This window comes from Mesorhizobium sp. WSM3866 (assembly GCF_002294795.1).
GTDB lineage: Bacteria > Pseudomonadota > Alphaproteobacteria > Rhizobiales > Rhizobiaceae > Mesorhizobium.
In genome coordinates, this window is record NZ_NSGC01000018.1 from 1 (window position 1) to 57,456 (window position 57,456).

Annotated in this window: 50 protein-coding genes and 10 pseudogenes (1 of these 60 only partly in view); 32 read left to right on the plus strand and 28 right to left on the minus strand. The window is 59.4% G+C overall.

What is annotated here, in order from left to right:
- The 6 genes and pseudogenes from CK222_RS27570 to CK222_RS27605 form a co-directional block, all read right to left on the minus strand.
- Positions 1-2,744 (minus strand): AMP-binding protein (locus CK222_RS27570; protein ID WP_176477756.1); only part of this gene is annotated, 2,744 nt, incomplete at its 3' end.
- A 797-nt stretch (positions 2,745-3,541) separates the two neighbouring features.
- Positions 3,542-4,189 (minus strand): 4'-phosphopantetheinyl transferase superfamily protein, encoded by a 648-nt coding sequence (locus CK222_RS27585; protein WP_095779850.1) that lies wholly within the window; start codon positions 4,187-4,189, stop codon positions 3,542-3,544.
- A 187-nt stretch (positions 4,190-4,376) separates the two neighbouring features.
- A pseudogene (locus tag CK222_RS27590) lies at positions 4,377-4,551 on the minus strand (aminocyclopropane-1-carboxylate deaminase/D-cysteine desulfhydrase family protein); the annotation flags it as partial.
- A gap of 143 nt (positions 4,552-4,694) precedes the next feature.
- Positions 4,695-5,234, minus strand: coding sequence for a nuclear transport factor 2 family protein (locus CK222_RS27595; protein WP_095779851.1), 540 nt, complete (start codon positions 5,232-5,234; stop codon positions 4,695-4,697).
- A 207-nt stretch (positions 5,235-5,441) separates the two neighbouring features.
- Positions 5,442-5,687 carry a ferredoxin gene (locus tag CK222_RS27600; protein ID WP_095779911.1) on the minus strand — a complete coding sequence of 82 codons (246 nt, stop codon included), beginning with the start codon at positions 5,685-5,687 and terminating at the stop codon, positions 5,442-5,444.
- A gap of 44 nt (positions 5,688-5,731) precedes the next feature.
- Entirely contained in the window at positions 5,732-6,949 is a 1,218-nt protein-coding gene (locus CK222_RS27605) for a cytochrome P450 (RefSeq protein WP_095802539.1), read from the minus strand.
- A gap of 866 nt (positions 6,950-7,815) precedes the next feature.
- Here CK222_RS27605 and CK222_RS27610 point away from each other — a divergent pair.
- The 3 genes and pseudogenes from CK222_RS27610 to rpoN form a co-directional block, all read left to right on the plus strand.
- Positions 7,816-8,038, plus strand: a pseudogene (locus CK222_RS27610) (transposase); the annotation flags it as partial.
- Between the two features lie 721 nt (positions 8,039-8,759).
- The gene (locus tag CK222_RS27615; protein WP_095779853.1) at positions 8,760-9,308 is read left to right on the plus strand and encodes a peroxiredoxin; all 549 of its coding nucleotides are present in this window, start codon (positions 8,760-8,762) and stop codon (positions 9,306-9,308) included.
- Positions 9,309-9,372: 64 nt separating this feature from the next.
- The gene (gene rpoN, locus CK222_RS27620) at positions 9,373-10,827 is read left to right on the plus strand and encodes an RNA polymerase factor sigma-54 (protein ID WP_095779854.1); all 1,455 of its coding nucleotides are present in this window, start codon (positions 9,373-9,375) and stop codon (positions 10,825-10,827) included.
- Here rpoN and CK222_RS27625 read toward each other — a convergent pair.
- From CK222_RS27625 to CK222_RS27640, 4 genes are all read right to left on the minus strand, one after another.
- Positions 10,824-11,477, minus strand: coding sequence for a nitrogen fixation protein NifQ (locus CK222_RS27625; protein WP_095779855.1), 654 nt, complete (start codon positions 11,475-11,477; stop codon positions 10,824-10,826). The two genes, rpoN and CK222_RS27625, sit on opposite strands and share 4 nt — an antisense overlap.
- Entirely contained in the window at positions 11,474-11,785 is a 312-nt protein-coding gene (gene fdxB, locus CK222_RS27630; RefSeq protein ID WP_095779856.1) for a ferredoxin III, nif-specific, read from the minus strand. Before fdxB ends, CK222_RS27625 begins: the two co-directional genes overlap by 4 nt.
- Positions 11,782-11,979, minus strand: coding sequence for a CCE_0567 family metalloprotein (locus tag CK222_RS27635; RefSeq protein ID WP_095779857.1), 198 nt, complete (start codon positions 11,977-11,979; stop codon positions 11,782-11,784). The genes fdxB and CK222_RS27635 overlap by 4 nt, the downstream gene beginning before the upstream one ends.
- A gap of 532 nt (positions 11,980-12,511) precedes the next feature.
- A complete protein-coding gene (locus CK222_RS27640) occupies positions 12,512-14,404 on the minus strand; it encodes an ABC transporter ATP-binding protein (protein ID WP_245322503.1) in 1,893 nt (630 codons plus the stop codon).
- Positions 14,405-15,098: 694 nt separating this feature from the next.
- On the opposite strand from CK222_RS27640, the pseudogene nifS reads away from it, so the two are divergent.
- The 12 genes and pseudogenes from nifS to CK222_RS27700 form a co-directional block, all read left to right on the plus strand.
- A pseudogene (nifS, locus tag CK222_RS27645) lies at positions 15,099-16,250 on the plus strand (cysteine desulfurase NifS); the annotation flags it as partial.
- A gap of 51 nt (positions 16,251-16,301) precedes the next feature.
- Positions 16,302-16,685, plus strand: coding sequence for a nitrogenase stabilizing/protective protein NifW (gene nifW / locus CK222_RS33160; protein WP_095779859.1), 384 nt, complete (start codon positions 16,302-16,304; stop codon positions 16,683-16,685).
- A 184-nt stretch (positions 16,686-16,869) separates the two neighbouring features.
- Positions 16,870-17,721 carry an electron transfer flavoprotein subunit beta/FixA family protein gene (locus CK222_RS27655; RefSeq protein ID WP_095779860.1) on the plus strand — a complete coding sequence of 284 codons (852 nt, stop codon included), beginning with the start codon at positions 16,870-16,872 and terminating at the stop codon, positions 17,719-17,721.
- A 19-nt stretch (positions 17,722-17,740) separates the two neighbouring features.
- The gene (locus CK222_RS27660; RefSeq protein WP_095779861.1) at positions 17,741-18,847 is read left to right on the plus strand and encodes an electron transfer flavoprotein subunit alpha/FixB family protein; all 1,107 of its coding nucleotides are present in this window, start codon (positions 17,741-17,743) and stop codon (positions 18,845-18,847) included.
- A gap of 11 nt (positions 18,848-18,858) precedes the next feature.
- Positions 18,859-20,166 carry an FAD-dependent oxidoreductase gene (locus CK222_RS27665; RefSeq protein ID WP_095779862.1) on the plus strand — a complete coding sequence of 436 codons (1,308 nt, stop codon included), beginning with the start codon at positions 18,859-18,861 and terminating at the stop codon, positions 20,164-20,166.
- 12 nt (positions 20,167-20,178) lie between these two features.
- Positions 20,179-20,478, plus strand: coding sequence for a ferredoxin family protein (locus CK222_RS27670; RefSeq protein WP_095779863.1), 300 nt, complete (start codon positions 20,179-20,181; stop codon positions 20,476-20,478).
- A 144-nt stretch (positions 20,479-20,622) separates the two neighbouring features.
- On the plus strand, positions 20,623-22,383 hold the full coding sequence (gene nifA / locus CK222_RS27675) for a nif-specific transcriptional activator NifA (RefSeq protein WP_095779864.1): 1,761 nt from the start codon (positions 20,623-20,625) through the stop codon (positions 22,381-22,383).
- A gap of 252 nt (positions 22,384-22,635) precedes the next feature.
- Positions 22,636-24,117, plus strand: coding sequence for a nitrogenase cofactor biosynthesis protein NifB (gene nifB, locus CK222_RS27680; protein WP_095779865.1), 1,482 nt, complete (start codon positions 22,636-22,638; stop codon positions 24,115-24,117).
- A gap of 31 nt (positions 24,118-24,148) precedes the next feature.
- Positions 24,149-24,343 (plus strand): 4Fe-4S binding protein, encoded by a 195-nt coding sequence (locus CK222_RS27685; RefSeq protein WP_095779866.1) that lies wholly within the window; start codon positions 24,149-24,151, stop codon positions 24,341-24,343.
- A gap of 88 nt (positions 24,344-24,431) precedes the next feature.
- Complete coding sequence (locus tag CK222_RS27690) at positions 24,432-24,758, plus strand: nitrogen fixation protein NifZ (protein ID WP_095779867.1); 327 nt, start codon at positions 24,432-24,434, stop codon at positions 24,756-24,758.
- Positions 24,755-24,967 (plus strand): putative nitrogen fixation protein NifT, encoded by a 213-nt coding sequence (nifT, locus tag CK222_RS27695; RefSeq protein WP_067318665.1) that lies wholly within the window; start codon positions 24,755-24,757, stop codon positions 24,965-24,967. Before CK222_RS27690 ends, nifT begins: the two co-directional genes overlap by 4 nt.
- A 40-nt stretch (positions 24,968-25,007) precedes the next feature.
- Positions 25,008-25,919: an SIR2 family protein gene (locus CK222_RS27700; protein WP_095779912.1), complete on the plus strand. Its 912-nt coding sequence runs from the start codon at positions 25,008-25,010 to the stop codon at positions 25,917-25,919.
- 462 nt (positions 25,920-26,381) lie between these two features.
- Here CK222_RS27700 and CK222_RS27705 read toward each other — a convergent pair whose 3' ends face one another.
- The 4 genes and pseudogenes from CK222_RS27705 to CK222_RS27720 form a co-directional block, all read right to left on the minus strand.
- Positions 26,382-27,350: a GDP-L-fucose synthase gene (locus CK222_RS27705; RefSeq protein ID WP_095779868.1), complete on the minus strand. Its 969-nt coding sequence runs from the start codon at positions 27,348-27,350 to the stop codon at positions 26,382-26,384.
- Positions 27,351-27,423: 73 nt separating this feature from the next.
- Positions 27,424-28,524, minus strand: coding sequence for a GDP-mannose 4,6-dehydratase (gmd, locus tag CK222_RS27710; RefSeq protein WP_095802540.1), 1,101 nt, complete (start codon positions 28,522-28,524; stop codon positions 27,424-27,426).
- Positions 28,525-28,649: 125 nt separating this feature from the next.
- Complete coding sequence (locus CK222_RS27715; protein WP_095802541.1) at positions 28,650-29,639, minus strand: nodulation protein NodZ; 990 nt, start codon at positions 29,637-29,639, stop codon at positions 28,650-28,652.
- A 599-nt stretch (positions 29,640-30,238) separates the two neighbouring features.
- A pseudogene (locus CK222_RS27720) lies at positions 30,239-30,685 on the minus strand (transposase); the annotation flags it as partial.
- A 62-nt stretch (positions 30,686-30,747) separates the two neighbouring features.
- On the opposite strand from CK222_RS27720, the gene CK222_RS27725 reads away from it, so the two are divergent.
- The 10 genes and pseudogenes from CK222_RS27725 to panD all read left to right on the plus strand — a co-directional run bounded on the left by CK222_RS27725 (position 30,748) and on the right by panD (position 42,055).
- The gene (locus tag CK222_RS27725; protein ID WP_067318669.1) at positions 30,748-31,092 is read left to right on the plus strand and encodes a hypothetical protein; all 345 of its coding nucleotides are present in this window, start codon (positions 30,748-30,750) and stop codon (positions 31,090-31,092) included.
- Position 31,093: 1 nt separating this feature from the next.
- On the plus strand, positions 31,094-31,660 hold the full coding sequence (locus tag CK222_RS27730) for a DNA-binding protein (RefSeq protein ID WP_067318671.1): 567 nt from the start codon (positions 31,094-31,096) through the stop codon (positions 31,658-31,660).
- A 557-nt stretch (positions 31,661-32,217) separates the two neighbouring features.
- Positions 32,218-33,651, plus strand: a complete 1,434-nt coding sequence (locus CK222_RS27735) for a dicarboxylate/amino acid:cation symporter (protein ID WP_095802542.1) — start codon at positions 32,218-32,220, stop codon at positions 33,649-33,651.
- Positions 33,652-34,076: 425 nt separating this feature from the next.
- Positions 34,077-35,108, plus strand: coding sequence for a LacI family DNA-binding transcriptional regulator (locus CK222_RS27745; protein ID WP_095802543.1), 1,032 nt, complete (start codon positions 34,077-34,079; stop codon positions 35,106-35,108).
- A 547-nt stretch (positions 35,109-35,655) separates the two neighbouring features.
- Entirely contained in the window at positions 35,656-37,398 is a 1,743-nt protein-coding gene (gene nifA / locus CK222_RS27750) for a nif-specific transcriptional activator NifA (protein WP_210201949.1), read from the plus strand.
- A 413-nt stretch (positions 37,399-37,811) separates the two neighbouring features.
- Positions 37,812-38,732, plus strand: coding sequence for a hypothetical protein (locus tag CK222_RS27755; protein WP_095832504.1), 921 nt, complete (start codon positions 37,812-37,814; stop codon positions 38,730-38,732).
- A gap of 62 nt (positions 38,733-38,794) precedes the next feature.
- A complete protein-coding gene (gene nadA / locus CK222_RS27760; protein WP_095779876.1) occupies positions 38,795-39,769 on the plus strand; it encodes a quinolinate synthase NadA in 975 nt (324 codons plus the stop codon).
- The gene (locus tag CK222_RS27765; RefSeq protein WP_095802544.1) at positions 39,766-41,307 is read left to right on the plus strand and encodes an L-aspartate oxidase; all 1,542 of its coding nucleotides are present in this window, start codon (positions 39,766-39,768) and stop codon (positions 41,305-41,307) included. The genes nadA and CK222_RS27765 overlap by 4 nt, the downstream gene beginning before the upstream one ends.
- Positions 41,308-41,390: 83 nt before the next feature.
- Positions 41,391-41,556 (plus strand): annotated as a pseudogene (locus CK222_RS33165) (3-oxoacyl-[acyl-carrier-protein] synthase III C-terminal domain-containing protein); the annotation flags it as partial.
- Between the two features lie 46 nt (positions 41,557-41,602).
- Positions 41,603-42,055, plus strand: a complete 453-nt coding sequence (panD, locus tag CK222_RS27775; protein WP_095796152.1) for an aspartate 1-decarboxylase — start codon at positions 41,603-41,605, stop codon at positions 42,053-42,055.
- Between the two features lie 360 nt (positions 42,056-42,415).
- Here the strand turns inward: panD and CK222_RS27780 are convergent, their stop codons facing one another.
- Positions 42,416-43,006 carry a NodA family N-acyltransferase gene (locus CK222_RS27780; RefSeq protein WP_095779879.1) on the minus strand — a complete coding sequence of 197 codons (591 nt, stop codon included), beginning with the start codon at positions 43,004-43,006 and terminating at the stop codon, positions 42,416-42,418.
- Positions 43,007-43,487: 481 nt separating this feature from the next.
- Positions 43,488-44,225, minus strand: a complete 738-nt coding sequence (fabG, locus tag CK222_RS27785; RefSeq protein ID WP_095802545.1) for a 3-oxoacyl-[acyl-carrier-protein] reductase — start codon at positions 44,223-44,225, stop codon at positions 43,488-43,490.
- Between the two features lie 168 nt (positions 44,226-44,393).
- Here fabG and CK222_RS33170 point away from each other — a divergent pair.
- Positions 44,394-44,548 (plus strand): annotated as a pseudogene (locus tag CK222_RS33170) (LysR family transcriptional regulator); the annotation flags it as partial.
- On the opposite strand, the gene CK222_RS27790 reads toward CK222_RS33170, so the two are convergent.
- Complete coding sequence (locus CK222_RS27790) at positions 44,535-45,743, minus strand: beta-ketoacyl-[acyl-carrier-protein] synthase family protein (protein WP_095779881.1); 1,209 nt, start codon at positions 45,741-45,743, stop codon at positions 44,535-44,537. The pseudogene CK222_RS33170 and the gene CK222_RS27790 overlap by 14 nt on opposite strands.
- On the minus strand, positions 45,744-46,022 hold the full coding sequence (locus tag CK222_RS27795) for an acyl carrier protein (RefSeq protein ID WP_067318693.1): 279 nt from the start codon (positions 46,020-46,022) through the stop codon (positions 45,744-45,746).
- A gap of 556 nt (positions 46,023-46,578) precedes the next feature.
- On the opposite strand from CK222_RS27795, the gene CK222_RS31975 reads away from it, so the two are divergent.
- Complete coding sequence (locus CK222_RS31975; RefSeq protein WP_141247141.1) at positions 46,579-46,785, plus strand: hypothetical protein; 207 nt, start codon at positions 46,579-46,581, stop codon at positions 46,783-46,785.
- 253 nt (positions 46,786-47,038) lie between these two features.
- Here CK222_RS31975 and queE read toward each other — a convergent pair whose 3' ends face one another.
- From queE to panB, 10 genes and pseudogenes are all read right to left on the minus strand, one after another.
- Positions 47,039-47,773 carry a 7-carboxy-7-deazaguanine synthase QueE gene (gene queE / locus CK222_RS27800; RefSeq protein WP_095779882.1) on the minus strand — a complete coding sequence of 245 codons (735 nt, stop codon included), beginning with the start codon at positions 47,771-47,773 and terminating at the stop codon, positions 47,039-47,041.
- Positions 47,770-48,126 carry a 6-carboxytetrahydropterin synthase QueD gene (gene queD, locus CK222_RS27805; RefSeq protein WP_095779883.1) on the minus strand — a complete coding sequence of 119 codons (357 nt, stop codon included), beginning with the start codon at positions 48,124-48,126 and terminating at the stop codon, positions 47,770-47,772. The genes queE and queD overlap by 4 nt, the downstream gene beginning before the upstream one ends.
- Positions 48,126-48,824, minus strand: coding sequence for a 7-cyano-7-deazaguanine synthase QueC (gene queC / locus CK222_RS27810; protein WP_095779884.1), 699 nt, complete (start codon positions 48,822-48,824; stop codon positions 48,126-48,128). Before queC ends, queD begins: the two co-directional genes overlap by 1 nt.
- A gap of 560 nt (positions 48,825-49,384) precedes the next feature.
- On the minus strand, positions 49,385-49,633 hold the full coding sequence (locus CK222_RS27815) for a helix-turn-helix transcriptional regulator (protein WP_095779885.1): 249 nt from the start codon (positions 49,631-49,633) through the stop codon (positions 49,385-49,387).
- A 455-nt stretch (positions 49,634-50,088) separates the two neighbouring features.
- Positions 50,089-50,718, minus strand: coding sequence for an acyl-homoserine-lactone synthase (locus tag CK222_RS27820; RefSeq protein WP_095779886.1), 630 nt, complete (start codon positions 50,716-50,718; stop codon positions 50,089-50,091).
- A 77-nt stretch (positions 50,719-50,795) separates the two neighbouring features.
- Positions 50,796-51,011: pseudogene (locus CK222_RS27825) on the minus strand (helix-turn-helix transcriptional regulator); the annotation flags it as partial.
- A gap of 640 nt (positions 51,012-51,651) precedes the next feature.
- Positions 51,652-51,867 carry a hypothetical protein gene (locus CK222_RS31980; RefSeq protein WP_141247142.1) on the minus strand — a complete coding sequence of 72 codons (216 nt, stop codon included), beginning with the start codon at positions 51,865-51,867 and terminating at the stop codon, positions 51,652-51,654.
- A gap of 79 nt (positions 51,868-51,946) precedes the next feature.
- Positions 51,947-52,576, minus strand: a pseudogene (locus CK222_RS33575) (pantoate--beta-alanine ligase).
- 5 nt (positions 52,577-52,581) lie between these two features.
- Positions 52,582-52,704 carry a pantoate--beta-alanine ligase gene (locus CK222_RS33175; protein ID WP_245433317.1) on the minus strand — a complete coding sequence of 41 codons (123 nt, stop codon included), beginning with the start codon at positions 52,702-52,704 and terminating at the stop codon, positions 52,582-52,584.
- Positions 52,705-52,732: 28 nt separating this feature from the next.
- A pseudogene (gene panB, locus CK222_RS27840) lies at positions 52,733-53,470 on the minus strand (3-methyl-2-oxobutanoate hydroxymethyltransferase).
- Between the two features lie 174 nt (positions 53,471-53,644).
- On the opposite strand from panB, the gene CK222_RS27845 reads away from it, so the two are divergent.
- The 5 genes and pseudogenes from CK222_RS27845 to CK222_RS27865 form a co-directional block, all read left to right on the plus strand.
- On the plus strand, positions 53,645-54,613 hold the full coding sequence (locus tag CK222_RS27845; RefSeq protein ID WP_095802546.1) for a hypothetical protein: 969 nt from the start codon (positions 53,645-53,647) through the stop codon (positions 54,611-54,613).
- Positions 54,614-54,695: 82 nt separating this feature from the next.
- A pseudogene (locus tag CK222_RS33180) lies at positions 54,696-54,845 on the plus strand (quinolinate synthase NadA); the annotation flags it as partial.
- Positions 54,846-54,997: 152 nt separating this feature from the next.
- Positions 54,998-55,876 (plus strand): carboxylating nicotinate-nucleotide diphosphorylase, encoded by an 879-nt coding sequence (gene nadC / locus CK222_RS27855; protein WP_095779889.1) that lies wholly within the window; start codon positions 54,998-55,000, stop codon positions 55,874-55,876.
- A 189-nt stretch (positions 55,877-56,065) separates the two neighbouring features.
- Positions 56,066-57,046, plus strand: a complete 981-nt coding sequence (gene bioB, locus CK222_RS27860; protein WP_095802547.1) for a biotin synthase BioB — start codon at positions 56,066-56,068, stop codon at positions 57,044-57,046.
- A protein-coding gene (locus CK222_RS27865) for an 8-amino-7-oxononanoate synthase (protein WP_095802548.1) crosses the window boundary here: on the plus strand, positions 57,043-57,456 show its 5' portion. It continues 726 nt past the right edge of the window; only the first 414 of its 1,140 coding nucleotides appear in the window; its start codon is at positions 57,043-57,045; its stop codon lies beyond the right edge, outside the window. The genes bioB and CK222_RS27865 overlap by 4 nt, the downstream gene beginning before the upstream one ends.

Sequence of the window (57,456 nt, forward strand, 5' to 3'; positions counted from 1 at the left end):
AGCTCGGGCCGGTTGAGATAGCCGCGCGCCACGCCCGCCCCGCCGATATAGAGCTCGCCCACCGCCCCGAACGGAACCGGCGTGCCATGAGCATCCAGCAGATAGACCCGCGTGTTCGCAATCGGGCGGCCGATCGGGACATTTAGGGCCTTCTCCTGCATTGGACCCACAGTATAGGTAGCCGCAAATGTCGTCGTCTCGGTCGGACCATAGCAGTGAATGAGACGTACAGGGCCTTCTTCTCTCAGCAACCTTAGGAAGGCGGAGGGGTCATTCCGCTCGCCTCCACAAAGGAGGTATTTAAGTTGTGATAACGTCGGGGCAATCGATGACGTATACTGGTTGAATAACGCTGTTGTCAGAAACAGAGATGTCACTTTCTGACGTTCGAGCGCCTTGGAAAAACTCGATGCATCTAAGACGGTGGTGGCATTCATTACAACCACGCAGCCCCCGTTAAGCAGCGGCGCCCACACTTCAAATGTGCTGGCGTCGAAGGCGGGATTGCCCGCCCAGGCTACACGGTCGCCGGCATCGATTGTCAAATATTCATTATTGATCGCGAGCCGGTTGACAGCACGGTGAGGAACAACAACTCCCTTAGGAAGGCCGGTCGAGCCGGAAGTGTACATCACGTAAGCGGCATCTTCGGGGCTCAATCTCAGCCCAGGATCGGTGCTCAGTTCTGGATCGGCCGCTAATGGCTCAATAGGCACAACAGGGATTGTCACCTCGGCGAGATCAACCCGCTTACTCTCGCTGAGAACCAGGCGTGCAGCACAATCAGCCATCAGCCATTCTTGTCGCGCGAGTGGAACAGCGCGATCGATCGGCACATAAACCGCGCCCGTTTTCAGAATGGCCAACTGCGCCACCACAAGCGTGACGGAGCGGTCCAGTAGTGTCGCAATGCGATCGGCAGGCTTCACCCCAAGCCCGATCAGATGATGCGCCAGCCGGTTGGCGCGAGCATTGAGCTCGCCATAGCTCAGCGCTTCGGCCTCATGCACCAGCGCCACCCTGTCGGGCCCCTGACGCACCTGCGCCTCGAACAGCTCGTGGATGCACTTGTGCGACGGATAGTCCGCTTCCGTCCGGTTCAGCTCCTCCAAAAGGTAAGTCCGCTCCTCGCGCGGCAGCAGCTCGATGCGGCCCACCGGCTGCGCGGCATCGGCAACCACATCAGCCAACAAGGTCTCCAAATGCCGGGTCATGCGATCGATCTGCTCCGGGGCCAATCGATTGGCATCGAAATGCCACCGAAAGCGCCTGTCGATGGCGCAAACCTCGAATGTCACCAGCTCGCCCGGCAGCGCTGCCTCGAATCTGCCGGTCGAAGCTGAGTTGGGACCGACAGAACTGTTTTGTCCCGCAATCGCCACACCAACCGGCCAGGGCCTTTGCGACCGCAGCGCCTCGATATAGCGCAATGGCGGAGACCGACCGACAAGATCGCGCGCAAAGCTGTCGTGCTTGCTGAGATCAGCGATCTCGGCCGCGACTGCCTTGCGTGTTTGCTTGAAGTCCCATGCGAGATCGAGGGTGACTTCCATTGGCACGGCGGAAGCGATAACTGCCCCCGCCGCCTTCACCCTGGCTCGCGCCGGTTTCGGCGCTGGCCTCCATCCCAGTTGAAGATCTATCTGGCCCGAAACGAGGGCCAGATAGATCAGCCATGCCGTAAGCAGGTATTCCACCCCATCGGCAGGGGGAAGCTCCGCCACGGCATTCGACACTTGCCAGGAACTCGACTGCCAGGCCGGCGGCGCATTTGCTGTGCCGGACGACAGGTAAGGCAGCTGCACAGTTTTGAACTGCTCAAGCCGTCGTCCCCAAAAAGCCTCCGAAGGCGCTATTTCTTCGTGGATGGCTGTCAGGCGTCGCGCCTGATCGTCGCTGAGGACAGGAAGGGCATCGCCTTCAGCCAGATCATTGCGGCTGGCGAGTGCTTGTGCCTCCAGCGGCTCACCGTCCAAACTGCCAAACCAGACCTCTACATCGTGCGTAGCCGTCGCCACACGCCAATGGCTCGGATGGATTTCAAGCAGGCGACCTGCCTCAAAGCCCGAGCGGCGAGGCAGCACGTCCAAGCGCCTGACGGCGACAACCTCTTCCGCTACCAGGGCCTTGCACAAACACAATGGATTGGAATGATGCGGCCCAAAATCCAAGGCCCGCGCCATCGCCGACAGATCTTGCGCGGATCGATCCCAGCGCAGAATACCCGCCGCATCTGGCCGCTGGCGCCTGGGAAAATAGCTTCTGTATTCCCGCGCCTGTGGACGGGTAGTGAGCTTGCCCCCCGCCAAGCCACCCAGCAGCTCGCGGAAGCCCTCGACGGCGGCTTCATGACATTTGAGGTTCAGGGTCAGCGCCGTTTCGCTAGGCGCAACCAGCACTTTGCGCTGAACCGCTATATCACCTGGATTAAGCCCATCATTGATGCAATGCCAGGTGATGGCATGCTCGCTCTCTTGGGCCAGCAGCGCCCAAGACGTCGCGTGAGTTCCGGCGTAGAGCGGCAAGGGACCATCATGATAGTTGAAAGCACCTTGACTGATCCGTCCCAACACATCGGCCGGCAAGATGAACGGATTGGCAACGGAAAAGAGCCACTTCACCGGCTCGGTTTTGAGGAAGCTCGACAGCTCTTCCACGCTTGACAGGCATGGGAGATTGGCGCGATCCGTCCAGTTGGCGAATGTCGCATCGGCACATAGCACCGCGCGAATATCGTGGCCCATCTCCATAGCCAGCTGCGCACAGCTGATCGCCAGCGTGCCGCCGCCGACAATAACGCTAGAACAAATTGGCCGCGTTGTAGCTTGCAGTCTACCATACCCGCTTGGCTCGCCAGCATCTGTGCGCATCGGAGGAGGTCGACGTACCATTTTCATCCCTCCGCCAATCCATCGAAGCGCATGAACTGCTTCCATCGAAGGCGCCCCGTCCGGCCTACCCCACCGGTCAGAAGCTGCTCGAAAGTTCCGTGCTGAATGCGGATTGAGTTGAGCTGGTAGCCTTGCGCGACGAACGACAGCGGCGTCTCGATGGACGCGAAGTGTTTTGGCGGAACCGCACCAAGGAGTGCAGTATCTATGGCAGTGAATGGCATAAGTTGAACAAGCTTTGTGTGTCTGTGTTGGGCGGCGCGGCCGAGGACCGCCATAGTCCTGCGGATGCTGGTGTCTCGTAGCAATCAGCGTGCCACAAACGGTGCAAAGCTTGGTTGAAAGAGCGGAAGAACGAAAGCGCTCACCCGTGTGCGGGGAGTTGTTGACGGCTTGGATAAGACCGCCGGCCGCCGATGCCCGTGATGGGAGACACGCCTAAAACGTTACTGTGGAATGGGGTTTGGTGCTTTCGGGAGGACGCCTTCGATTCGACGGAAACCGGACGTCGGTTTTTGTGGCGCACGTCTGTGGTATCGCCCGATCGGGTGGTTCGAGGCTCACAGGTGAGGCTCTTGAGAGAGCAGACTGGCCATCGAAGGGCTTCATTCCCGCAGGTCCCGCCGGGGAGACCGGTAGTCTCGCGAACTTTACACAAAATCGCTTGAACGGAGGCCACTTTCAGACGACGCACGAGCGCTCAGATAGGCCAAACCCAGGACATTCCTTGATGGAACGAGTTTAACTGAGAAGGAACAATTTGCCTTGGGAACGGCACCTGATCCGGCGCCAATGTCGATTTCAACGTCTTGAAATTCGAGTATTTCATTGTGCGTTGGGCAATACGCTTTGTAAACCGCCTCCTTAAGGACGAAAAGGTCCCGCCGCCGAAGCAGGCGCAGGCCGTACATGCTTCGCTCTTTGGGCGTTGCGATCAAATCGATCAGACCGTCCGGAAGAGGCTCATTTGGTTCAATATCGATACCGAGTGCAGCAATATGTTTCCTGTCTGCGACGGCGGCGGCGGCCACCGTGTCGTGATGGGCTAAAGATCCAATCACGCCATCTGGCCAGATCGGAACACCAAGCCGGGTCTTCAGGATGGGCTTTGGCGAAAACCCCAGTTCGCCAAGCAGCGTTCGAGCGATGATCCTGGCGGAACCACTTCGGCGACGGACCTTCGCAACAGCTCCCCCCAGGGCAGCAATTTCGGAAGGGAACAAGGCATCCTCATCGGCCGGTTGTATCCTACGAAGGCCGATGAGGATCTCCTGTTGAGCAAACGTAATGGTCTCCATTCACTTTGACTCTTTGGCTCCTTAGCTACAATCCAGTCGATTGTCTGACGGGGCAGGCGCCGGCCGCTCCGAAGGCTAGCCCCATGCATCAAATCTTATCCTCGAGCAATTCGCGCCCGGCCTGAGCAGGCTCGATTCAATGGATTGCGGCCACCTGTTGCTTGAGGGCCTGAAGCCATTCATGACGGTATTCGAGCTTGCGGAGTTCGTTTCCGCCGAACGTCAGACCGGAGTTGCAGTCCTCGCGTTTGGCATAGATCTCCACGTTACGGCCCAGATGCTTAGCCCAGCCGGTCGAGCTTCTCGATGGGTGTGGGTCCAAAGGTGAGCGGGTAACGCTCGAATTTTTCCAAACTAGCCACGCAAAACTCGTTCCATACGCTGCTTGGATTGGTGGCCGCGCTCTCCGACCACCTGATAGACGACTGGGTTCCGGGACCGCTCCCGCGATGCGTTTCTCCAGTTGGGAGCCTTGGAAAGCATTGTGGTGACATGCATTGCATTTTCATTTTGATGACAAGCTACGGCGCTTCCTGAGCGCGTAAACCGGATCATTGGGATGGGCTGTTCCGATCGGTTGCCGCAAGCCGAACCGTTCTGCTTCGGGGACCGCTGCTGGGGTCTGCTCTTCGACCCAATCGTAAACCACGGTCCGTTCGGCAATGCGCCAAACCCCTTCCCTCTTCTGAAACAGATCGCAGTAACGGCCGCAGAGCAGTACCTGGCGTACTTCTCCGTCGTTATCTGGTCCGCGTTGCAGCGCGGTGAAATAGCTTTCGACCACGGCCTCCGCCGGATCGATGAATTCGATCAATACGTTCGTGATCTGGTGGATTAAGCGCGGTCCAGTCTTGAAGACATCAACTGCAAACTCAATGAAGCCCCCGGCTGGGCCACAATAGGCGCCGTGACTGTCATGCGCATCGGGCCAATACGCACTGCGCAGCGCAGCCGCATCCGCGCGGTCCATGCCGCGGCAGTACCGATAAAGGCAGTCGCGGATCGCCTCGCGGTCGTGCAGTCGGGTGATTTTTGCCTGGTCCATCGCTCTGTCGCAAATTCTGAGATTGGGAGGGGCGTTTGTGTCTCTAGGGGCCGTGCAAGGACGATCCGATCGGCAATTGAAGAGCCAGAAAGGAGGCAACTTCATGTGTCGCGCGTGTCATGGAGGTCTGACGCCGGAGAGAATGTAGGCAGGGAAGCGGCCGGACGCCTTGCTGGAGGGTGTGAGGCCACGTCTCGTCGATTCCACCTAAGCTTCGCCAGCTTTTGGTTGAATGGTGCCCGGATCGAACCGCGCGGCGGTTGTGCGGTCGAGTTCTAGCGCACGTTCGGGGCAGGATCGCACGGCGCGTGACGCGAGCAGTTCGTCCCCTTGCGCCACATTGATATCGCCAGGCAGGACGTATCCCTCATCATCAAGCGTGAAAATGCTTGGCGCTTGCGCCGAGCATCGCGCGTGACCCTGGCATTTGGCATTGTGGACGATAATGCGCATAGCGCTGACCTCCATTGTCTTGCCATGGCTCGGGACGGCCATGGTCATGACCAGTCCAGGATCAGATTTTCGATTCCGAACACATGGCCGCCACAGGTGATGGGCGCTGTACCTTCCTTGATCCGGAAGGTCGGAAGGCGCGCCAGCCACTCCTCCAGGCCAATGACAATCTCGCGCCGGGCAAGATGTGAGCCAAGGCAACGGTGGGGACCATAGCCAAAGGCGGCGTGGCGGTTGTGCTCTCGCGCCAGATCGACCGTGTTGGGGGATTCAAATTCTTCCGGATCGCGATTTGCAATCATCGTGGCGCAGGAAACGTAGTCCCCCTTTCGGATCGGCGCGCCTTCGAAGTCGACATCTTTCGTAGCCACGCGGATCAACTGAATGGGCGGATAGGCCCGCAGCAATTCTTCGGTTGCGAGCAGGATGCGATCTGGTTCGCTGCGCAGCAGTTCCTGATCCTTGAGGTTGCGCGCTAGATAAGCCAGGTCAAAGCCTATAGCTGCTGCCACGGTGTCAAGTCCCGCGACGAAGACAAGCACGCCGATGCCACGGATTTCCTCCTCGGTTAGCCGGCGGCCCTCGACCCGTGCGTGCACGATGAATGTCATGAGATCGTCGGCCGGATCCTTGCGGCGATTGGTTGCAAGTTCATCGATGAAGGCCACAATCTTGCGGGCAGCCACAGGTCGTTCCACTTCGTCGCCGTGGAGCAGATCTTTCGCCCAGCCGACAAATGTATCCAGTCCCTGATCCGGCAACCCCAGAAAGCGGAGGAAGATGCCGACAGTGAACGGAAAGGCAAAATCCTTCATAACGTCGCAGCTGGTGCCTGATGCGGTGATCCCGTCGATCAGGGCGCTCGCTAGCTCACGGACAGCAGGTTCCAGTGCCGTCACACGCTTGGGCGAAAGCAGCGGACTAAGTAGCGAGCGAAAGACGCCATGGGCCGGTGGATCGAGCTCAAGCGGGATCGTCGGCCAGGTTTCGCCCAGTATGGAGGAGAAGATGCTGCGATGGCTGGAGAAGGTATCAGCGTCCTGGAGCACCTTACGCTGGTCTGCGGCGCGGGTGATGACCCAGGTACCCCGGCCATCTTGCGTGTTGTAGGGGGAATAGAAGATCGGAGGCCCGTGATGTGCGCAAGCGACCGCTGCGTGTGGATCCCCGTTGGGCGTTGGTGGCATGCCTGGCGACGTGAACAGGCTGAAGTCCCTCACCATTTCGGGCGGGACATGATCTGGAACCGGGTTGATCGCCATTGGATTTCTCCTGCCGTCTAATCCCTAACTAAGGCCGCGCGGCATGGCATCTTGGCCATCCGGCTAGCTTGCAACCCTCTTGGCCAGACCGCTGCCTGCCCCGCCAAAGAGCGACGAGCAATTAGTCGGAGACGCGGCATTTTCCAGCTTCGACCGGCGAGCCGGAAATAAGCTCTTCTCCACAACGGATTCAGGCCAGTCATCTCTTCAGGATGTCCGTAGCACGGCACGCGAGAGGCGGTGCCCGTCGACATCACTTTCCTCGATTTCCACGAGCGCACGCCATGAGGGCGTGAGCAAACATGCGGGTCGAATCTCATCTCCTCTTCGATCGATGGCCGTTGGCGTTGCCAGGCGAATTGCGGGTGTCCACGCCAGTCACGCCGGTCGGGCTTTCACAGGCAGTGCCTTGGAGCCGCTCGACGCGGACCCGACATGTTGTGTTCCTTGGCTGCATTGATCGCGATGTCACCCACAACATGAACGCTACGCGGTAGCTGCCGCCGTCTCACGAGAGAGCTTCAAAAGTCGTGCCAGCGGCGCGGAAAGAGCCCTGCAGGAGATTTCTACATATCCTTCAAGGCTTGAACGAATGCGCAGCCGCAAGCTTGGCGGAGCACAGCCGTGTCGCGGACATGACAAAGCCGACAGCAAAGTCGCGGCAGATTCAAAATGCTCCGCGAGTGCACGGCGGTTTCCCGTCACCTCGGGACCGTGCCCGCATCACGCGGGCGCCGTTCAGGAAGATGCACATGGCACCTTGCCAATGGACGTGTTGGGTTTTTTGTAATCATTGTCAATTTCGAAGCTTTGTGGAGAGCGGGGCGTGTCCCATCAGGTGGTGTAGCTCGGCGGTTATGAAGCCGCACTCGACGCATCCGTTCGAGCGTCTCAACGGCGAGATCAAGCGGCGCACCGAGGTCGTCGGAATCTTCCCAAATGACGATGCGATCAGCGCGCCTCGTCGGCGCAATCCTGCTCGAACAGAACGATGAATGGGCAGTGCAGCGGGCCAGATATATGACCCTGGAAACGATCAGCCAGATGAGCGATGATCCCCTGATCAGCCTGCCAGCCGTGGCGCGCTGACCAGCCCGGCCCTTGCCGGGAGAGCACGGCGACCAATGCCGCCAGCCACACCACCCGCGGGACACGATCGGAGAGCGTCGACAGGGCGAAACGCGTAAGCCCCGTCAGCCGTCTCAAACCTGAGAACGAAGGCCACAGGGACCCTCGTCGGGTTAACCCCGATCGACTCCTGTGATCAGCCCCAGATTTCTCCGGTTCTAATTTGAGCCACCTGTTCTCCGCGCCGAGGCCCCCCTGTCCGACTTCCGACATTTTTGTCCAGCTACGGACAAAAAAGGTTTGAGGCTTGAGCGTATAAAGGGGCTGCGCTCTAGCCAGAGCTCACGATCAGGTGATCGTGGGGGCATTCGGTCCTGGCGAAGGTACGGTCCTGGCCGCTCAAGGCAAAGAGTGTCGCTGCAAAAACCAGTGTGACCCCGGCCTTAAAATCGAATGGCATGGCGCTTGCGTCTTACTCGGCAGAACCCATCACAAGGTGGCCAGGAGTAAGACCATTGCTGACATCGCGACACCCCGTACAAGAGCGTAGTGAAACCGTTCTCGTTGCCGCCGCAAATAGAGACCTCGTTTTCTTCAGCCGCCCGTGCTCGCGAGCGGTTTTGCCACGGCTGATCCAAGGCCGACACTCAAACGCGCGGCGCTCGGCCGAATTGCCGGCCGAGACCGATGCAGTTTCAAGCGAAAAAGCAGCGCCTCAATTTTTACTCCAGGAGCAACATTGATGACCGTCAAAAAAAAGGTTCCTTTCGTCACCTTTCTAACGCGTGTTCGCGATGTTTCAGTCCAAGGGCCAAATCCATACCGTTGGGAAGAAAAGACATCCGACGACTACTTTGTCGGCAAGCGCGTCATACTGTTCTCGCTGCCAGGCGCCTTCACCCCGACCTGCTCGACCTACCAGCTGCCCAACTTCGAAGAGCTCTATGACGAATTTGAGAAGCTGGGAATTGAAGCGATCTACTGCGTCTCCGTCAACGATGCCTTCGTCATGAATGCGTGGGGGAAGGCCTTGGGGCTGCAGAAGGTCGAGCTCCTTCCGGACGGCTCAGGCGAGTTCACGCGCAAGATGGGCATGCTGGTCGCCAAGGATAATCTCGGCTTCGGTATGCGCTCCTGGCGCTACGCCGCTCTGATCAACAATGGCTTGGTGGAGCGGTGGTTCGAGGAGGAAGGTTTTTCTGACAACTGCGAGACCGACCCCTATTGCGTCTCCTCCCCCCAGAACATTCTTGAAACGCTGAAAGCCGCCAAAGCCGAGACGGCTGCATGACCTACGTCTCGAAAATCCCATTGCACAAGGCCAAGGGTCGCTCGGTAGGAGTTTCACGCTAACCATGCAGTCCTCAGCAAGCCTGCTTCAGCGTCAGAAGCAATCGTTGGTTTTGACGCCGCAAATGATGGAGTCCATTCGCCTGTTGCAACTGGCGCATCCCGAACTGCATCAGTTCGTCGATCAGGAAATCGAGAAGAACCCCTTTCTGGAACGGGCATCAGACCAGGCGCCGAAGGACATTCCTTCGATTTCGGCCGGAACCCCGCACATCGGGCCAACGATGGGCGGAGTATCGGATCGGGCCTCGCAGTGGAAATCAATCCGCGGCAAAAACAATGTCGCACCCGGGGGAAACAATGCTCTCGAAAACTACTGCGCCTCCACCGAAACACTGCACGACCATGTCGCTCGTCAGATCGCTCTCAGCGCATTTGCGCCGCTGGAGCGGCGAATAGCTGGCGAGCTTGCCGGTCATCTGGAAGACACCGGATACATTCAGGTGAACCTTTCGGAACTGGCCAGCAGCCTGAATGTCCGGGAGGCTGACGTGGAACGGGTTCTCGGAACTTTGCAGCAGTTCGATCCACCGGGGATTTTTGCGCGAACTCTCAGCGAATGCCTTGAGATACAATTGCGGCAGCTAGACAGGTTCGACCCGGCGATGGCAGCGCTGGTCGCCAATCTTGAAGCGCTAGCGCGACGCGATTTTCAAACATTGAAGCGCCACTGTGGTGTTGATGAAGACGACCTTCTCGACATGTTGCACGAAATCCGCGCGCTCGATCCCAAGCCTGGAAACCGATTCCAATCCGGGGGGCCTGAATCGATCATAGCAGACGTCTTGGTCCTGCCCTCGCCCGGAGGTGGGTGGCAAATCGAACTCAATCCAGACACGCTGCCCAGGCTGCTGATGAACCAGAACTATTTTGCCGAAGTCTCCCGCCTTAGCGCCCAAAATTCCAAAGACCAGTCATTTCTCAACGAATGCCTCCAAAAAGCGAACTGGCTAATCCGCAGCCTTGATCAGCGCGCCAAGACGATCCTCAAGGTAACGGCTGAAATCATCCGCCAGCAGGACGCCTTTTTTGAACATGGGGTCGCCCACCTGCGGCCTCTCAATCTCAAGACTGTCGCGGATGCGATCAACGTGCACCAATCGACGGTAAGCCGGGTGACGTCCAACAAGTACATGCTGACCCCGCGCGGCGTGTTCGAACTGAAGTATTTTTTCACCGTCGCGATCGGCTCCTGCGAAAGCGGCGACGCGTACTCCGCCGAAGCTGTCCGCCATCAAATCAAGACGATGGTTGCCGCGGAATCGTCCGACGAAGTGCTTTCTGACGACGACATCGCCACCCGGCTCAAGGACACCGGGATCGACATTGCTCGCCGCACCGTTGCGAAATATCGTGAGGCGCTGAACATCCCATCCTCCGCGCGACGTCGCCGGGAGAAGCGCGTGCAGCTTCGATGCCAATCAAGCCCAGGCGGAGGCGGCGACGAAGGCGGCTCTTAATCCAAAGCGAACCCGTTCTTGATCCGTGCCAAGTGGCTTTCGCCTTCCTCCGGGCCAAAACAGCTTTCGAAATCGCGGCATTCCTGACAACTGGGCGCGGTGCATAGCGAAAAGCCTTCTGCCTCGCATAGCTTACGATAGAAATATTTCTTCCATTTCATATTTTCGGTGTTCCCGGCCGCCAGCGCCGGGAAATGCCTGGCGATCAAGCGGCTGAGTTCGGCCCGATTGAAAAGGCCAAGGTCCTGCCACAGATGGTCATTGCGCAAACTACGCCTGGCGATGATCTTGGCGAAGAGGGTGCTCGCCGGATCGCCCGGCCTGGCATGCCCAATGAGCAGGCCGCGCAGAAGCTCTTCCTCCACATCCGGCTCAGGATCGGCCAGCTTTTCCAGCGCCAAGGCGTTGACGGGCACAGTCGGGAAATAGCGTGTCATGACATCTCGCAGGTCGGCACGCGAAAGGCCGGTTGCTTCGGTCGCGGTCGCCTTGCCTGCCTCGACCTCCTCGAACGCGAGGTAGGCAACACAGGCAAGCGCATGCCGGTCGAACGCCGCCCCCAAGCCTGTCGGCGGCCATTGGCTGGTGCTGAAACAACCACGGTGATCGGCGACTGTGGCGCCGTTCTCCTGGTCGTGTCCCCAGCTCATGCAGCAAGCTTGTCAGCCGTAAGGTGGGTCTGGCAGTTCTTCGGGCAGACGCGGCCGCAGGCGCCGCAGCCAATGCAGCGGCCGGCTTGGTCGACAACCATGACCATGCGGTTGAGCTCGCCGTCGAAGTCGTCATCCTCGCCCGCGCAGATGCCGAGTATTTCGCCCGCGTCATCGACGCCATGAAGGTGCATGACCTCGCGCGAGCAGACCTTGAAGCAGCGGCCGCAACCGATGCAGGTCGCGCCATCGATCGCCGTCAGATAGTGCGGCGTCCAGGGAGAGCCGTCGCGGGTGACGTTCGTCATTGTGAATTCTCCAACGCCGCGAGTTGTTCCTTTGCGGCATCCAACTCGGCAAAAATCTCGAAGGCTTTCCTGGCCACCGCCTCGATCTCGGTCCAGTTGACCGCCAGGTCCTCGGCAAGGTCGTGCAAGTCCATCTTGGCGTCTCGGGCGCGCGCCTGCAGCTTGCGGAGCTTCTTCATCTCCAACTCTGACATGTTCCCTTCCTCGCAAGCCGGGTTTCTTACGCTCGCGCCATCTCGGGACGCGCTTCGATGGCCGCGACCGCATCGCCGGCGTGCCGGCCTCGGCGATTTTCCAGAACGTCTCGAGTTCGGCATAAGTTCGGTGGGTCGCAGCCGACATTCAAGATCTTGTGCCCGATGTCGACGCAGGCGGTGAACGATTGCTGGGGGGCGTCGATTTTGGCGACACCCAATTCCAGAGAACGAGTGTGCAGCGGGGACCCCGCGCGTTGCTTTCCTTCTCTCCATTGATGGCATCAACGGGAATCTAAGTGATCGCTCCTCTGCCGCCTCAGGAGTAAGTCTCGACCTCCGCGACGGGAACGCAGGGAGAAGCTCATAAAAAATTGTCTGCATTCCAGTCATCGGTTTACTCGAGAGCGCGGCAGGAGAAAGGTCGGCCCCAGGCGTGTCGTGGGATCGAAAGATCCAACGACAGTGGCGGCCGCCTTTCAAGAACGGTCCGACAGGATTGCTGGGGAGGCAAGTTGAAGTCACGCCGCCTTCAACCGCGCTGCACAGTCTCATTCCAGCCCTTTGTCTGCTCCAAGACCTGCCGCTCGAACAGGCGGCGATAGATGCCGTCGCGACGGATCAGTGCGGCATGGTCGCCCTGCTCGGTGATGCAACCACGGTCGAAGACAAGCAGCCGGTCGAGTTCGCGCACCGTGGAGAGCCGGTGCGCAATGACGAGCGTGGTGCGCCCGACCATGAGGCGCTCCATCGCGTTCTGGATCAGCACCTCCGATTCCGAGTCGAGGCTCGATGTCGCCTCGTCCAGAATCAGGATCGGGGCATCGGCGAGGAAGGCGCGCGCTATCGCCACACGCTGGCGCTCGCCGCCTGAAAGCTTCACGCCGCGTTCGCCGACCAGCGTACCGTAGCCGTTCGGCAGACGCGCGATGAAGTCATGCGCGCTGGCGAGCCGCGCCGCCTGCTCAACGTCGGACCGAGAAGCACCCGGCCGTCCATAGGCTATGTTCTCGGCCAGCGAGCGGTGGAACAGGAGAGGCTCCTGCTGCACGATCGCGATCTGCGAGCGCAGCGAGCCCTGCGTCACCCGCGAAATGTCCTGCCCATCGATCAAGATTCGTCCAGCATCTAGGTCGTAGAGCCGCTGAATGAGCTTGACGAAGGTGGTCTTGCCGGAGCCAGAGGGGCCGACCAGACCGATCCGTTCGCCGGCCTCAATCGAAATCGACAAGTCGCTGTAGAACGGTGACCAATGATTGCCGTAGTGGAAATGGACGCTCTCAAAATCGATGTGACCCTTCGTGATCCGGATCGCCTTGGCGCCCGGAACATCCGCCACGTCGGGCGGCTGGCTACAGGTTTTGACCAGTTCCTCCATCTCATTTACAGCTTGCTGGATGTTGCGCACGTGTCTGGAAACATCACGCAAGTAGCCATACAGGATGGTGAAAGACGCGAGCACAAAGGCGATGTCGCCGGGGGTAGCCTGGCCGCGCGCCCACAAAAATAAGGCATAGCCGATCAAAGCCGCTCTCATCGCAAGAAGCATGATGCCCTGGAATGCAGCACTGATCGTGCCGCGCACCCACGTCCGGCGAGTGCGGTGCCGCCACTTGGAGATGACTTTCGCGAGGCGATGATCTTCCCGCACCTCGGCGCCGAAGCCTTTGACCACCGCGTTACAGCTGATCGCGTCGGCAAGCGAGCCGCCAAGCTTCGTATCCCAATTATTGGCAAGGCTTGCCGCTGGCGCTACGTAGCCGAGCGACAGCGCAACGATCAGCGCCACATAGCCAACAGAGCCGCAGGCGACGATCAGCCCCATCATCGGCCAGTACCAGCCGAGCAGAATGCTCGAGCCTACGAGCATAATGAGCGAAGGGAACAACGCGAAAAGGATCGTGTCATTGAAGAGGCAGAGCGCCCATATGCCGCGCGTGATCTTGCGCACCGTCGAGCCGGCGAAGGTTTTCGCATGCCAATCGGCCGAAAAGCGCTGGACACGATGGAACGCGTCGCTGGCGATGTCCGACATCATCTTCAGAATGAAGTCATTGATGGCAATGAAGGCGATGTTGCGCATGACGACGGCGCCGAGTGCGAGCGCAATCAAAATCGAAAAGGCCGCAAGTGCCGCATCCCACACGATCGCGTCGGCTGCCGCTCCTTGGGCGACCGCGTCTACCAGCCGTCCGGAATAGAGCGGCGTCAGAACGTCAAGGAGCGTTGCGCCAAGCACCGCGATCATAATGATCGCGAGCCGGATCGGCTGCCTGCTGCAGTGGCGCACGGTGAAGGCGAAAACGTCGCGAAAGGCGGCGCCGCGCAGACCGATGTGAAAACGACGCCTGGCTTTGAACGAGCGCACGAGGACGCCCGGTCTCAAGAAACCTGAAATGGAAGATCTGAGTGAGGACGAAAACATCGCCCGGAACGCGGGTGGCCGATCTGGACCTGACATGTTGCTTTCTTTCCTTCGTTCCATCGACCGCGATGTCACCAGCGAGATGAATATCGGCCACGGGCACGTGGCTGCCTTACGAGGGGAGAATCGCAATGGCCGTGCCAAAGGCTCAGACAGCCCAGAAGAATTTTCTGCATATTCTTCAATGACAACGAGATTTCAGCAGGCGACGGGGGCGGACAGCGCCGCGTCGCGTGCTCGACAAACCGGCAGGATGCATCGGTCGCGCGGGGCATCCTTGGCGAACAGCCCGACAGGATTGCTCCTCACGCGAAGCGGAATTCACGCCCAATCCAACGGCGTTCACCGTCGAACAATGCCCGCCGATGTCGGACATGCGACATAGCAGTGTTGGAGCCACCTTATTGTTTCGAAATGATCTCCTTGTTTGGCACGGTCCATGCGTAGCTTTTCGAGGACGCGTCCCGGCCTGAAGGAGAAACAGTCCACGCCCAGCGGACCGAAAACGCCGTGGCCTAAAGACCGGGCCTTCCCAGGCCGGTGCAGGGCTGGCGCACTAAGTCGAGGCGAGTGGCCGCGTCGACCCCAAGAACCGCGGGCCGAATATGGCCGCGGCAACTCCTTCGGTTAGCCATCATCATGACAGTCAGGGCGTGCGCTTTGCGTAATTGCCCTCAGGAGAAGGATCACATCCATGAGGCCTGTTTATCTGGACAACAACGCAACGACACGGGTCGATCCTGAAGTCGTTCAAGCAATGCTGCCGTTTTTTACCGAGCAATTCGGCAATCCTTCGTCGAGCCACGATTTTGGTGTTTCCGCCGGGGCGGCGGTGAGAAAGGCGCGCCTGCAGGTGCAAACGCTGATCGGCGCGGAGTTCGACGACGAGATCACCTTCACCTCCGGCGGGACGGAAAGCGACAACACGGCGTTCCTTTCGGCGCTCGGGGTGATGCCTGAGCGCACTGAGATCGTGACTTCCGCAGTCGAGCATTCGGCCGTGCTGACGCTTTGTGCCCACCTTGAGAAGACGCGCGGCATCAAGGTGCATAGGATTCCGGTGGATCGTCACGGCCGGCTCGACCTCGACACCTATAAGGCCGCCCTCACCCCGCGCGTGGCGATCGTCTCGATCATGTCGGCGAACAACGAGACCGGAACGATCTTCCCGGTGGTCGAGCTTGCTGAGTTGGCCAAGGACGTCGGCGCCCTTTTCCATACCGACGCGGTGCAAGCGGTCGGCAAGCTTGCGATCGACTTGAAATCGACCGCAATCGATATGCTGTCTCTCTCCGGTCACAAATTACACGGACCGAAAGGGGTCGGGGCACTTTATGTAAAGCGCGGCGTGCGCTTCTGTCCGCTGATCAAAGGGGGACGCCAGGAGGGCAACCGCCGCGCGGGCACGCAGAATACGCCAGGCATCGTCGGCCTCGGCGTGGCAGCCGATCTTGCCTTGAAGTTCATGGACGACGCGAACACACGGGTAAAGGCATTGCGAGACCGCCTCGAGAAAGAACTTCTCCAGCACATCCCAGACGCCTTCGTGGCCGGCGATTTACGAGCGCGGTTGTCGAACACTGCAAATATCGCCTTTGGACACATCGAAGGTGAGGGCATACTGCATTTCCTCAATCGCGAGGGCATCGCCTGCTCCTCTGGCTCTGCATGCGCCTCCGGCTCGCTGGAGCCGAGCCATGTCTTGGTGGCGATGAATATCCCCGATAGCGCGGCACACGGCGCAATCCGTTTCTCCTTTTCGCGCAACAACGGCGAGGAGGATGTCGACCGGGTGCTCGAGGTCATGCCCGGGATCGTTAAGAAGCTGCGTGACCTGTCCCGGTCTTCACCAGCGACGACGCAACCCCGACCGCCGTCTCCGGCCAAGGAAAATGCAATGCGCAGCTGTTTTGCTGAAAGCCGTGCCATCGATGTCACCGACATCCTCGCCCGGCTGAAGAGCCTGTCGGCTGCGGAGGAGTTCTTCGAGGTCCTTGGCATCTCTTATGATTCGAAGGTGCTCAATGTATCGCGGCTCCATATCATGAAGCGCATGGGCCAGTACCTCGCTGAAGAGGATTTCGCCGGTCTTCCCGACGGGGTGATCGCCGCGCGGGCGCGTGCGACGTTGGAACGCGCTTATGAGGATTTCGCGACATCCTCGCCACTCACGCAACGGGTCTTCAAGGTGCTCAAAGAGCACGATCCGGACAAGCCCGCCACTCGGGACCGCGCCTTTGTACCGTTCGATGCGATCCTGAGGCGTTTCGGGACAGAATGAGCGCGACAAAGTTGCGACGCGACAATGACGAAAAGCCGACAAAACCGGTCATCACGACGGCACCTTCGGAACAAAACGACCCGATCTCAAGGAGGACAGAGCAGCGCAGAACGGTTGGCACGAATGATGCTGCTTAGGAGATGAACGCCAGGGCGGCTTGCGGACTAGAGCCGAGAGGGAAGCAATGCACATTGTAGTCTGTATCAAGCAGGTGCCGGATTCCGCGCAGATACGTGTCCACCCGGTGACGAACACGATCATGCGCCAGGGCGTGCCAACCATCATCAACCCTTACGACCTGTTCGCCCTCGAAGAGGCACTGAGATTGCGCGGCGCCCATGGCGGCGAGGTCACCGTGCTTACCATGGGTCCGCCGATGGCAGAAGATGCGCTGCGCAAGGCGCTCACCTATGGCGCTGACCGCGCGGTACTCTTGACCGACCGCTGCTTTGCCGGCTCCGACACGCTGGCGACGTCCTTTGCGCTTTCTCGGGCAATTGTGAGAATTGGCGAGACCTTCGGCGCGCCGGACATCGTCTTCGCGGGCAAGCAGACGATTGACGGCGATACCGCCCAAGTCGGGCCCGGCATCGCCAAGCGCCTCGGCCTCCTGCAGTTCACCTATGTGCCGAAGATCGCCTCTATCGATCTCGACGCGCGCGAGATCACCGTCAAGCGCCGTTCGGAAGGCGGTACGCAGACGCTGAAAAGCCGGCTGCCTTGCCTCATCACAATGCTGGAAGGCACCAACGAAATCCGCAGGGGCTCGCTCGACGACGCCATGCGCGCCGCACGCAGCCAGATCGTGAAGTGGAGCGCGGCCGAAGCTGGCATTGAGGACCTCACCAAATGCGGCCTGCGCGGCTCGCCGACGGTCGTCAAGCGCGTTTTCGCCCCTACCACGCGGGCGGAAAAGGCGACGCAGATCGACATGACCGACAAGACGCAGCATGGCGTCGCTGACGAACTGATTGCCGCAATCTTCACCCGCCAGCCAGCGCTGGAACACGAACTCGCCTTCGACGGCGGCCAGTGACGGGACGGCAAGGAGAGAGATGTTGAAGGCGAAACGCGAAGCTCCTCCGTCCGCCGGCCGTGCCGGAATCAAGAAGGAATTGCCTGAGCACTTTAGGGACTATCGGCATGTCTGGGTTTTCATCGAACTGGAACGCAGCGAGGTCCATCCCGTCTCCTTCGAACTGCTTGGCGAAGGCCGCAAGCTCGCCGACAAGCTTGGCATTCAGCTTGCGGGAATCGTGCTCGGACCGCCGGGTGAGGCCACCCAGCATGCCGTTGCCGAGGCCTTCGCTTACGGGGCCGACCTTGTCTACCTCGTCGAGGCACCGCTGCTTGCTGACTATCGCAACGAGCCTTTCACCAAGGCGATGACGGATCTGGTCAATACGCACAAACCGGAAATTCTGCTTCTCGGTGCGACCACGCTCGGCAGGGATCTCGCCGGCTCAGTAGCAACGACCTTGCTGACAGGGCTCACTGCCGACTGTACCGAACTCGATGTGGATGTCGACGGTTCGCTCGCCGCGACCCGTCCGACTTTCGGCGGTTCCTTGCTATGCACGATCTATACGCTCAACTACCGGCCGCAGATGGCCACCGTACGACCGAGGGTCATGGCCATGCCACCGCGAACGGATAAGCCGGTTGGGCGTGTCATCCGTCACAAGCTGTCGATGACCGAGGAAGAGATCATTACCAAAGTCCTTGGCTTCAAGCTCGATCGCCAATCGGCAAAGGCAAATCTCGCCTACGCTGACATCGTGGTTGCCGGAGGCCTCGGCCTCGGCTCAGCGGAGAATTTACAGCTTGTGACGAATTTAGCGCGCGCAATCGGCGCCGAATATGGCTGTTCGCGCCCGCTGGTCCAGAAGGGCTGGATGCCGGCCGATCGGCAGATTGGCCAAACGGGCAAGACCATCCGGCCAAAGCTTTACATTGCGGCCGGGATTTCGGGCGCTATCCAGCATCGGGTTGGCGTGGAGGGGGCTGATTTGATCGTAGCCATCAACACCGACCCGAACGCCCCGATCTTCGACTTTGCCCACCTCGGCATCGTCACCGATGCGATCCGTTTCCTGCCGGCATTGACGGAAGCTTTCACCCGGCGGCTGTCGCCGCACAGCCACGACAAGCTTGCGAGCTAAGGGAGACGGCCATGATCGAAGAAGAATTCGACGCCATCGTCGTCGGCGCCGGTATGTCCGGAAACGCGGCCGCCTACACTATGGCAAGACAGGGCCTGACGGTGCTGCAATTGGAGCGCGGCGAGTATCCGGGCTCCAAGAATGTCCAGGGCGCCATCATGTACGCAGACATGTTGGAGCAAATCATCCCGGATTTCCGGAATGATGCGCCTCTCGAGCGGCATCTGGTCGAGCAGCGACTTTGGGTGATGGACGACACCTCCCACACCGGGATGCAGTATCGATCGGATGATTTCAACGAGGCGAAGCCTAATCGCTACACAATCATCCGCGCCCAGTTCGACAAGTGGTTTTCGCGCAAGGTGCGCGAGGCCGGCGCGACGGTTCTGTGCGAGACGACAGTGACCGACCTAGTCCGCAATGCCAAAGGTAAGGTGATCGGCGTGCGCACCGACCGGGCTGGCGGGCCGATCTACGCGGACGTCGTCGTGCTCGCAGAAGGTGTCAACGGACTGCTCGGTACACGGGCCGGCCTGCGCAAGATGCTGAAGCCACAAAGCGTGGCGCTCGCTGTCAAGGAGATGCATTTCCTACCCGATGAGGTCATTGAGCAGCGATTCGGCCTCCAAGGGGACGAAGGCTGCGTGATCGAAGCGGCGGGCACGATCTCCCGCAGCATGGCTGGACTTGCGTTCCTCTACACCAATAAGGAGTCGATCTCTCTGGGCATCGGCTGCCTCGTCTCCGATTTCGCCAAGACAATGGAGAGCCCATACGTCCTCCTCGATGCTTTTAAAAACCATCCTTCGATCCGGCCGCTCATCGCGGGCTCTGAAGTCAAGGAGTATTCCGCGCATCTCATTCCCGAAGGTGGCTACAAGGCAATTCCGCAGCTCTTCGGCGACGGTTGGGTCGCGGTCGGCGATGCCGCCCAACTGAACAACGCTATTCACCGCGAGGGTTCGAACCTTGCCATGACTTCCGGTCGCATCGCGGGCGAAGCGATCATTGAGATCAAGGGCCGCAACCAGCCGATGATCAGGAAGAACCTGGCCCTCTACAAGACCATGCTGGACAAGTCCTTCGTAGTCAAAGACCTGCGGAAATATAAGGACATGCCGGCCCTGATACACACCAACTCCCGAAATTTCTTCATGACTTACCCGCAGTTGATGTCGCAGGCCGCGCAGAATTTCATGCGTGTCGACGGCACTCCGAAAATCGAGAAGGAAAAGGCGACCACTGCTGCCTTCATCAAGGCGCGTTCGCGCTGGGGGCTGATCAGCGATGTGGTCCGCCTGGCACTCGCATGGCGCTGAAGGAGAAACAGGATGACGATCGCTGTGACGAAGTTACGCGTCGAGGAGAAGCTTTATCAGAATCGCTATCTAGTCGATCCGGGCCGCCCGCATATCAAAGTGCAACCGCACGAGAGGCCGAGCGCGAACCTGCTGGCGCTGACATACATCTGCCCGGCCAAGTGCTATGAGGAGAACGACAAGGGCCAGGTGGAGACCACTTTCGACGGCTGCATGGAATGCGGCACGTGTCGCGTGCTTTGCGAGGCCAGCGGTGAGATCGTGTGGAATTACCCGCGCGGCGGCTTCGGCGTTCTCTTCAAGTTCGGATGACTGGCGCAAAGTGCGAGAACGAGAGGTTCGCAAATTGCGGTCAAGACCGTCAATATTGGTCGCAATTACCGACTATGTTTCTCGAACGCAAAATACAAAAAGGGCGCGGGAGGGACCACCTTAGACAACGCTTGAGGTGTTCGCATGGCTCACATGCCTCCAGATCAGGTCGGTGAAATTGGATCACGACACACTCCGCCTGAACCTGCGGTCGAAGCGGTGCGCGGCGCGGACAGCTTGCTCGGGGGAATCTACGAGATATCGAAGGTTCTGACTGCCCCGGCCCGGCTGGAGATTACGCTTACCAATGTCGCGAATGTCCTCTCCTCGTTTATGCATATTCGTCATGGTGCAATCGTCGTCCTGGGCGCTGAAGGACAGCCGCAGATTAGCGCAACCAGCGGCGGCACTGTCACTCAATCAGGCGCCGGCAGCGTCGTACCCCAGGCCGTAATAGACAAAATCGTCGCTACTGGAGTGCCGATTGTCATACAAGACACAAGCACGTCAGAGCTATTCCAGGCTGATCCTCAATCCAGCAGCGGTACGATCGCAACTGCCTTTATCGGTGTCCCGCTAAAGGCTGAGGAAAGGATCTTCGGGACACTATCGATTGACCGCGTCAAGAACGATACTACCATGTTCGGCTGCGAGGAGGACCTACGCTTCCTGGCCATGGTCGCCAATCTGGTCGCTCGGACCATCCGCCTCCATCGCACTTTGAGCACGGCTCGTCAGTCACTTATCGAAAAGCAACCGAGACCAGAGCAGTCGCTCGACGAGGACGGGACCCATCCGGCCCGGCATCGGCATGTCAAGATCGACGGAATCATCGGAGAAAGTCCCGCGCTCAAGCAAGTGCTCGAGATCGTCTCGGTCGTGGCCAGGACCAATTCCACCGTGCTTCTGCGAGGCGAAAGCGGTACCGGAAAGGAGTTCTTTGCACAGGCCATCCATAAGCTTTCGCACAGGAGGGAGAAATCCTTCGTCAAATTGAACTGCGCCGCACTGCCCGAAAGCGTTTTGGAATCGGAGCTCTTTGGCCACGAGAAGGGCGCCTTCACCGGGGCTATCCTGCAGCGCGCCGGCCGGTTCGAATTGGCTAATGGCGGAACCCTGCTGCTTGATGAAATCGGCGAGATTTCGCCTGCCTTTCAAGCCAAGCTGTTGCGCGTCTTGCAGGAAGGAGAACTGGAGCGAGTGGGTGGCACCAGGACCCTAAAGGTTGACGTGCGGCTCATATGCGCCACCAACAAGGACCTCGAGACGGCTGTCCGGAATGGAGAGTTCAGAGCCGACCTCTATTACCGCATCAACGTGGTGCCAATAGTCCTGCCTCCCCTCAGAGAACGCCCGGGCGATATTCCGCGCCTTGCGAAATCTCTCCTCGACCGATTCAACAAGGAGAACCATCGCGATCTTGCCTTCACGCCGTCGGCGCTTGACCTGATCTCGCAATGCTATTTCCCTGGCAACGTGCGTGAGTTGGAGAATTGTGTGCGACGGACGGCCACACTTGCGCGCTCAAAGACAATAAGTCCGGCGGATTTTGCCTGCCAGAACAGCCAGTGCCTTTCTTCTCTTCTGTGGAAAGGAGTCGGCGGTTCGCAAGGCGGCTATGCCGTCGACGAGTTCGCACGTGGCAATATGATGCCGGTTGGGTCACCGCTGCCTGCCATGCGAGGCGGCGCTTCCCACAATGAGGCATCGCCCGGCAAGACCTGCGACCCCAACCATCCCGCCTGCCCTGCAATGAACCCGCGTCTGACGGAACGTGACCGACTAATCGAGGCTATGGAAAAAGCCGGCTGGGTTCAGGCCAAGGCGGCTCGTTTCCTCGGTCTCACGCCGCGGCAGGTCGGCTATGCTTTGCGCAGGCATCGTATCGGCGTGAAGAAGTTCTAAACGTCATTGATGCACCACATTTGGGGGCACGGCTGCTCCCCGCAATAGGCGAAACTGAGACAAACACGGGTACGTTTCGCGACCACGTTTTGTCCGTCGTCGGGGACCTGACACAACCGTGTCGCAGCGAAACGGACACAGCGGGGCACAAAGGCGGACGTAAAGCCAACATTGACGGACAAAACCCGCTTTTGGAGTTGGCATATCTCTTGCGCTCGGACGTGCGGAGTCCACTACGCACGGAGCCCTTCAATGTCCGCACCGATGATTTCGCTGAAGGGCCTTTCCGGCACGACATCCTTCGATCAGTTGCCGGCCAGAGCGAGGTCCGCTGGCTGCGCATCTTCATCCTGCGGCTCCTCCGCAAAGCCGCACGAGATGGACACAGCTGTCTGGGAGAAGATCAAAGATCATCCCTGCTTTTCAGAGGAAGCGCACCACTATTTCGCGCGCATGCATGTGGCGGTCGCGCCGGCCTGCAATATCCAGTGCAACTACTGCAATCGCAAATATGACTGCGCCAACGAAAGCCGGCCCGGGGTCGTCTCGGAGAGGCTGACGCCCGACCAGGCGCTGCGCAAGGTGATCGAGGTCGCCAACGAAGTGCCGCAGCTTTCCGTACTTGGCATCGCCGGACCGGGCGATGCCTGTTACGACTGGAAGAAGACGAAGGCGACAATTGAACTGGTCGCCAAGGAAATCCCCGACATCAAGCTGTGCATCTCCACCAACGGCCTCGCGCTTCCAGACCACGTCGCCGAGCTTGCCGAAATGAATGTCGATCACGTGACGATCACCATCAACATGGTCGACCCGCAGATCGGTGCCAAGATCTACCCATGGATCTTTTATGATCACCGCCGTTATGCCGGCGTCGAGGCAGCCACGATCCTGCACGAACGACAGATGTCGGGGCTGGAGATGCTGACGGCGCGCGGCATCCTCACCAAGATCAATTCGGTCATGATCCCCGGCGTTAATGACGAGCACCTAATCGAGGTGAATAAATGGGTCAAGGAGCGCGGCGCATTCCTGCACAATGTCATGCCGCTGATTTCTGACCCGGTACACGGTACGCACTACGGCTTGAGCGGGCAGTGCGGCCCCACGGCAATGGAGCTGAAGACCCTTCAGGATCGTCTCGAAGGCGGCGCCAAGCTCATGCGCCACTGCCGGCAGTGCCGGGCCGATGCTGTCGGCATGCTGGGCGAGGATCGTGGCCAGGAATTCACGCTCGACCGGCTTCCCGACAAGGTCACCTACGACGCCAGCAAGCGCGAGGCCTATCGGACGGTGGTCGCGCGCGAGCGGGGCGATCGCATGGCGGCCAAGAGCGAGGCGCTCGGGATGGTCAAGACCGCGGGCTCCGGCAAGTCGCTTCTGGTCGCGGTAGCGACCAAAGGTGGCGGCCGCATCAACGAGCATTTCGGCCATGCGAAGGAATTCCAGGTTTACGAGGCCTCGCCGAAAGGGATCAGCTTCGTCGGTCATCGCAAGGTCGAGCAGTATTGCCTCGGCGGCCGGGCCGAGGACACGAGCCTCGACGGCGTCATTTCTACGCTCGAAGGCGTAGACATCGTGCTGTGCGCGAGAATTGGAAATTGCCCCGAGGATCGACTCAAGGAGGGCGGTATCCGAGCAACGGATGCTTACGGGTATGACTACATCGAGACCGCCATCGGCGCGCTTTACGCAGCCGAGTTTGGGGGTGAGCCACTGGCTGCGACGGCCTGAGCCGTCTCATTCAAACCGACCGGAGTTGAAAATGGCCTATAAGATCATCGCTTCCCAATGTACCCAGTGCGGCTCCTGCGAGTTCGAATGCCCTTCCGGCGCGATCAAGTTCAAGGGCGAGAGCTACGTGATCGATCCAAAAAAGTGCACCGAATGCGAGGGGGCCTTCGAAACGCAGCAGTGCGCCTCGGTATGTCCGGTGTCGAAGACTTGCGTCCCCGCCTGACCCTCCATTTCGGCTACCGACCGGGTCAGGCCTCCGAAGGACCATCGACCTCCTGTTGGAAAGCTGCAGCCGAGAGAAAGGAACGGCCATGAGCCTCGGACGCGAAGAGGACATCGAAATCCGTACACCCCCGCGATTCATGCCGGGTGAGCGGGTCCGCGCCACACGCCACATAAAAAATGACGGCACCTATCCTGGCAAGGAGATCGGCGAAAACCTGGTGCGCAAAGGCGACGAGGGCTATGTGCGCGACATCGGCACCTTTCTCCAGCAATTCTACATCTATGCGGTCGAATGGATCGATCGCGGCACCATCGTCGGCATGCGTGCGCGTGAACTCATGAGCCTTGAGACGGCTGGCATTTCTTGCACTGCCGAAATCGATGCTGGTTTTGACGAAGGAACGACCCGATGAGGGTAATGATCCGCAGGACCGGTGCTGGCTTGTCGGCATATATTCCCAAAAAGGATCTCGAAGAGCCGATCATCAAGGTCGACAACGAACACTTGTGGGGTGGGGCTGTGACGCTGAAGAACGGCTGGCGGTTAGTCTTGCCCGACCTTCCGCGGGATACGGCTTTGCCGATTACCGTGGAGGCAAGAAAGATTTCCGACGAGGACTGACTCCGGGTTGACACAAAGAGAGCGGCAAAGGGATACGAGCATGAACACAATGACCTCGGGCCACCTCGTGGTCGTTCGGGACAGTTTTGCCGAAAGGCAGCTTGACCTTTTGAAGAAAGCGCTCGCGGCCGACGAGGTCATCCCCTATCTCGGCCCAGGTCTGCTTGAGATCCGCTCCGCGGGGCCGCCCGTACCGCATACCCCCGAAGCCGTTGCCGCAGCGCTCAACAAACGCACCCCAGCCCCTTCGAAGATTCGCACCAACATGTGGTCGGTAGCGCAGTATATCGAACAGCGCCGGCACCGCCGGACCCTTCAAGTTTGGATGGCCGAAATATTCGCGACCCCTGTGGTTCCGACCATCTTGCATGCCTGGCTTGCAACGCTGCCGCTCTCACTGATCGTCGACAGCTGGTACGACGGTGCTATGCGCGCGGCTCTAATACAGACCCGCCGAACGGACGTCGTCGAAATACAGGGCGTGACACGGGCGCACGAGATCGGTGACATTTGGACGAAAGCCTACGATTTGGCCGGGATATTACTCGAATCCGCACCAGCGGCGAAGACGGTTCTCTACGCCCCTCACGGCGGTGCCAGGCCGGCGGCAAACTTCCTCGTCGCAGATTCCGACTACGTTGAAGTGCTGAGCGAAATCGACATCCAAACGCCGATCCCTGACCTGGTGAAGGAACGGCGAGCCAGCCGTGGTCTATTCTTCCTCGGCTGCCGCTTCAACGATCAGATGCTGCGCACCTATGCCCGACAGATCATGAAGCGCTCCCATGGCCCACATTTTGCGGCAATCGATACAGCAACGCTGACCAGGAACGAGCGGCGCTTCCTTGCAGAAAGGGCAATCACGGTCATTGACATGCCGACGGGTCAAGCGGCGGCCCGTCTGGTCGGACTGGGCAAGACATTGCATGAAAGCAAAAGTGCAATCGCTTGATCCATTCCCAGACGGAGAACACGGCGACCAATGCCGTCAGCTACACCACCTAGGGGGACACGATCCCGCGCCTGCGAATAGCATACATCCACGTCCGCCATTACCGGACCGCCTTGGGATAAGCCCTGCCCGAGGCATGGCGGGCCCCGGTTGCGTTCGTAGCGATGGCAGGTTCCTAAGCCGCGGCTCCCGCGAGGTCGAGCAGTCTAACCGGCGGCTTGAGTCGACGGCGCTCACGCACAGCCTCCAGGTGCGGCCGGTAATGCGGCCTCCCCATTGGTTTGGGCAAGCTTCCGACTGATCCCCTGCATCGCCGGTCGCAAAGAGGTCCGGTTTGCACCGTTAGCGCAGGCCAATATTGTGGCCGCCTAGGCCGTATGCGTCCCTCTCTTCTATTTGGCCTGACTGAACAAGCTTGCACCCGTTCGGGCACGCAGTCCGACCAGGATGCGCGCATCAACATCAAGCCGCATGAACGCGGAGAAAATCCTCATACATCGCTCGCAACCCGGCACCAAGGGACGTTTTGGCTTTCCAGCCAAGGTTACGCATGCGCGTTACGTCCAGTAACTTGCGCGGAGTACCGTCTGGCTTCGTCGTGTCGAATACCAAATTGCCCTCCCAGCCGACCGCCGCCTTGACGAGTTCCGCCACTTCGCGAATCGTGACGTCCTCGCCAACGCCAACATTGATCAGGGGCGCAGTGTCAGGAGCCGTTAAGGCGTCAAAATCTGAATCTGGCAGGCCAAGGAGGAATGCTATGGCATCGCCTACATCCGACGAATACATAAACTCTCGCCGCGGGTTTCCGGATCCCCAGACCTCAACCGAGGAGTCGCCGTTCATTTTAGCTTGATGAAAACGGCGTATCAGAGCAGGCAGAACGTGGCAATTTTTGGGGTCATAATTATCGCCGGGACCATATAAGCTGGTCGGCATCAACGTGAGATAGCGCGTCTGGTACTGCCGGTTAAAAGACCAGCATGATTCGATTCCTGCGATTTTTGCCAAAGCGTAGGGACGATTCGTCGCTTCAAGCGGACCGGTTAGAAGGTATTCCTCACGTATCGGCTGCGGGCAGTCGCGTGGATAGATACACGAGGAGCCAAGGAAAATCATCCGTTCGACGCCGGAAGCGTAAGCGGCATCAAAAACACTGAGTTGAATCGCCAGGTTGTTATGAAGGAAATCGACGGGGGAGCTCGCGTTCGCCAGTATACCACCAACCTTTGCGGCGCACATAACGACGTAATCAGGCCGCCGCGACATGAAGAACCTGCGCGTCTCGCTCCGATCAAATAGATCCAATTCATCGTGAGTGCGAGTTATTATTTCATAGGATCCCAACGCCTCGAGGGCTCTCATCGTGGCGGATCCAACAAGGCCGCGATGGCCTGCTACATAAACTTTCTTCATTTTTTTATTTTCCATTGATCGCGCTCTAAGCGCTCCTTAAGAAGGCCGCCATAGCACTTGACAACAAGCCCGCATGGCGCCGCCGTTGTCAGCATAACTCTCGTGGACTGTGTGAATAATAACCTTGCTTCATCAGCACTGCGTCACGCTCTGCCATGCGCAAATCTTCCCGAACCATCTCCCTAACCAATTCAATGAAGGAGATTTTGGGCTCCCACCCAAGTTTTTCCCTGGCCTTGCGCGCATCGCCAAGAAGTGTCTCGACTTCCGCAGGACGAAAGTAACGGGGATCTATCTTTACGATCAGAGCGCCGGTCTTTGCATCGTACCCCTCTTCGTCGACCCCTTCCCCCACCCAACGAATATCCATGCCGAGTTCAGCGGCCGCGACGGTGACGAATTCGCGCACCGAATGTTGCTCACCGCTAGCGATCACAAAGTCTTCAGCTTGCTCCTGCTGAAGCATCAACCACTGCATCTGGACGTAGTCTCGCGCGTGCCCCCAATCACGACGCGCATTAAGGTTGCCCAAGAAGAGGCTCCGCTGCATTCCAAGCTTAATCCGAGCCAAGGCGCGCGTGATTTTGCGCGTTACAAAGGTTTCTCCGCGCGCCGGTGATTCATGATTGAATAAAATGCCGTTACATGCATACAAACCGTAAGCTTCTCGATAGTTCACGGTCATCCAGTGAGCATACAATTTGGCCACGGCGTAGGGGGACCGGGGATAGAACGGTGTAGTCTCGGTCTGTGGCGTTTCCCGCACCAGCCCGTAAAGCTCGGAGGTCGAGGCCTGATAGTAGCGCGTATGCTTGACGAGCCCCAGGATCCGAATTGCCTCGAGGATACGCAGCGCCCCCAACGCATCGGAGTTCGCGGTGTATTCTGGTTCTTCAAAGGAGACTGCAACATGGCTCTGAGCGGCCAAATTGTAAATCTCGTCCGGCTGAACAAGTTGGATCACGCGCGTAAGGCTGGACGAGTCCGTCAAATCACCGTGATGAAGTGTAAGGTTCACACCACTTTCATGAGAGTCATGATAGAGATGGTCAACACGATCTGTATTGCAAAGGGACGAGCGTCTCTTTATCCCGTGCACAGAATAGCCTTTTTTCAAAAGCAGTTCTGCAAGGTAGGAACCGTCCTGCCCCGTGATCCCGGTGATCAAAGCTACTTTTCTCTGCGACAAGCTTCAATCCTTTTTTGATTTTGACGGGCCCAAGAACCTGCATGCCTGCGGCGGGGTTGCGTGGCGAGAAGGGGACGAATTGGGCAAGGCGAACGGCGACGCTGCGCAAAGGCATGCCAACGCTTTCATGGAGCCGGGGAACGTTCGAAGGCCTTATCACTCGAGATCAAACGACGTGGGTCATTCAAATCGAATTCAATAATGCGCGGCACGAAGAGGCGGGCATAGCGGCTGAAGGCGCTAGTCGGAGGAAAGCGAATTGCAGTGTCGCATCGACCAAGGAGATACATTTCAACGAGAGCGGAGAAACCCCCTTCCGCGCCCAGTGCTGCACTGTGTAGCGGGCCGGCCTGATCCGCCTGGAAGCGTTTTGGGACAGTGAAAAGTTCGGGAAATGCGCCCGACAAGTGATCAACAACCTTGGCGCTGTCTGTGCACAAGAACACCCTTACAGGCTTTCGATGCGGTTGCGCTTTGGCCATACGAATGGCAGTGCATACCTGCTCTAAGGCAATCTTTTGATCAGCCCAGTAGGGGGCGTGATCCATAATATTCTCGCCGTTGCCGTGGCGGACATGGACTCCAATTACGCTGTGGCCGGCAAAGTGTTCTTGGTAAAGCGCTTCAATCCGATCCTCGATTTCGGCCCTCGGCGTGATGCTCCGAAATATCGTTCGCTCGGCTTCCTCATCGCAACGCCACATCAAACAAGCATCACAAATTACCGTGTTCGCTTCACAATCATCCTGGGCTCGGAAGAGACCGCTAAGCTCATCACGTTCTTGGAAAATCTGCTCATCCGGACGGTACACGCAGTCAATGGATGGCTTGTTCCACCACGACGGGAAGAACGGTCCGGGGAATGAGACGTGGTTGATTTGGTCATCGCAAATGACCGGTACACCACCGATCTCCTCAATTGGCTTGAAGAAAACCGGAAAGGCATTCGCAAAAGGATCGTCAAGGTAGCAAGAGCCGCGCCAATCTATTCCTAAAGCTCGTCCCGTCCGACGTGCGTAGTCCCAAGCCGATGCGAGAGACCACAGGCAGTCACCGAGACCCTCGCGCCGTCGAGAAACAACGAACCGACCCATTCTCGAGCCATTAACACGCATCTACATTGTCTCCTTCAGAACACCATAAGCATTAGGAGGGTTGGCTGTCTCGCTCCCGCGCGGACCAATAGCCAACGATAGTGGTCGTTGCCAATTGCATTTGCATAGTCTTCGTATCACTGCCTTGAACTGGCCAAGCCATTTTAGTAGAGGCCGCTGATCCTTTCGGCCCTTGACCGCTGTGTTGATGGATACTACAGGATCTATGTGGCGCAACCGAACGCAGCGCTGCTTCCGCAATTGCCGCAGCTCCTTTGCGAGAGCTCCACGCCTGGTCTGCCGTCGATCGGTTGAGCAGATCTGCAAGCACGGTTTAACCGGACCTCAGCCGTGCACCGGCGCAACGTCGAGCCTTCGAACGGTTTTGCGTTAAAGACCCCGGCTGGCTCGCAGTGTTCTCAAGAAATCAGAGAGTTCGAGGTGGGTCGGCAATCTGCAACTCATTCTCCCAGCAATTGGATTCGTTTGTGCACCTCACGCGATAGAGCAGCGGCGGTGCATGTCACTTAGCCGGTCTATGTACGACAGGCTCGGATTGGTAAAATCGATTGTTTAGATCGCGAGCATCCACGCTATGGATAAGGGATAGGCTGCTCGTCTAAGTAAGCAAACGGCCCGCGAAGCGGGCGCTCGGCAAAGGTCTTCAGGCTCGTGCAGTCGCTTGTTGATGGCCAAGATCGATGAGGCCGCCCAGGACGCATGGCCGCACAGCTCAGCCGTGATCACCCTGACTTTCCTGGTCGACACGGCCTGCACATACATCTCCGCTAGGGTGGCCACCGAGGCGCTTCGAACACTCGGTGGAGAAGCGGCCGGCGCGATCCTGCGGAACCCGCAGCTCAAGCTTGCCGACACGGGTGACGGGGGTGCGGCCATAATAGCCCGAGAGATAGCCCAGCTGCTCCCGTGTGCGTTCCCCATGAGATGCCGGCGGGCTCGCCATTGGCGGTCCAGGAGGCGTTGTTGACGGCATCAGTCCGCGGGCCTTGCCTCAGGTCGGCCGGCGAGAGGATCGGGATGTCTTCGCACCTTTCGATTTGAAAAATTCACCCTGCCTGCTATGTTCACTAAATTCGAATTTTGTTAAACGGACATGCGAGGAGTCGCGATGACGAAGACTGCTGTACGTATGCGTCGCGGCCGAGGGGCAGTGGGCAAGCGGACGAGAACCCTTCCCAAACTGGCTGAGAAATTGCAGGTCCGTCGCTTGGCCAGGATTAAGGCCGTCCTGCAGAGGGCGGAAGAATCCGGCCTGCGCGCTGAGAAGGACGGCAGGATTGCGGGGCGGGTGAGTGCTGATCTAATCAAGAAGGCCAAAGCTCGAACCGGATTGATGTCTGATACCGAACTCGTCGAATTTGCGTTGGCTAATGTGGCTCTGGAAGACAACTTCGCCGAGACCTTCAGGAAAACACGGGGAACTGTGGATCCGACGCTGAAGCTCGGATTCTGAATTGGCCGATTTCGACTTTAGTGTGGCCGTAAGATGGTCGCGATTTGATCCACAAAAAACCTTAAGCCGCCGCCCCGACATGGAACTGCCGATCATCGGCAACCTGGTCGGGGCGGGGCAAGAACTGCTGCTGGACACCTGCGTTTACATCGACGGTTTGCAAGGCCGGGCGCCTGAAGCAGTTGCCGACCTCCTCGATGTCAGGCAGATCAACCATTCCACCGTAGCGATCCAAGAGCTGATGCACACAGTCGGTGTCCTTGACCCGAAACATTCGGGCACCGGCAAGGCAATCAAGCAGATCGGGACCATGATCAAGGATATGCCGCCCCATCGGGTTTTTGCGCCAGATCCCGATGTCTTGGGCCGAGCCGCCCTTCTGTCAGGAATGCTGTGTCGCCTCCAAGGCTACAAGCATGATTCAAGGCTTCGGGCACTTCAGGACTGCGTGCTGTTCCTGCATGCGCAGAAATTGGGATTTACCGTTCTAACGGGCAACATCAGCGATTTCGACTATTTACTGCAGCTGATCCCGACGGGTCGGGTTCTGATGTATCGACCAATCTGAAAGGGTTCGCCGCCGGACAAGCCGCCCAAATCCACGGCGGCAAGGCCAGGTTTCCGACGGAGATGTCGATCTTGGTTGTCGCTTGGAAGTAACGGAGTGCGCTAGTAGCGGCGGAAGGACGGTCAACTGCTTACTCACTGCTAACACCTGACGGCTGCTCATCTCGAGCATAGCGAGGAAGCGCTCGCTCGGAGTTTCGCCCGCCTCTACGCCGGAGCATTTCCCCCGTGGCGAACCACCGTCTAAGACGACCTGTTGTGAGCCTGGCAGAACCATGTGCACGCGCTTTGGTTCCTTCAAAGTCAGAACTTTGCGTTGCTGGAATTAACCATTGCAAGCGGGCTGGTTCGGAACTTTGGGTCTCCCGCCAGCGATCAGTGCACAAAACCACCCAATCTTGCTCTGCAATTGTAGCAAATACCTGAGACCGGGCGATTTCTTGGCTTGGCACGACTGTTGCGACCGGGACCGAAGCAGCGTTCGACCGGAGCGCCGCGATGGGAGAAGCACGGGAAGGGAGGAAGGGCCCGCCCCAAACCGGTCAGGGAGGGAATAACATGTTGACCCCACTGGCCCCCGGCGCAAACCGCGCATCCGGCAAGACTCTTTGTGCCAAGCCTTACGTGCAGGTGCTTGTCGCAATCATCCTCGGAGTTGCAGTTGGCCATTTTTATCGGCAAATCGGAGAACACCTGAAGCCGCTCGGCGATGCCTTCATCAAGCTCGTCAAGATGATCATCGCGCCCGTTATTTTTCTGACCGTGGCGACCGGAATCGCCGGCATGAGCGATCTTCAGAAGGTCGGCCGTGTTGCCGGCAAGGCGATGGCTTATTTCGTCACCTTCTCGACGCTCGCTCTTCTCGTCGGCCTCATCGTCGGCAATGTCATTCAGCCTGGGGCCGGCCTCAACATCGATCCGGCCTCGCTCGACGTCCAAGCCGTCAATGGCTATGCCGCAAAGGCCCATGAGCAGTCCGTGACCGGCTTCCTGATAAACATGATCCCGACCACGATTGTCGGCGCCTTCGTGGAAGGCGACATTCTCCAGGTGTTGTTCTTCTCCGTCCTCTTCGGCATCGCGCTGGCGATGGTCGGGGAATCGGGCAAATCGGTTCTTTCCTTCCTTCAGGACCTCACTGCACCCGTTTTCAAATTGGTCAGCATCCTCATGAAAGCCGCACCGTTCGGCGCTTTCGGAGCAATGGCCTTCACGATCGGCAAATACGGCATCGGTTCGGTTGCCAACCTTGCGATGCTGGTCGGGACCTTCTATCTCACCGCCTTTGTATTCGTGTTCGGGGTTCTCAGTGCAGTCTGCCGTTACAACGGCTTCTCGATCTTTTCTCTTATCCGCTACATCAAGGAAGAGCTGCTGCTGGTTCTCGGAACCTCCTCCTCCGAGGCCGCGCTGCCCTCTCTCATGGAGAAAATGGAAAAGGCCGGGGCCAAGCGCTCGGTCGTGGGCCTGGTCATCCCGACCGGATATTCCTTCAATCTGGATGGCACCAATATCTATATGACCCTGGCGGCCCTTTTCATCGCGCAGGCGACGAATACGGATTTGTCAGTTAGCGATCAGGTCCTCCTGCTGCTCGTCGCAATGCTTTCCTCGAAGGGTGCAGCAGGTGTCACAGGTGCCGGCTTCATCACGTTGGCCGCTACGCTGTCCGTAGTGCCGACCGTTCCCGTTGCTGGAATGGCGCTGATCCTTGGCGTCGACCGCTTCATGTCGGAATGCAGGGCACTCACCAATTTGATCGGTAACGCGGTGGCATCGCTTGTCGTCGCCCGCTGGGAAGGCGAATTGGATCAGGCGCATTTGCAAGCTGCCTTCTTCGGCCACCAGCCCGCCGAGACATCAACCGGCCAGCCACTGACGGCGCCCGCACCGTGCAAGGCGGCAGCATCGCCACCGGTTGAATCGCCTGGCTGGTCGCAAACGCCTGACAATCGAGCCGCGGGTTCCAAACAGCCTCGCGCGGGCCAATGAAATCAAGAATCCCAACATGCGGTGAGTGCAAAATCATGTGTGCCTTGCGAAGGTCCCGCACTGGTCACGACACACAAGCCATCGACGACGCGCTTAAGGGCTTACGAAGATTGCGACGGTTCATGAAACCGGGCGCGGAACTCAATCGGAGCCCCGCGGTCAGCTCTCGTCGACACGGCTGAGCAATTCGCCAACGCTCTACGCAACGAAAGCGACCTTGGCACAGAGGGATCAATGATCTATGGGCATCGATGATGTCGAAGACGGTCGGAAGGCGCGTGGTTCAGGTTTCGGCTTCTGCCTCCCACCCCGCCACGACAAGAATTCCCGGTAGCGAACAGGATCATGCAGGAATGACAGATTTTACTGAAAAATCTTACCTTTACCGGGTTTCTTCCTGATGTCGTTTTAATCAGACTCAGACCATGGCGAAGCGACCCACAATTGCTGATATCGCCCGGGAAGCCGGGCTCAGTGTTGCCACCGTTGATCGAGTTCTGAATGCCCGTCATCCGGTGCGGGAGGAGACTGCGCAGCGGGTCTTAGCCGCGGCACAGGCCATCGGATATCACGCCGCAGGTCTTATCAAGCAGCGCCTGCAGCGGGACCTGCCGCAATATCGGCTTGGCTTCATCCTGAGAAAACCGACTCACCACTTCTACCAGCGCCTCGCGCTTGAGGTTGAAGCGGCGGTAAACGCGGCGAAGTGCTTCCACGGCACTTCGCTCATCGAATTCGCGCCGTCGCACATGCCGTGCGACCTTGTTCCACTGCTCAAGGAATTCGGCGCGCGCTGCCACGCGATCGCCATGGTGGCGCCGGACCATCCCGCGATCACGGCAGCCGTCCAAGAACTCAAGGCAAAAGGCATACCGGTTTTCTCGCTGCTTTCCGATTTTGCCGAAGGTGTTCGTGACGGCTATATCGGCCTCGACAACCGCAAGGTCGGGCGGACGACAGCGTGGATGCTTTCGAAGGTTGCAAGACGGCCGGGCAAGGTGGCGATTTTTGTCGGCAGCCACCGTTTTCAGGGGCAGGAGCTGCGGGAGGTCGGCTTTCGCTCCTATTTCCGTGAGAATGCACCGACATTCGAGCTGCTCGATCCGCTCGTGAACCTTGAGGCACGGCAGATCACCTACGAGGCAACGCTGGATCTCATGCAACGGGAACCCGAACTCACCGGCTTCTATGTGGCCGGAGGAGGTATGGAGGGAGCGATCTCCGCGCTCCGTGAAGAAGGCGAAAGCCGGGGCCTCGTCGCGATCGTCAACGAGATCACGCCGGAGTCGCGGGCAGCACTCGCAGATGGCACGATCACGATGTCGGTCGGCACGCCCCAGCGCCTGCTTTGCCAGGAATTGATGACGCTGATGGCCCAGGCCATCAAGGTCGGCACTTCGGAGACCCCTGGGGAGACTTTTCTACCATTTGAGATCTATCTGCCGGAAAACGTCTGAAAGAGTGATAAAATACTATCATGAGAACCTGATTTCCTTTCATCGATGAAAGAAAAGCGGCGGGAGTTTGGTTGACTCACCTCCGTCATTCCGGTCTCGTTTAACAACGAATGATTGCTGCGCGGCGCAAGCAAGTCATCGGAGAACGACGACCCGCACTTCATGGAAGAGAAAGGAAAGCCATGCGTCAAGCATCGCTCCGCTTTGCGGTTGACCGCATGACGCCGCTCCAATTTGCCAGGGCCGCACTTGCCCGCGGCCCGGGCCGATCAATCGTCAAGACTGTCTTCATCAACGCCTTTTCCTGCTTAAATGAATTCCCGCGTACCAGGCCGAGGCGAGCAAACTCGCCGATTGTGCAGTGGCCTGCAGAGCGAAGACGCCCGCCAATGCGATTGGCCAAGAATATCCGCGCGCCGGACAATAGGCGCACTTGCCTCGAGCAACGATTTCACGGCGCGAGATGGATGATCATATGCAGCACGATGCTCGCAGCTGCGAGCATCGTGCCAGGCAGATCTCGTGACGCTGCATATCGCTTCCAGAAATGAAAACACCTAATTCAAAGTCCGAGACGAATCACGTGGTGTCTCTTGTGCCGCTGCGCGAGAGGGCGCCAGATATCTTCGAAACATCGAAAGCACTCACCGCCCCCGCTGCGCTCGAAGCCACGTTGGCCAACGTCGTCGGTCTCCTGCCATCGTTGTTGCAGGTGCGGCACGGCATCATCTCGCTCTTCAACGGTGCCGGCATACCGGACATGATCGTCGGCGCCGGCTCGAGCGAAGGCAGCGATGATCGCCACCGAAAGCATCTGCCACGGGCGGCGATCGACCGGATCATAACGACGGGCATGGCGCTCGTCGCCGAGAACATAGCGGTGGATCCGGCCTTCAACGCCGCCGACAAGGACGCGCTCGGGGCGTCCGACAACGTGAAAGTGTCGTTCATCGGCGTCCCCATTCGCATCGATGCGAACGTCGTGGGCACGCTGACCATCGATCGCATCCTGGACAACAAATCAGCCTCCCTCCTCGATTACGACCTCCGCCTCCTCACCACGATCGCCAATCTGGTTGGGCAGACAGTGAAGCTGCATCGCCTGTTCGCGTCCGACCGCGAGCGACCGATGGCCGAGAAAATCCGGATGCAAAAGCAATTCGGCGAGCTCAAGCAGCCTGGGCACGAGGGCAAAAGGGCTCATGTCAAGGGGATCATTGGCGACAGCCCGGCGCTGCGCAGGCTACTTGAGAAGGTCGCGTTAGTAGCCAGGTCCAACAGTACCGTTTTGCTGCGCGGGGAATCCGGGACCGGCAAGGAGCTGGTCGCCAAGGCCGTTCACGAGTTGTCGGGGCGCGCCAAGCGGCCGTTCATCAAGCTCAATTGCGCAGCGCTCCCTGAGACCGTCCTGGAATCCGAGCTGTTCGGTCATGAAAAGGGTGCCTTTACCAGTGCATTCAACTCGCGCAAGGGGCGCTTTGAGCTCGCCGACAAGGGAACGTTGTTTCTGGATGAGATCGGCGAGATTTCTGCCTCGTTCCAGGCAAAGCTGCTGCGCGTTCTGCAGGAGCAGGAGTTCGAACGCGTCGGCAGCAACCAGACGATTAAGGTCGACGTTCGCGTGATTGCTGCCACGAACAGGAACCTGGAAGACGCTGTTGCAAGGAACGAGTTTCGCGCCGACCTTTATTATCGCATCAGCGTTGTTCCCTTGCTGGTGCCGGCATTGCGCGAACGGCGCAGTGATATTCCGCTGCTTGCCGCTGAGTTTCTCAAGAAGTTCAACAGCGAGAACGGCCGCAGCCTGGTCTTCGATGCGAGTGGGACTGAAGTGCTGATGAACTGTGCTTTTCCCGGAAATGTCCGCGAGCTTGAAAATTGCGTGCAGCGGACAGCGACCCTGTCAGCGGGAGCGTCAATCGTCAGAAGCGATTTTGATTGCTGCCACGGCCGATGCCTTTCCGCGATGCTCTGGAAGCACGCATTGACGGAGACTGCGACGAAATCGGAGCCGATCGCACCATCGCCACTGAACCCGGCCATGCAATCGCCTGGTGCTGTTGCTTCGGCCGCCTTTGGGGCCCCGCCTGTTTACAGTGATCTGGCACTGCCAGCGCCTGTTCGGGTGGCCCTCGTAAGCGACGGGAAGATGACCGATCGCGAGCGTCTCATCGCGGCCATGGAAAGATCCGGCTGGGTACAGGCAAAGGCAGCGCGCCTGCTTGGACTGACGCCGCGCCAGATTGGCTACGCCCTGAGGAAACACGATATCGAGCTCAAGTGTCTCTGAGCCGGCCTTCCGACATGCCGGGGCCGCAACATACCGAGCGAGGCGAATAGCTGGGACAAATCAAGGATTGGCTGTTCGGCTCCGACTCGGTGAGGCGGTGCGGCCTTCCTGTTGACGCCGGCTGCTATCAAGAACAGCCCGCTTTCGGCGAGCTTTGGTGCTGCCACGCGCCGCTCGGCCGACAGGCTGAGATCGCTCAATCCACGTCTCTCCTCACCCGGCGTTACCCATGGCGACTGTCGCGTTTGGCATATTTTTGTCTGGGTGCGAAGAGATATAATCGCCACTCGCGTGGTGTTGACGCGACGAGTGGTATGATAAAACACAGAGCTAAATCGGTTTAGACGGGGCGGAGCTTGCCAAGTAGGCCAGGACTCATGGACTAGGCAAAGGGACCGAGGAAAGGCAGAGCTATAGGCAAGACCAACGACGTCAACGCGGACCTGATCGCAGTCGTCGTCGCCGTGAACGACGCTGGACCATGTGTTCTGACCATCGAACAAGGGGCCGCCCTCCCCTCGGGCCCGTTTGAACTCGCTCATCGTTCGCTCCAGTCGAGCCTCAGGGCATGGGTGGAACTGCAGACCGGCCAGCCTCTCGGTTACATCGAGCAGCTCTACACCTTCGCCGATCGCGATCGGACCGGCGGCGACGAGCGCGTGATCTCGATCAGCTATCTCGCACTCACCCGCCAAGAAGATGCGGGCGCCTCGGGCAGGCGCAGCTGGGCGAGCTGGTACGACTATTTCCCCTGGGAGGATCATCGCTACGGCAGGCCCCCGATGCTGGAACAATTGTGGCCGCGCCTCATCGAATGGGCGCAAGGCGCGGACGACGGCGCGACGCGCTTCGAGCGCCGGCGGCGAGCGGCGGTCGCCTTTGCCATGGACGACCGGGCATGGAACGAAGAGCTCGCGCTGCAGCGCTACGAGCTGCTCCACGAAGCCGCCCTCGTGGAGGAAGCAAAGCGCGGCGGAGATTCTGCCATCCTCGCGCCGGTGCCGGGGAGATCGATGAGGGCCGATCATCGCCGCATTCTGGCAACGGCTATTGCGCGGCTGCGCTCCAAGATCAAATACCGGCCTGTTGTGTTCGAACTGATGCCGCCGCTCTTCACGCTTTTACAGCTACAGCGAACCGTGGAGGCGCTCTCCGGCAGGCTCATCAACAAGCCGAACTTTCGCCGGCTCATAGGGCAGCAGGAGCTGGTTGAGAAGACCGGAGCGACGACCGCCGAGACCGGCGGCCGGCCGGCGCAGCTCTACCGCTTCCACCATGCTATTCTAGACGAGAGGCCTGTGGCCGGCACAAAATTGCCGCTCGTACGGGGTTGACACCACTTATAGTCACAACGATTATAGGCCTTATAATCGCGTTGACTATAACTGGAGGCTCGATGAGCGCCGTCCTGCCTTCGAGCGCCTCGCTATACCACCGCGTTCGGCGCGTTATCCCACCGATCGAGTGGCCGGTCTTCGTTGACGACATCGACGCGATACTGAAACTGAAGCGACAGCGCAACGCGGTCATCCTGGCGCATAACTACCAGACGCCGGAGATTTTTCACTGCGTGGCTGACATTGTAGGCGACAGCCTGGAGCTGGCCCGCAAGGCGATGACAGTCGACGCGGATGTGATCGTACTAGCCGGCGTGCATTTCATGGCTGAAACAGCCAAGCTCCTCAATCCCGACAAGACCGTGCTCATCCCGGATCTCGCCGCCGGCTGCTCGCTGGCCGACTCGATCACGGCCGAAGACGTGCGCCTGATGCGGCAGCGTTATCCCGGTGTTCCGGTCGTCACCTACGTCAACACCTCCGCCGCGGTGAAAGCTGAGTCAGACATCTGCTGCACCTCAGGCAACGCGCTCGCAGTGGTGAAGTCACTCCGGGTGCCGCGCGTGATCATGCTGCCCGACGAATATCTGGCGAAGAACATCGCGCGACAGACGAAGGTTGAGATTATCGCCTGGAAGGGGCACTGCGAGGTGCATGAACGCTTTGAAGCGGCCGACATCCGCGAGCTGCGTGAGGCGCATCCCGGCATCAGCGTACTTGCCCATCCCGAATGTCCGCCCGCGGTCGTGGCCGAAGCCGACTTCGCCGGCTCGACGGCGGCGATGTCCGACTATGTCGCGCGGCATAGGCCGGCGCGTGTGGTGCTGATGACGGAATGTTCGATGAGCGACAATGTCGCGGTCGAGCATCCGGACGTGGATTTCGTGCGTCCATGCAATCTGTGCCCGCACATGAAACGCATCACGCTCGCCAACATCCGCACCGCGCTCGAAGAGAACCGTCACGTCATCACCATCGATCCGCACGTCACTGAACGGGCCCGCTGGGCTGTGGAACGCATGCTCTTCGTATGACGCCCGCCATCCATGACATTGGTGGGGCGCCGGTCATTATCGGCGCTGGCCTCGCCGGCCTGCTGACGGCGCTTCATCTGGCGCCCCAACCGGTCGTTCTGCTCTCCAGAACCCCGCTCGGAACCGACACCTCGAGCACGCTTGCACAGGGGGGGCTCGCAGCCAGCCTCGGCGAGGACGATACGCCGGAACTCCACCTCACCGATACGCTTGCTGCCGGCGACGGACACTGCGACGAACAGATGGCCAGGCGGGTGATTGAGGCCGCACCTAAAGCCATCGAGAATCTCATCCGTCTCGGCGTTCCCTTCGACCGCTCACTCGACGGGAGGCTGCGGCTCGGCCTGGAAGCGGCGCATTCGCGTCGCCGCATCGTCCACGCCGCCGGCGACGCAACCGGCCGCGAGTTGTTTCGGGCGCTGCTCGGCGTGGCGCGGCGAACCCATTCGATCACGATCATGGAAGGCATGACAGCGCTTCGCTTGGTTGTGTCGGAGGGCAGCATTGTGGGCTTGGTGGCAGTCTTGCACGGCGGCGTGCTCGCATTCCCCACACGCCGCGTGGTGCTGGCGACCGGTGGGATAGGCGGGCTGTTTTGCGACACAACGAACCCGCTCTCCTCATTCGGGCATGGTCTTGCGCTTGCCGCCTGTGCTGGAGCGGAGCTCGCCGATCTCGAATTTGTGCAATTCCACCCGACCGCGCTCGATGGTCCGCGCCGGCCAATGCCGCTTGTCAGCGAAGCGGTACGAGGCGAAGGCGCGGTGCTGATCGACGAAGACGGCCATCGCTTCCTGGCCGACACACCCGGAGCAGAACTCGCATCGCGCGACGTGGTTGCGAGGGCGATCTCGGATCAGCTCGCTGTCGGGCATCGCGTCTATCTCGATGCCCGACATTGCCTCGGGCAGAAATTCGCAAGACGCTTTCCGGCGATCGACGCTATTTGCAAGCAGGCCGGCATCGATCCGGCTGTGGAGCCTATTCCCGTGCGTCCCGCCGCTCACTATCACATGGGCGGAGTGGCCGTTGATGCCGAAGGGCGCAGTTCCGTTGGCGGCCTGTGGGCCTGCGGCGAAGTCGCATGCACGGGACTGCATGGCGCCAACCGGCTTGCCAGCAACTCTCTCGCGGAAGCTGTTGCGACAGCAGTCTGGGTCGCGGCAAGCGTGGCTGGATCTTGCGCGGGTTGGCAGTGGCCCAGGCTTCCCGCAACCATTCCCGTCCGGCCCGACCCTTCACCCATACGCCCGCTCGTGTCGAAAGCGCTTGGCATTGTTCGGAATGGCAAATCTATGCGCGATACGGTCGCGACACTGCTGCCGATCTCTGTCGGCGAGACGGTCGCGGCCGATCCGGCGCTGGTGACACTGTTGATGGCTATCGCAGCCCTTCGACGCGAGGAGAGCCGCGGTTCACATTACCGATCCGATTTCCCCCGGCGCGATGCTGCTGCCCTCCCCTCACGACTGACGCTCTGCACAGCCTTTGAGAATGCCGTCACGATCAGTTGGCAAACATCCGAACGGAGCTGTTGATATGACTTCACCTGCACCGCTACCTCGATTGGTTCGTGCAACATCAGGACCAATGTTCGATTTTTCGTCGTGGTCGGGAGAAACTCGGCATAGCCGATCGCGCAATCGTCACTATGGCAACTCTTCCGCCGCGACGATCCGATCTTGCTCTCGCTCGCCCATCGGGCGCAGCCATTTTGGCCGGGCGATAAAATTCTTTTGGGGGCGGCGGGTGCGGGTCTCAGCGGCGGTGCGCTGGCCGTTGTGATTAGCCGGGCGTTGCCAAGACTCACCTCGTATGCTGATGAGGACAACAATGCGAAAAATAGTGGCCGGCAAGCTGCACGGCATCCACGTCACCGAAGCGAACCTCAACTACCACGGTTCGATAACGCTCGACCCCGACCACTGCGAGGCAGCCGGCATCCTGCCGATGGAATTCGTGGAGATATGGAATAGAAATTCCGGTGCGCGGATTTCGACCTATGTCATCCTCGGCGAGCGCGGTTCACGCTGTTGCATCCTGAACGGAGCGGCGGCTCGTACCTGTCAGCCCGACGACCCGATTATTGTCTGCAACTCCATCTACCTGGACGAAGCGCATATCACCTCGCTGAAGCCGCGGATCGTTACGTTCGATCAGGATAACTACATACTCGACCGCCTGAGCTACTCCGTCGATCTTGACACAGATGGCCGGTACAGTTTCTCCATTCTTGACGAGGCGAATGAGCCTTTGATCATTCCTGCCCTCGTCTCCGGGGCGTGAGCCGCGCTCAGCAGATGTGCGAGCTTCTTCGCCTCGTTGCAACTTGCTCGGCGCCGAAGAGCGTCTTCCACGAAGTGGCTGACGCTCAGCTTCGAAAGGCCGACCCACAGCGCTTTCGGCACCGCATGCCTTCGTGGGATGCCGCAATGTCTCGCATCTGGTGACGGCGAAGAGGGTCCGGAACGTCTGTGCGCGCGGAACCCCGCGTCCGGACGATTTAGATGCGCGGATTTTGCATGTTAATTCAGCCTCGATTGCCCACAGCTAACGTGAATGGGATCGCGTATTCAGTCCGAGCAGCTCTGCAAAAACCCGCCGCTGCGGTGCCTTCAGTGCGATCACCCGGCACTTCAAGATGTTTCATAGCTCTGGACCGTTCCGATCAATCAGGGTGCCGGATGGCCACTCGCTCATCGAGCGTCCAATCGGCACAACCACGACGAGCACGTCCTCGACGCGCGTGGGCGGCAGGTCCAGATACACATCTGGGAGAGTGGACCGCACGCGAACGCCCGACACAATCGCCGCCATGCCGTCTCTGCAGAACCTCTCCATATGGTTCCGCATCGCGCGCCGGACGGTGCCGAAAGCGAATGGAACCCCAAGCTGCCGCAATACCGGATATACAACGCGCATTGAATGACTGATCCCTTGTCCCTCAAGATCCGGACGCACCCCGTACAGCCCCAGGTCGGCCACCAGGAGTTCGACCTCGTCAACCTTGATGAAACGGCGGAGTATGCCGATATGAGCCGCTACGCCGTGCGCGTCGTAGCCGATTGCGCGGAGTTCCGGCCTCGCACCGGCCCAGCTACGGCCGCCTTCGAATGGCTTTGAGTTGAAGGCCCCAGTCGGTCCGTAGGTTTTTTGGAAGAACTCGGAGAGTTCGACATGGTCGGTCTGTTGCAAGTCACTTTCCCAGCACAACCTCCACCGCACGTCAGAGCACATGGAAACACCTCATCTTTGTTGCTGTTTTGTTGGGAAGCGCCTAGCAGGGGGATGCTTGTCGCATCGAGCCGGCTCGATGCAACTTGCGCAGGTCACCGAGGAAACTAGCCGCAATGACCAAGCGACTCCGTTGTGTTGCGAGCACACCGTCAGGCGTACGCCGGAAAAAACTGCTCGGAGCCAATACAACATGGATAATTGCCCTTTGGCTTGTATTCTTTGAAATCTCGCTATGCGACGTTTTGCAGAATTGGCAAAATCGTTTGTTTCGAATGAATGCATCCACGCTATGGATAGAAAAGCATGCGCTTCAAAGAACTTGATCTAAGCCTCCGCCCAAGGCGGCCTTGATCACGACGCTCGACCTCGCCAGTTGCCCCACCGACCGGGTCGTCAGTTGCCAGACCAACCGACCGCTATCTGGGTGGGAACCTTCCTGCCCTGTTGATACGCGTCATCGGGGCGCACTGAACTTTTTAGGCTAAATCATTGCCATGCCGCCGTTGACATGAATGGTTTGGCCGGTGATGTACGCGGCCTCGTTCGAGGCTAGGTAGACCACAGCCGAGGCGACTTCCAAGCCGGTGCCCATGCGCCTGGCCGGAATGGCGGCCATGATCGCTTCTTTTTGCCTGTCGTTCAGCTTGTCGGTCATGGCCGATTCGATGAAGCCCGGCGCCACGCAGTTCACCGTCACGCCGCGTGTCGCGATCTCCTGCGCCAGCGATTTCGACATGCCGATCATGCCAGCCTTTGAGGCGCAATAGTTCGCCTGGCCGGGATTGCCGGCTACGCCGGACACGGAGGTGATGTTGATGATGCGGCCGTTGCGGCGGCGGATCATCGGATGGGTCAGTTCGCGTGTGAGCCGGAACACGGCGGTCAGGTTGACCTCGAGTACCGCGTCCCAGTCCGCGTCCGACATGCGGACAAAAAGCCCATCCTTGGTGATGCCCGCATTGTTGACCAGTATGTCGACGCCTTCGAGTTGGGCTTCCGCGTTTGCGCCCAGGGCCTTGACCTCGTCGCGGTTCGAAAGGTTCGCCGGAAACAGTTTTGTCCGCCCGCCAAGTTCGGCAGCCAACGCCTCGAGCTTTTCGACACGCGTGCCGTGCAGGCCGACGGTTGCGCCGTGCGCGTGAAGCGCCCGCGCCACGGCCTCGCCGATTCCACCGCTTGCTCCGGTGACGAGCGCCTTGCGGCCGGTCAGATCGAACATTTATCGATTCCCTTTCTAAGGACCGGCTTCGCACGGAAGCGGTCACTGGCGGCCCTGCGTGCCTCCAGACATTGTCGGGTAAAGCTTTGGACAAACCCTCGAGCCGAACCGAAGGCGTCGCTTAACCTTCCGCGGTACGTCCAAATCGCTTCAGTTGAGAAATCTGCAAAAACGGGGCCCAGGCTCGTCGAGCTTCCGCTGCCACTTGGCGCATTCACCGAAACGGTCCAAAGGCAGCCCCTCACAACTGTGATCCGGCAAGCATTTGGATACGAGAGGTAGAGTTACGGGAGGCATTTCGCATGGGTTCTACACCTGCTTGAATGCCAGCACCGCGTTCAAGCCACCCATGGAGAAAGCATTGCTCATGGCCACGTGCACCTTGCGCTCGCGGGCAACATTGGGGGTGACATCGAGATCGCATTTGGGATCCCGCTCGCGATAATTCGCGCTCGGCGGAACAACACCCTCTTGGATCGCCATCACACAGGCGATCATTTCGAGCGCGCTCGCTCCCCCGAGGCAGTGGCCGTGTGTGGACTTGGTGGAGGAGACGGACAGCGAGTTAGCATGGTCACCGAAGACGCGCTTGATCGCCGCCGTTTCTATTTCGTCGTTGGCCTTGGTGCCTGTGCCATGCGCGTTTAGGTACTCGACATCCTCGGCATTCAGCCCGGCATCGGCAAGACAGGCGCGCATCGCCGCTTCCGGTCCATGGACAGCCGGCGCGGCGATGTGGAAGGCATCAGCGGAAAGGCCGATGCCTGCGATCTCGGCAAGGATCGTGGCGCCGCGCGCCGTGGCATGCTCATAGCTTTCCAGCACGGCCATGCCCGCACCCTCGCCCAGCACTACGCCCCTTCTGTCGGCGGAGAAGGGCCGGCAAGTATCCGGAGCGAGTACGCGCATGGCGTCCCATGCCTTCACCACAAAAAATACGAAGGGCGCGTCGCTGCCTCCGGCAAGCATCACGTCGGCTCGCCCGTACCTGATCTGGTCGACGGCCGATGCGATCGCATGGTTGGCCGAGGCGCATGCGGAGGTGGTGGCGAAGACCGGCCCACGCAGGCCGAGGCTCATGCTGACATGGCAGGCAGCTGCGCTTGGCATCCCCTTTACTCCAGTCAAGAGACCCACGCGCGCCGCGCCGTCCAGAAGGAGGGCGCGGTAGGCCTTTTCGGTCGCCTCCCAGTCACCGAAGCCGACGCCCACTGTAGCGCCGAAGCGATGGGCATTTCCTTCATCGCAGGAAAGTCCGGCCTGGCGCATGGCTTCGTGCGCCGCAAGCACGGCAAGCAGGCTGCAGCGGCCCATGGAGACGAGTTGCCTGGGCTCAATGTCGTGCTCAGGCAATGCTTTGATCTCGGCGCCGATTATGCCTTCCAGACCATGAAGTTCTGAATTGACAATCGGGCCGATGGCCGAGCGGCCTTCGCGCATGCCTGTCCAAATCGAGGTGGCATCGGTGCCTAGCCCGCACAGCCCGCCTATACCGGTGATGACAACGCGTCTGTCCATTCAAGCGGCCTTGGCAAGCAAGCTGCGGATAGCTTCCACGATGCCGCCGACATTCTGGACACCCGACCAAGCCTCGGCCGAGTTCATTTCGATCTTGATGCCATACGCCTGCTCCAGGTCCCAGAGCACGTCCGCTAACCCCAGTGAATCGATGCCGAGGCCAGTCAGTTCCGTCGTAGTGGTTATTTCGCCGACGGATAGCTTGGTCCCCTCACCATTCTCTGACTCGACGCGTTTCTTTATTATGGCAATGATTTCCGTTGTGAGTTGATCAGTCATTTCCGTTCCTTTCCATTTCACCTATTTTGACGTGGAGCGCGGCGCCATGCCTCTGCCACGCGTCGCGAAAATCGTCCCTGACCAGGCTTGTGCCACTCACGAGTACCGATTGATTAGAGATGGTCTGCGGGGTAGGGGTCGATGACGAAAGCCTTGCCGGCACCCGATTTAGCGCCGGCACGCCGGCATCCCGGATGTGCAAAGTGGACCGTCGTCAAACGGCTCGGCCGCCTTCGAGTGGGTCTGGATGAAGACCCCAGTCAGTCCATAGGTTCTCCGGGAAGTCGGAGAGTTCGAAACGGCCAGCTACAACTCATTTTCCCAGCACAACTTCCGTCGCACGTCTGAGCTCATGGATAGATTGTCCTTTCCGGCCCTTTTTTCGCAGTCGTTCACGATAGTGGTAGCGGGTGATCAGTGTGTTGTAAGGTGCTGTCGTCAGATGCGAGATTCCGGAGGATTGATAAAATCGTTTGTTTCGATGAGACGCATCTACGCCGTGGATACATTTCAAGCGATCCGGTAAGCCCTCTGGTTGCGGGAGATAATGCTACAGATGCATCCCGCATTGGCACCCCACGCAAAGCTCGGCACGGGGCACTCCTACATGCTCAGCGCCTCGCGCTCGCTTTCCGATTTCGACGAAACGCTGCCGGATAGCGCAAGGCACAAAGGTCACCTTCCGCAGGGCAAGTTCATGCTGTGGGTCGGGCTTGCGAACACCATCGAACTCTTTCAGGCCTGCATCGCCAGGACATCGTGATCGCCCAAGGAAGATGTTCAGCGCTACCGGCGAGAAAGAGCTGCGACAAGCCGAAATTTTCGACCGGCCAATCCCCCAGGCTGGAATTCGAAAACGGAGCAACGACGATCGGGGACTTGCCTTCTGTCGAACTCTGTCGGCGGCCGAAGCCGCTGCCTGGCCTCAAGCACCTCCGCAAGTACTCGGCAGCGCCGCCAGATAGAAGCCACCGTCGAACCGAAGATCCGCAGGCGCATTTCCCGTACAGGCGAGACTAGACGCCTCGCTTGTTTCCCCAGAGCATAACGTGCAGCTGCGGCAACACGCGCGCTTCGAACCACCTGTCGCGTGTTACCTTTTCCACAAGCCACTCCATGCGTTTGATTATTCCGTTCAGGTCGACAGGTGCGTCTCCATTGCCAAGGCGCGGTGGCGTGTGATTGCCGGGTTGCAGATAAACCGGAAGGTGTGGAAATCGCGCGGCAGCATCTTTGGCGTATGCGTAGTCACTCTCGTCGAAAACAACGAGCTTGAGCACGATTTGCGGCTTGTCCTGCGCCGCTTCTGTGCACGCTTTGAATGCAGCCCAATCCGTCCTCATCTCGCTTGACGGCGGCTTTGGGCTGAGAACCAGCACGTCAAGATCCGCAAACCAGTCCCTGGCCACCGAACCTTGGGTTTCCAGCGCAAAACGGTAGCCTTCACCATGGCCAAGCTTGATCAGCGTAGCGAACGGCTGAATCGCCGGATTGCCGCCTGACAGCGACACCATCACCGGCCGGCCACCGGAAAGCCCAACGACGCTTTGCCACACCATATCGATCGGCATCATCTCCCATTCGCGGCGGAATTGGTTGTCCACCGCATGGAGGCTGTCGCACCAGGAACACCGGTAGTCACACCCGCCGGTTCTGATGAAGACTGTAGGCAAACCGATGAGCACTCCCTCGCCCTGGACGGTGGGCCCAAATATCTCGCTCACACGAATTGCAGGACGCGTGTCCGTCACGGCCGGTATTCCGCCCAGGTTTTCGGGGTTTCGCTTACCCGCACGGCGGCGGTTTCCGGCAGACGTTCCTTGCACCATTCATAGAAATGTCTGGCCAAGTATTCCGCCGTGACTTGCTCATGTCCCAGCACTTCGTTGAGGTGCCGATGGTCGAGGCTGTCGTCTATATAGCGTTTGAGCGGCGCCAGATCGTGATAGTCGCGCACGAAGCCGTGCGCGTTTAGGTCTTTCGCCGATAGCTCCACTTCGACGATGTAGTTATGCCCGTGCAGGCGTGCACACTGATGATCGGGTGGCAACGAGGTTAGTTGATGCGAGGCCGAGAAGTGGAATTCCTTGGTGATGCGGAACATCAGGCCCTCCTCCTCCGCAGCGCCTCGAGCCAGAAGTTGGCGTCTTCGTAGTCGGTTGGATCAGCGTGCCTCGCGAGATGAAACGCCTCGCGCCGCTCCACGCAGGTCCCGCACCGTCCGCAGTGAAGCTCGCCGCCCTTGTAACACGACCAGGTCTCCGCAAATGGGGTTCCGTTTCTTGCTCCATCCCCGACGATGTCGCCCTTCGTGAGGTTGACGTAGGGGGTATAAAGGCGAATGTCGGCGTAGCCGTCGAGCGCGCGGTCTTGCATCACCTGGAAAGCTTCGATGAAGGCCGGACGGCAATCTGGATAGATGAAATGGTCCCCACCATGTACGGCCATCGCCACCGCTTCTGCCTTGTGCGCGGCGGCGAGACCGAAGGCGATCGCCAACATGATGGCGTTCCGGTTCGGCACCACCGTGATCTTCATCGTGTCTTCGGCGTAGTGTCCGTCCGGCACGTCGACATCATCGGTCAGCGCTGAACCGGAAAGGCCGCGGCCAATTTCGGGGATGTTGATGATCTGGTGCAAAGTGTTCAGTCGCTCCGCGCAGAGAGCGGCAAAGCCCAATTCTTTCCTGTGCCGTTGGCCGTAATCGAAAGACAGGAGGCCGGCGAGTTCGTGCTCCGCTGCCACGCTGTGAGCAAGGGCAACGGAGTCTAATCCTCCGGAACAGATAACGAGAGTCTTCATTGTGGGATCCTTGTTTTGACCGGGTAAGGCTGCGACCGGAGATTTCTCTGCGCTCCTCCTATCTCAGCGAGTCAATGTTGTGAACCCGGTGTTAGTCTGATGCGCTATGCGCTGACGTGCCGTGGTGCAGAAGGTGGTGCAGCAGGGTTCCCGACAGCGGGGCTGAGCCTCGTTCGTGGATTCCAAGCCCAAGCGTATGCTCAGCCGGAAAAGCGCAATCGGAAAAGCGCAATTCGGGCGCGCCCGAACTCTGCACAAAAGACACGCTTCAATCCGCGTGCCGCCGCTTTAGAGCGGCGTGTTGATTATCGAGTCTGGAGGTTGTGCGCTCGCGCAACTCCTCGAGGCAAGGCCGGCGCTTCGGCGAAAGCGCCGTTCCGTGCTGCCCGGTCGGCTAAAATTGACAGATCAGCAGTGGTAGCTTGAGAGGGAAAGATGCATCATGTGCTTGCTGGTGGTTCCGTTCTGTTATTAATCCTGTCGCCATCGGAACACCAATTAGTTGGTTCGTACGCGGACCTGCTCCCCACAGACCTAACGGGCAACAAGTCTTCCCCTGATTAGGCCGCGTCAAGTATGTCCGCCTCAAGAATTCCCACGGGTAGTGACAGCGATTTCGCGATCCGATCTCGATAACCCTTGTTGTATCTCAGACCGGACTCAATGTTCAGGATTTCCTCAGCGGCTAGGCCGCACGCCACCGCCAGGTCGTCGACGGAATATCCAAGGTGCTCACGATAAGCACGGATGATGTGGGTTCCCCCCAACATAGCCTTCAAGACTGGCTCGGGAATGCGCGGATCTTTCATATATCACCTCGAAGGAGAGCAGAGGCGCCTGACACCTCGGGAGAGTTCCACCCGAGTTGGCGCTCGTAGCAAGTCGAATAGATGGACATCAATTCGACCGGTTCGGTCTCGTCCATGGGCAACCTGAATGGCGGCCGGACCGGTATATGGCGGTTCAACTGGTTCTGATCAAGTCCGAAGAACCTGCCTGCCTAAGATGGCCTGATCGGCTGTACCAGTCGCTGCGCGATCCCGGCGGCTGCTCATCGCCGAACCTCTTGGGCAGGAATTCGACGCTTGCGGAGCGCTGAATCCAAGGCCGTCGTGACAGCTCCCTGGCCGTGTCGGAGCCACCATTCACCCGTCGATGAATTGACCGGAAGGTCGTAACCTTCGCAGCTACGCCAGTCTGGTCAGCAATCGACAGTTCGTAGCGCCCGCGGGCAGGAGCATTGGTCAGGCTGAGCATCGTTAGCCTATGCCGACAGGCCGAAAACCGGTTGCCATAACACCGGTCCGTTCAGACGTCCCTTCCAGCGGATGCGCAAGAGGCTAGCGTGGGAAATCTCGAGAAAGCCGGCGACTGCCTCCGTGTTACCGACTGGCTTTGGCTGTCCGATGCGCGACAACGGCCACGTTGCAAGACGCAGGATCCGCTCCATGCGTGTATCGGTCACTGTCACAATCCGAGTGAGATTGTTCGCCAAGCCAAATTCGATCATGCCGGCGAAGAGTTCGTAGGTTGCTTGCGCCAGTCCACCAGCCTTAGGCGCTGATGGAGGTAGATCGAGTGCGAAACGACTGCTCTCCCAAATGCAGGCACTCGCGGGCGCCGCAGTCTCACCCAGCAGCATCGGAAATGTGTCGCGCAACATTGTCGGTCCGGTAGTCGGCAGAAGACGGACGCAACCGCAAATTCGCCAGTCGGATCCCTTGAGAAGCAGATAGACGGGGTTCAGGCTGTCAAATGCGTCTGTTTCCATCTCGCTTTCGGTCTCAACTTCCCAATCCAGCCTTTCCTTGAAGACCCGATGCCTGACCCCGTGCATTTCTTTGAGCTCGTTTGGAAATTCGCCGTAGAGTTCAGGTGTTATCAGCTGCATCATTTGTCGCCTCCGGGCAGGATATGTTCCGGCCATTGAAGAGCAAAGCCGACATTGATGCAGCCTGTAGACCTTTACAGCTATCGGACAAAAAACGGGTCAGGATTTCCACTGGCGGAAGCAGTCAGTCGCGCCACGCACTGGTTGATGGTTCGCACGCCAAGCTTTGCCTTGGTGTTTTCCAGGTGGAACGTCACGGTGCGCTTCGAGACGGCAAGGATCCGGCTGATATCCCAGGCCGACTTACCGCGCGCTGCCTATGTCCGTGATTCAAACTCCCGCGGCGTCAGCCAAACTCAGCTGCTTTTTCCAGAATTTCCTGCTGTGAGGGACGTCTGGCCGGAGGCGGACGGGTGAAATAGGCGAAGAGCGGAAAATCGAATCCGGCTGCGGCGGCATTGCCTCATGGAGATCGACAGCATCGACGCTTGCAGAGAGTTGCTCGACGAGTTTTCAAACACGCGATAGATCTGCCCTTTGCGCAACCTTCTCAAGTGTTGCTCGATGATTAGGCTGAGACTTGGTCTAACGACCCCGCACCGACGCGATGGGGACGACTTCGCCATCATCGCCTTGCTTGTCGCGGCTTGGCTCGGCGACACACGCCTCATCGATAACGTCTCAACATCCCCGGTTGGCACGTGGCCAGCTTCGCGGTGTTCGCTTCAACCGGAAACAGCAAAGTATTGGCAAGCTGGCGCACACCCCGCCAGACCCAAAACACAGGCCGACTGGAAGAGGAAAAAAGCCCGCGATGAGCGGGCTTTTTGATGGAGAGGACCAATGGACCGTTCAAACGAAAACGCTTTGCTACAGCTTGGAAGAGATTCAGGAGCATATCAATGCTGAAGCAGAGCATGCCGATAATTTGCGAATCAGTGTCAAAAGGCCTCGGCGGCCACCGATTGCTAGCCGTTTCAATCGACGACCATGATCCTACTTCCCCGTGAAGTGTTCGTTATTATCGATGTGCTGAGCGGCTCTTAGGAGCTTGAAGCGCGGGTGAGAGCAGCCGCGACATGGCGGAAACGTCTTTTCGAACACGCAAGTCACTTCATGTTCCTTGGCATGGTTCTTGTCGTGAACAACTTGGTAGATACCAGAGTGCTGAACTTTGTCACCAGGTTTGAAAATATCGCCAATTGCAGCCATCGAATCGCTCCAGTTGTAATCCGGCGCGTTACTACCGACCATCGGTCTGTTTGTAAAGTAGATAAGCGCCCAAACTTTGCTAATGGCTGCAGGTCCGTCTCCCCACGGAGTTCCAGGTACTCGACCCCGCGATAACCCGCTGGCAGAATTGCTGCACGCGCTTCATCAAGCATGGGCAGGAGAGGAAAGCCGCGCGCAAGCCGCTCCGCCGTGTCGAGCAAGACCGAAGAGCCTTGGGGCGATGAGGCGTTCTGCTGGCGAGAGCCGGACGTTGCGCGACATAGCGCAAGACCATCGGGTTCGCGGAATGTTGGACATGCGACCGCGGCGTCGGAATATCGAGGTCCCGGACCATGCGCCTGACAAGCTGAAGCTGCTGGAATTTCTTTTCGCCAAACAGGCGAAGTCAGCGCCGTCTGCAGGGAGAGCTTGGCCACGACCGTCGCACACCGTCGAAATGGCCGGACCGGAAGGCGCCGCACAGGCCCTCGCTGAGAGTGGACACCGAAACGGTCGTGTCAAAGCCAGCTGGATACAACTCGTCTTAATCCGGCACATAGAGCAGATGTGCGCCTGTCGTCACGAGCTCGGCGGCATCTTCGTTTTCCGGGCGGGGATAGGCGGCAAAGGTCGGCGGCACTGTTGAACTGCTTAGGATTGACGACAGCGTCACGACTACCGCCTCAGCCTTCTGAAGCGCGGCGCGCACGAGGCTCAGATGGCCTTCAGGCAGGCCCCCATGGTCGGCACAACGGCGACACGGGCGCCCTGAGCACGATGCCATCCCGCTGCAACAGCGCGGAGCTCGGCAACGGTTCCAACGATCGGCACGCTCATGTGAGGTCTCCGGCCTTGGTCTCGTTGGCTAAAGATGTTCGGCCGCCGGAAAGCGCCGTTCCCTCACGCCGGCGGCATAAGCCGCAATCGCGGACAGGAGTAAAGAGGCCGAGCATGTCGTCGCTCACCAGAACTGGCCGCCGCAGGCTGGCGAGGCGCCGATGCCGATAGTGGGGATTTCGATCTCTGCGCTAATGTGGCGTGCGATCGGCTCGGGGAATTTCTCCAAACACCAGTGAGAAAGCGCCTAACTACGTGACCGCAGCAGCGTCGCGCCTGATCCGCTCGGCATCGTCTCCCCGCCGCTGGACACGGTAGCCGCCGAAAATGTTGACTGCCTGCGGGGTCAAGCCGACAAGGGCCATTACAGGTACACCGCGGGCGGTGAGAAGGCGAATTGTATGGGCCATGGACCGGCCGCCCTCGAGCTTCACCGCTGCACATCCGGTCTCTGCGATAAGGCGGCCGCTTTGCGGAAGGCCTGCTGCGGCCCCTCTTGGTAGAACCGAACGGCATGTCGACGACCATCAGCGCGTGTTGCAGGCCGCGGCCGTGCATGATCATCCTTTCGAGGCTGCCCCCCAGCGCCGAGGATAGCCTGTGCATTATCATGCCGACGCTGTCCCCGACGAGGCCAATGTCGCATTGTCGATCGGCCATCCTGGCGACCGGGGTGTATAGGCAGTGAGGCGGACGAGTGGGGCCTGGCCTTCCGCGAGCGGATATCCGGTGGCGTATTTGCGTTCGCATCACTCGGAGCGCTCAATCTAGGCCTCCTTCCATTGCGTTACCAACCGCCGGAGTCGCGTTTGGCACATTTTGGTGCAAGTGCGAAGAGATAAGAATGCCGTCCAGCTGTGGGGTGTTGACGTGCAGGAAGTCACGCTTACACTAAATCGATTAGAGTCTCGCCGAGCTGGGGCCAACCAAGTTCGCAGATATGGAAGAGCAACGAACACGACCCGGGAAAGACAGAGCCGAGGATAAGGCCGACGAAGCCAAAGTGGACCTGACCGCGGTGGTCGTCGCCGTAAATGGCGGTGAGCCCTGTCTTCTCACAATCGGTCAGGCGGACACCTTGCCCTCCGGACCATTTGCGCTCGAGCACCGATCGCCGCAATCCGGTTTGAGGGGGTGGGTCGAACAGCAAACCGGCCATCCCCTTGGGTATATCGAGCAACTCTACACGTTCGCCGATCGGGACCGTGCCGGCCCCGAGCGCCAGCAGCGCGTCATCTCGATCAGCTATCTCGCACTCACCCGGAAGGAACAGGGGACGGCCTCATCCACGTGCGGCTGGCAAAGCTGGTACGAATATTTTCCATGGGAGGATCACCGCTCCGGCTCGCCGCCGATGGGCCTGGATATTCTGCGAGCGCGCTTGATGGAATGGGCAGACGGCGCTGGCGATCCGGCCAGGCAGCGCGAACGCCGGCAGAGGGTGGCGATCGCCTTCGGCTTTGACGACCGCCATTGGAACGAGGAGCTCACGCTCCAACGCTATGAGTTGCTCTACGAAGCAGGATTGGTCGAAGAGGCTAGCGACGGGATGGCCGCGCCTCCGTCTGCGGCCGTCTCAGGCAAGGCGATGGTCGCTGATCATCGCCGCATCCTGGCGACAGGCGTTACGCGGTTGCGCTCCAAGATCAAATACCGGCCAGTCGTATTCGAGCTCATGAGACCGACTTTCACGCTGCTCCAGCTGCAGCGGACGGTGGAAGCATTGGCTGGCAGACTGATCGACAAGCCGAACTTCCGCAGGCTTGTTGAGCAACAAGAGCTGGTCGAGGAGACTGGCGACACTTCAGTCGATACGGGTGGGCGGCCCGCAAAGCTCTATCGCTTCCGCCGTGCCGTGCTCGATGAAAGAGCTTTCGCCGGGACAAAATTGCCAATGTCTCGGGCTTGACACAGCTTATAGTCAAGCTAGAAATATTCCCCTTATTGTCACATCGAATATAATCGGAGGCGCTGATGACTGGGCGTTACCTATGGCCGCGTCCCTAAATGAGCGCGTCAGGCGGGTGATCCCGCCATTCGAATGGTCGGCTTTTGCCGACGACATTGAAGCGACCCTCGCGCTGAAGCGCGCGCGCAATGCGGTCATCCTGGCGCACAATTACCAGTCGCCGAAATCTTTCACCGTGTGGCTGACCAAGAGAGCCGTGGTTCGCACTTCCGCACTGATTTCCCTGGCGCGATGCAGAGGCGTGCCTCGCCAGGCTGACACTCCGCGGCGCAGTGCGGGTCGCACTCGCAATTGGGTGGCAGGCACGGACACGGAGCACCTGATATGAAACCGTTCGCACCCCTGCCCTCGACCCTGATTGAACCGATCGTGCGCGGTGCGCTCCTGGAAGACCTGGGCAGATGCGGCGACCTGACCAGCGATGCGGTGATCCCGCATGATTGCACGGCCACTTTGATGCTCAAGTCGCGCGAAACGGGAATCATCGCCGGCCTCGATCTGGTTGCGTTCGCCCTGCTGCTCGTCGAGCCTGCGATCCAAATGCAAATCTGGCGCCCGGACGGCAGCGATGTCGCGGCCGGCGAGATCATTGCCAAGCTGTGCGGACCGGCGCGTGGGCTGCTCACGGCCGAGCGCACGGCGCTTAACTTCCTTTGCCGCCTGAGCGGCATTGCCACGGCCACAGCCGCGATGGTCGAGGCTGTGCGTGGCCATAAGGCAAAGATCGTATGCACAAGAAAAACGACGCCCGGTTTGCGCGCACTTGAGAAGTACGCCGTGCGTGTCGGCGGCGGCGCCAATCACCGTTTCGGGCTCGATGACGCCGTGCTGATCAAGGACAACCACATCGCCATCGCCGGCGACATTCGCACGGCAATAGAGCGAGCGCGCGCCGCCGCGGGCCATATGGTGAAGATCGAGGTCGAGGTCGACACGCTGGAGCAGCTCGATATAGCGCTCGCGCTGGGAATCGACGCAGTGCTGCTCGACAATATGTCGGTCGAAGATCTTGCGCGCGCCGTGGCGACGGTCGATGGCCGCGTCATCACCGAGGCTTCCGGTCGGGTGACACCGATCACGGCCCCGGCGATCGCGGCGACCGGAGTAGATCTCATCTCCGTCGGATGGCTGACACACAGCGCGCCGATCCTCGACATCGGCCTGGATATGCCGGCCCACGGGTACGGCTGCAGCCTGAACTGATGGAAACGAAAAAGGAAGAGCCTCGCAGCTGCAGGCGCAGACCAGGTGCTGCAGGAGCCTGCACCCCCGCGCGCATTGCGCTGATCGATGGCTCATGTCGTAACAGGCTCGCCGACCGACAGACTTCGGCATGCGTTCGTGGACCAGAAACAAAGAATTTTTGACGATGACGATTGGAAAGAAGTGGGGATGAACAAAGCCCTGGGACCGATGGACAGAGTGCTGGCGCGATGGAACCGCAAAGAGGCCGAGGCTATCTACGGCATGCCGTTCAACGACCTGCTCTTCCTGGCACAGACCATCCATCGGCAGAACTTCGATCGAAACCGTGTGCAGCTCAGCCGACTGCTGAGCATCAAGACCGGCGGCTGTCCGGAGGATTGCGGCTATTGCAGCCAGTCTGCGCATCACGCAACTGGCCTGAGAGCGTCGAAGCTGATGGAGGTCGAGCGTGTCATCGCCGAGGCGGCCAAGGCGCGTGAGGCCGGAGCCACGCGCTACTGCATGGGCGCTGCCTGGCGAAAGCCCAAGGCGCGCGACATGGATGCGGTCGTGGCGATGGTCGAGGGGGTCAAGGCGCTCGGCATGGAGACCTGCATGACTCTCGGCATGCTCGATCTTGAGCAGGCCACACGTCTAAAACAGGCAGGCCTCGACTACTATAACCACAACATCGACACCTCCGAGCGCCATTACGGTGGGGTCGTCTCGACCAGGACCTTCGCCGACCGGCTGGAAACGCTTGAGCATGTGCGCGAGGCCGGCATGAAGGTCTGCTGTGGAGGCATTGTCGGGATGGGAGAGGAAAAGGCCGACCGCATCGACATGCTGATCACGCTCGCAAATCTGCCTGAGCCGCCCGAAAGCGTGCCGATCAACATGCTGATCCCGATCGATGGCACGCCGCTCGGCCAGTCCAAACCCATCGATCCGATCGAGTTCGTCCGTACCATTGCGCTCGCCCGCATCTTGATGCCGAAGTCCTATGTAAGGCTCTCCGCCGGTCGCACCGGCATGACCGACGAGACGCAGGCGCTGTGCTTCTTTGCCGGCGCCAACTCGATCTTCGTCGGGGACACGCTGTTGACGGCGGACAATCCCGACGAGGACAAGGACAGGCTTCTATTTCAGCGTCTCGGCATCGAGCCGATGGAATGTGAGGCCAGATGAACGAGCCGCCGCTTGCTCGCTTTGAGGCGACCTTGCAGGGGTTGGCGCGCAAGGATCGCCTGCGGACGCTTTCGCCCCGCACCGGGCTCGATTTCTCCTCGAACGACTATCTCGGACTTGCCGCCTCCAGGAGACTTGGCGATGCTGTCGCGGGGGCGATCGGACGGGGTACTCCGGTCGGCGCTACCGGATCGCGGCTATTGCGCGGCAATGCACCCGAACACGAGGCACTGGAGGTTGACGCGGCGGCATTCTTCGGGACCGAACGCGCGTTGTTCTTCGGCAGTGGCTACATCGCCAACTTTGCACTGCTGAGCACATTGCCGCAGAAGGGCGATCTGTTGATCCTCGACGAGCTCGCCCATGCCAGCATGCACGAGGGCGCGCAGGCCGGACGCGCCGAGTTCAAG

Bases quoted from the DNA above. Each gene is read 5' to 3' on its own strand.
- CK222_RS27585 (WP_095779850.1), bottom strand. From the start codon at position 4,189: ATGGAGACCATTACGTTTGCTCAACAGGAGATCCTCATCGGCCTTCGT.
- CK222_RS27595 (WP_095779851.1), bottom strand. From the start codon at position 5,234: ATGGACCAGGCAAAAATCACCCGACTGCACGACCGCGAGGCGATCCGC.
- CK222_RS27600 (WP_095779911.1), bottom strand. From the start codon at position 5,687: ATGCGCATTATCGTCCACAATGCCAAATGCCAGGGTCACGCGCGATGC.
- CK222_RS27605 (WP_095802539.1), bottom strand. From the start codon at position 6,949: ATGGCGATCAACCCGGTTCCAGATCATGTCCCGCCCGAAATGGTGAGG.
- CK222_RS27615 (WP_095779853.1), top strand. From the start codon at position 8,760: ATGACCGTCAAAAAAAAGGTTCCTTTCGTCACCTTTCTAACGCGTGTT.
- rpoN (WP_095779854.1), top strand. From the start codon at position 9,373: ATGCAGTCCTCAGCAAGCCTGCTTCAGCGTCAGAAGCAATCGTTGGTT.
- CK222_RS27625 (WP_095779855.1), bottom strand. From the start codon at position 11,477: ATGAGCTGGGGACACGACCAGGAGAACGGCGCCACAGTCGCCGATCAC.
- fdxB (WP_095779856.1), bottom strand. From the start codon at position 11,785: ATGACGAACGTCACCCGCGACGGCTCTCCCTGGACGCCGCACTATCTG.
- CK222_RS27635 (WP_095779857.1), bottom strand. From the start codon at position 11,979: ATGTCAGAGTTGGAGATGAAGAAGCTCCGCAAGCTGCAGGCGCGCGCC.
- CK222_RS27640 (WP_245322503.1), bottom strand. From the start codon at position 14,404: ATGTTTTCGTCCTCACTCAGATCTTCCATTTCAGGTTTCTTGAGACCG.
- nifW (WP_095779859.1), top strand. From the start codon at position 16,302: ATGCGCAGCTGTTTTGCTGAAAGCCGTGCCATCGATGTCACCGACATC.
- CK222_RS27655 (WP_095779860.1), top strand. From the start codon at position 16,870: ATGCACATTGTAGTCTGTATCAAGCAGGTGCCGGATTCCGCGCAGATA.
- CK222_RS27660 (WP_095779861.1), top strand. From the start codon at position 17,741: ATGTTGAAGGCGAAACGCGAAGCTCCTCCGTCCGCCGGCCGTGCCGGA.
- CK222_RS27665 (WP_095779862.1), top strand. From the start codon at position 18,859: ATGATCGAAGAAGAATTCGACGCCATCGTCGTCGGCGCCGGTATGTCC.
- CK222_RS27670 (WP_095779863.1), top strand. From the start codon at position 20,179: ATGACGATCGCTGTGACGAAGTTACGCGTCGAGGAGAAGCTTTATCAG.
- nifA (WP_095779864.1), top strand. From the start codon at position 20,623: ATGGCTCACATGCCTCCAGATCAGGTCGGTGAAATTGGATCACGACAC.
- nifB (WP_095779865.1), top strand. From the start codon at position 22,636: ATGTCCGCACCGATGATTTCGCTGAAGGGCCTTTCCGGCACGACATCC.
- CK222_RS27685 (WP_095779866.1), top strand. From the start codon at position 24,149: ATGGCCTATAAGATCATCGCTTCCCAATGTACCCAGTGCGGCTCCTGC.
- CK222_RS27690 (WP_095779867.1), top strand. From the start codon at position 24,432: ATGAGCCTCGGACGCGAAGAGGACATCGAAATCCGTACACCCCCGCGA.
- nifT (WP_067318665.1), top strand. From the start codon at position 24,755: ATGAGGGTAATGATCCGCAGGACCGGTGCTGGCTTGTCGGCATATATT.
- CK222_RS27700 (WP_095779912.1), top strand. From the start codon at position 25,008: ATGAACACAATGACCTCGGGCCACCTCGTGGTCGTTCGGGACAGTTTT.
- CK222_RS27705 (WP_095779868.1), bottom strand. From the start codon at position 27,350: ATGGAAAATAAAAAAATGAAGAAAGTTTATGTAGCAGGCCATCGCGGC.
- CK222_RS27715 (WP_095802541.1), bottom strand. From the start codon at position 29,639: ATGCGTGTTAATGGCTCGAGAATGGGTCGGTTCGTTGTTTCTCGACGG.
- CK222_RS27725 (WP_067318669.1), top strand. From the start codon at position 30,748: ATGACGAAGACTGCTGTACGTATGCGTCGCGGCCGAGGGGCAGTGGGC.
- CK222_RS27735 (WP_095802542.1), top strand. From the start codon at position 32,218: ATGTTGACCCCACTGGCCCCCGGCGCAAACCGCGCATCCGGCAAGACT.
- CK222_RS27745 (WP_095802543.1), top strand. From the start codon at position 34,077: ATGGCGAAGCGACCCACAATTGCTGATATCGCCCGGGAAGCCGGGCTC.
- nifA (WP_210201949.1), top strand. From the start codon at position 35,656: ATGAAAACACCTAATTCAAAGTCCGAGACGAATCACGTGGTGTCTCTT.
- nadA (WP_095779876.1), top strand. From the start codon at position 38,795: ATGAGCGCCGTCCTGCCTTCGAGCGCCTCGCTATACCACCGCGTTCGG.
- CK222_RS27765 (WP_095802544.1), top strand. From the start codon at position 39,766: ATGACGCCCGCCATCCATGACATTGGTGGGGCGCCGGTCATTATCGGC.
- panD (WP_095796152.1), top strand. From the start codon at position 41,603: ATGCGAAAAATAGTGGCCGGCAAGCTGCACGGCATCCACGTCACCGAA.
- CK222_RS27780 (WP_095779879.1), bottom strand. From the start codon at position 43,006: ATGTGCTCTGACGTGCGGTGGAGGTTGTGCTGGGAAAGTGACTTGCAA.
- fabG (WP_095802545.1), bottom strand. From the start codon at position 44,225: ATGTTCGATCTGACCGGCCGCAAGGCGCTCGTCACCGGAGCAAGCGGT.
- CK222_RS27790 (WP_095779881.1), bottom strand. From the start codon at position 45,743: ATGGACAGACGCGTTGTCATCACCGGTATAGGCGGGCTGTGCGGGCTA.
- CK222_RS27795 (WP_067318693.1), bottom strand. From the start codon at position 46,022: ATGACTGATCAACTCACAACGGAAATCATTGCCATAATAAAGAAACGC.
- CK222_RS31975 (WP_141247141.1), top strand. From the start codon at position 46,579: ATGCATCCCGCATTGGCACCCCACGCAAAGCTCGGCACGGGGCACTCC.
- queD (WP_095779883.1), bottom strand. From the start codon at position 48,126: ATGTTCCGCATCACCAAGGAATTCCACTTCTCGGCCTCGCATCAACTA.
- queC (WP_095779884.1), bottom strand. From the start codon at position 48,824: ATGAAGACTCTCGTTATCTGTTCCGGAGGATTAGACTCCGTTGCCCTT.
- CK222_RS27815 (WP_095779885.1), bottom strand. From the start codon at position 49,633: ATGAAAGATCCGCGCATTCCCGAGCCAGTCTTGAAGGCTATGTTGGGG.
- CK222_RS27820 (WP_095779886.1), bottom strand. From the start codon at position 50,718: ATGATGCAGCTGATAACACCTGAACTCTACGGCGAATTTCCAAACGAG.
- CK222_RS31980 (WP_141247142.1), bottom strand. From the start codon at position 51,867: ATGGCTGCAATTGGCGATATTTTCAAACCTGGTGACAAAGTTCAGCAC.
- CK222_RS33175 (WP_245433317.1), bottom strand. From the start codon at position 52,704: ATGAGCGTGCCGATCGTTGGAACCGTTGCCGAGCTCCGCGCTGTTGCA.
- CK222_RS27845 (WP_095802546.1), top strand. From the start codon at position 53,645: ATGGAAGAGCAACGAACACGACCCGGGAAAGACAGAGCCGAGGATAAG.
- nadC (WP_095779889.1), top strand. From the start codon at position 54,998: ATGAAACCGTTCGCACCCCTGCCCTCGACCCTGATTGAACCGATCGTG.
- bioB (WP_095802547.1), top strand. From the start codon at position 56,066: ATGAACAAAGCCCTGGGACCGATGGACAGAGTGCTGGCGCGATGGAAC.